Origin of the sequence: Kitasatospora sp. NPDC093102 (assembly GCF_040683915.1) — a bacterium.
Lineage (GTDB): Bacteria > Actinomycetota > Actinomycetes > Streptomycetales > Streptomycetaceae > Kitasatospora.
In genome coordinates, this window is sequence record NZ_JBFBFA010000004.1 from 55,999 (window position 1) to 113,669 (window position 57,671).

The 57,671-nt window shown below is 72.7% G+C and carries 39 protein-coding genes (1 of these 39 running past the window's edge); 20 read left to right on the forward strand and 19 right to left on the reverse strand.

What is annotated here, in order from left to right; genetic code table 11:
• Positions 1-12 precede the first annotated feature (12 nt).
• Positions 13-1,230, forward strand: coding sequence for a pyridoxal-phosphate dependent enzyme (locus tag AB0O11_RS08000; RefSeq protein WP_363383122.1), 1,218 nt, complete (start codon positions 13-15; stop codon positions 1,228-1,230).
• A 156-nt stretch (positions 1,231-1,386) separates the two neighbouring features.
• Positions 1,387-2,751 (forward strand): hypothetical protein, encoded by a 1,365-nt coding sequence (locus AB0O11_RS08005; protein WP_363383551.1) that lies wholly within the window; start codon positions 1,387-1,389, stop codon positions 2,749-2,751.
• Positions 2,752-2,800: 49 nt separating this feature from the next.
• Here AB0O11_RS08005 and AB0O11_RS08010 read toward each other — a convergent pair whose 3' ends face one another.
• The 6 genes from AB0O11_RS08010 to AB0O11_RS08035 all read right to left on the reverse strand — a co-directional run bounded on the left by AB0O11_RS08010 (position 2,801) and on the right by AB0O11_RS08035 (position 19,143).
• Positions 2,801-3,856 (reverse strand): NADP-dependent oxidoreductase, encoded by a 1,056-nt coding sequence (locus AB0O11_RS08010; RefSeq protein WP_363383125.1) that lies wholly within the window; start codon positions 3,854-3,856, stop codon positions 2,801-2,803.
• Positions 3,853-5,517, reverse strand: a complete 1,665-nt coding sequence (locus tag AB0O11_RS08015; protein ID WP_363383552.1) for an NAD(P)/FAD-dependent oxidoreductase — start codon at positions 5,515-5,517, stop codon at positions 3,853-3,855. Before AB0O11_RS08015 ends, AB0O11_RS08010 begins: the two co-directional genes overlap by 4 nt.
• Positions 5,518-5,546: 29 nt before the next feature.
• A complete protein-coding gene (locus AB0O11_RS08020; protein ID WP_363383128.1) occupies positions 5,547-7,241 on the reverse strand; it encodes an NAD(P)/FAD-dependent oxidoreductase in 1,695 nt (564 codons plus the stop codon).
• Positions 7,228-16,470: an amino acid adenylation domain-containing protein gene (locus AB0O11_RS08025; RefSeq protein WP_363383130.1), complete on the reverse strand. Its 9,243-nt coding sequence runs from the start codon at positions 16,468-16,470 to the stop codon at positions 7,228-7,230. The genes AB0O11_RS08020 and AB0O11_RS08025 overlap by 14 nt, the downstream gene beginning before the upstream one ends.
• Before the next feature lie 70 nt (positions 16,471-16,540).
• The gene (locus AB0O11_RS08030) at positions 16,541-17,398 is read right to left on the reverse strand and encodes a sterol desaturase family protein (RefSeq protein ID WP_363383133.1); all 858 of its coding nucleotides are present in this window, start codon (positions 17,396-17,398) and stop codon (positions 16,541-16,543) included.
• A gap of 308 nt (positions 17,399-17,706) precedes the next feature.
• A complete protein-coding gene (locus AB0O11_RS08035; RefSeq protein ID WP_363383134.1) occupies positions 17,707-19,143 on the reverse strand; it encodes a helix-turn-helix transcriptional regulator in 1,437 nt (478 codons plus the stop codon).
• A gap of 421 nt (positions 19,144-19,564) precedes the next feature.
• Between AB0O11_RS08035 and AB0O11_RS08040 the strand changes: the two genes are divergently transcribed.
• The 3 genes from AB0O11_RS08040 to AB0O11_RS08050 all read left to right on the forward strand — a co-directional run bounded on the left by AB0O11_RS08040 (position 19,565) and on the right by AB0O11_RS08050 (position 26,221).
• Complete coding sequence (locus tag AB0O11_RS08040) at positions 19,565-22,705, forward strand: M28 family peptidase (RefSeq protein ID WP_363383553.1); 3,141 nt, start codon at positions 19,565-19,567, stop codon at positions 22,703-22,705.
• A 245-nt stretch (positions 22,706-22,950) separates the two neighbouring features.
• Positions 22,951-24,189: a cytochrome P450 gene (locus tag AB0O11_RS08045; RefSeq protein WP_363383137.1), complete on the forward strand. Its 1,239-nt coding sequence runs from the start codon at positions 22,951-22,953 to the stop codon at positions 24,187-24,189.
• Between the two features lie 190 nt (positions 24,190-24,379).
• On the forward strand, positions 24,380-26,221 hold the full coding sequence (locus AB0O11_RS08050; protein WP_363383139.1) for a penicillin-binding transpeptidase domain-containing protein: 1,842 nt from the start codon (positions 24,380-24,382) through the stop codon (positions 26,219-26,221).
• A gap of 32 nt (positions 26,222-26,253) precedes the next feature.
• Here the strand turns inward: AB0O11_RS08050 and AB0O11_RS08055 are convergent, their stop codons facing one another.
• Together AB0O11_RS08055 and AB0O11_RS08060 are read right to left on the reverse strand one after the other, a co-directional pair.
• On the reverse strand, positions 26,254-26,511 hold the full coding sequence (locus AB0O11_RS08055; protein WP_363383141.1) for a hypothetical protein: 258 nt from the start codon (positions 26,509-26,511) through the stop codon (positions 26,254-26,256).
• 106 nt (positions 26,512-26,617) lie between these two features.
• Complete coding sequence (locus AB0O11_RS08060) at positions 26,618-27,058, reverse strand: nitroreductase family deazaflavin-dependent oxidoreductase (protein WP_363383555.1); 441 nt, start codon at positions 27,056-27,058, stop codon at positions 26,618-26,620.
• Positions 27,059-27,249: 191 nt separating this feature from the next.
• Here AB0O11_RS08060 and AB0O11_RS08065 point away from each other — a divergent pair, with 191 nt between their 5' ends.
• Positions 27,250-27,933, forward strand: a complete 684-nt coding sequence (locus AB0O11_RS08065) for a TetR/AcrR family transcriptional regulator (RefSeq protein ID WP_363383142.1) — start codon at positions 27,250-27,252, stop codon at positions 27,931-27,933.
• Positions 27,934-28,029: 96 nt separating this feature from the next.
• Here the strand turns inward: AB0O11_RS08065 and AB0O11_RS08070 are convergent, their stop codons facing one another.
• A complete protein-coding gene (locus AB0O11_RS08070) occupies positions 28,030-29,277 on the reverse strand; it encodes a DUF6596 domain-containing protein (RefSeq protein WP_363383145.1) in 1,248 nt (415 codons plus the stop codon).
• Positions 29,274-29,645, reverse strand: a complete 372-nt coding sequence (locus AB0O11_RS08075; RefSeq protein ID WP_363383147.1) for a YciI family protein — start codon at positions 29,643-29,645, stop codon at positions 29,274-29,276. Before AB0O11_RS08075 ends, AB0O11_RS08070 begins: the two co-directional genes overlap by 4 nt.
• 404 nt (positions 29,646-30,049) lie before the next feature.
• Here AB0O11_RS08075 and AB0O11_RS08080 point away from each other — a divergent pair, with 404 nt between their 5' ends.
• The 5 genes from AB0O11_RS08080 to AB0O11_RS08100 all read left to right on the forward strand — a co-directional run bounded on the left by AB0O11_RS08080 (position 30,050) and on the right by AB0O11_RS08100 (position 35,983).
• On the forward strand, positions 30,050-30,958 hold the full coding sequence (locus tag AB0O11_RS08080; protein WP_224278449.1) for a UTP--glucose-1-phosphate uridylyltransferase: 909 nt from the start codon (positions 30,050-30,052) through the stop codon (positions 30,956-30,958).
• A gap of 144 nt (positions 30,959-31,102) precedes the next feature.
• Positions 31,103-32,131 carry a hypothetical protein gene (locus AB0O11_RS08085; RefSeq protein WP_363383150.1) on the forward strand — a complete coding sequence of 343 codons (1,029 nt, stop codon included), beginning with the start codon at positions 31,103-31,105 and terminating at the stop codon, positions 32,129-32,131.
• Between the two features lie 304 nt (positions 32,132-32,435).
• A complete protein-coding gene (locus tag AB0O11_RS08090) occupies positions 32,436-33,620 on the forward strand; it encodes a damage-control phosphatase ARMT1 family protein (protein WP_363383153.1) in 1,185 nt (394 codons plus the stop codon).
• 126 nt (positions 33,621-33,746) lie between these two features.
• On the forward strand, positions 33,747-34,577 hold the full coding sequence (locus tag AB0O11_RS08095; protein ID WP_363383155.1) for a glycerophosphodiester phosphodiesterase: 831 nt from the start codon (positions 33,747-33,749) through the stop codon (positions 34,575-34,577).
• A gap of 86 nt (positions 34,578-34,663) precedes the next feature.
• Positions 34,664-35,983: an MFS transporter gene (locus AB0O11_RS08100; protein ID WP_363383557.1), complete on the forward strand. Its 1,320-nt coding sequence runs from the start codon at positions 34,664-34,666 to the stop codon at positions 35,981-35,983.
• Positions 35,984-36,111: 128 nt separating this feature from the next.
• Here the strand turns inward: AB0O11_RS08100 and AB0O11_RS08105 are convergent, their stop codons facing one another.
• Together AB0O11_RS08105 and AB0O11_RS08110 are read right to left on the reverse strand one after the other, a co-directional pair.
• Positions 36,112-36,477, reverse strand: coding sequence for a hypothetical protein (locus AB0O11_RS08105; protein WP_363383157.1), 366 nt, complete (start codon positions 36,475-36,477; stop codon positions 36,112-36,114).
• Between the two features lie 714 nt (positions 36,478-37,191).
• Positions 37,192-37,728 (reverse strand): DUF1707 domain-containing protein, encoded by a 537-nt coding sequence (locus tag AB0O11_RS08110; protein ID WP_363383160.1) that lies wholly within the window; start codon positions 37,726-37,728, stop codon positions 37,192-37,194.
• A gap of 191 nt (positions 37,729-37,919) precedes the next feature.
• On the opposite strand from AB0O11_RS08110, the gene AB0O11_RS08115 reads away from it, so the two are divergent.
• A complete protein-coding gene (locus AB0O11_RS08115; RefSeq protein ID WP_363383162.1) occupies positions 37,920-38,048 on the forward strand; it encodes a hypothetical protein in 129 nt (42 codons plus the stop codon).
• Between the two features lie 21 nt (positions 38,049-38,069).
• On the opposite strand, the gene AB0O11_RS08120 is transcribed toward AB0O11_RS08115, so the two are convergent.
• From AB0O11_RS08120 to AB0O11_RS08130, 3 genes are all read right to left on the reverse strand, one after another.
• Positions 38,070-38,321, reverse strand: coding sequence for a hypothetical protein (locus AB0O11_RS08120; RefSeq protein ID WP_363383165.1), 252 nt, complete (start codon positions 38,319-38,321; stop codon positions 38,070-38,072).
• A gap of 47 nt (positions 38,322-38,368) precedes the next feature.
• Positions 38,369-39,415: an alcohol dehydrogenase catalytic domain-containing protein gene (locus tag AB0O11_RS08125; protein WP_363383167.1), complete on the reverse strand. Its 1,047-nt coding sequence runs from the start codon at positions 39,413-39,415 to the stop codon at positions 38,369-38,371.
• A 309-nt stretch (positions 39,416-39,724) separates the two neighbouring features.
• Complete coding sequence (locus AB0O11_RS08130; protein ID WP_363383169.1) at positions 39,725-41,038, reverse strand: helix-turn-helix transcriptional regulator; 1,314 nt, start codon at positions 41,036-41,038, stop codon at positions 39,725-39,727.
• A gap of 162 nt (positions 41,039-41,200) precedes the next feature.
• On the opposite strand from AB0O11_RS08130, the gene tgmA reads away from it, so the two are divergent.
• Genes tgmA through tgmC form a run of 3 tightly spaced genes read left to right on the forward strand, consistent with a single transcriptional unit; the run spans position 41,201 to position 43,574 of the window.
• Positions 41,201-41,473: a putative ATP-grasp-modified RiPP gene (tgmA, locus tag AB0O11_RS08135; RefSeq protein WP_363383170.1), complete on the forward strand. Its 273-nt coding sequence runs from the start codon at positions 41,201-41,203 to the stop codon at positions 41,471-41,473.
• The gene (tgmB, locus tag AB0O11_RS08140) at positions 41,473-42,435 is read left to right on the forward strand and encodes an ATP-grasp ribosomal peptide maturase (RefSeq protein WP_363383172.1); all 963 of its coding nucleotides are present in this window, start codon (positions 41,473-41,475) and stop codon (positions 42,433-42,435) included. The genes tgmA and tgmB overlap by 1 nt, the downstream gene beginning before the upstream one ends.
• Positions 42,432-43,574, forward strand: a complete 1,143-nt coding sequence (tgmC, locus tag AB0O11_RS08145) for an ATP-grasp peptide maturase system methyltransferase (RefSeq protein ID WP_363383174.1) — start codon at positions 42,432-42,434, stop codon at positions 43,572-43,574. The genes tgmB and tgmC overlap by 4 nt, the downstream gene beginning before the upstream one ends.
• 97 nt (positions 43,575-43,671) lie before the next feature.
• On the opposite strand, the gene AB0O11_RS08150 is transcribed toward tgmC, so the two are convergent.
• The 4 genes from AB0O11_RS08150 to AB0O11_RS08165 all read right to left on the reverse strand — a co-directional run bounded on the left by AB0O11_RS08150 (position 43,672) and on the right by AB0O11_RS08165 (position 52,386).
• Positions 43,672-44,367: a hypothetical protein gene (locus AB0O11_RS08150; protein ID WP_363383177.1), complete on the reverse strand. Its 696-nt coding sequence runs from the start codon at positions 44,365-44,367 to the stop codon at positions 43,672-43,674.
• A complete protein-coding gene (locus AB0O11_RS08155) occupies positions 44,364-48,545 on the reverse strand; it encodes an NEW3 domain-containing protein (protein WP_363383178.1) in 4,182 nt (1,393 codons plus the stop codon). Before AB0O11_RS08155 ends, AB0O11_RS08150 begins: the two co-directional genes overlap by 4 nt.
• A gap of 24 nt (positions 48,546-48,569) precedes the next feature.
• Positions 48,570-51,014: a discoidin domain-containing protein gene (locus tag AB0O11_RS08160; protein WP_363383181.1), complete on the reverse strand. Its 2,445-nt coding sequence runs from the start codon at positions 51,012-51,014 to the stop codon at positions 48,570-48,572.
• Between the two features lie 226 nt (positions 51,015-51,240).
• Positions 51,241-52,386 (reverse strand): LacI family DNA-binding transcriptional regulator, encoded by a 1,146-nt coding sequence (locus AB0O11_RS08165; RefSeq protein WP_363383182.1) that lies wholly within the window; start codon positions 52,384-52,386, stop codon positions 51,241-51,243.
• Between the two features lie 226 nt (positions 52,387-52,612).
• Between AB0O11_RS08165 and AB0O11_RS08170 the strand changes: the two genes are divergently transcribed.
• The 5 genes from AB0O11_RS08170 to AB0O11_RS08190 form a co-directional block, all read left to right on the forward strand.
• Complete coding sequence (locus AB0O11_RS08170) at positions 52,613-53,902, forward strand: sugar ABC transporter substrate-binding protein (RefSeq protein ID WP_363383184.1); 1,290 nt, start codon at positions 52,613-52,615, stop codon at positions 53,900-53,902.
• Between the two features lie 168 nt (positions 53,903-54,070).
• The gene (locus AB0O11_RS08175; RefSeq protein WP_363383187.1) at positions 54,071-54,943 is read left to right on the forward strand and encodes a sugar ABC transporter permease; all 873 of its coding nucleotides are present in this window, start codon (positions 54,071-54,073) and stop codon (positions 54,941-54,943) included.
• 4 nt (positions 54,944-54,947) lie between these two features.
• A complete protein-coding gene (locus AB0O11_RS08180) occupies positions 54,948-55,856 on the forward strand; it encodes a carbohydrate ABC transporter permease (protein WP_363383190.1) in 909 nt (302 codons plus the stop codon).
• Positions 55,857-55,900: 44 nt separating this feature from the next.
• Positions 55,901-57,166 carry a glycosyl hydrolase gene (locus AB0O11_RS08185; RefSeq protein ID WP_363383193.1) on the forward strand — a complete coding sequence of 422 codons (1,266 nt, stop codon included), beginning with the start codon at positions 55,901-55,903 and terminating at the stop codon, positions 57,164-57,166.
• A 132-nt stretch (positions 57,167-57,298) separates the two neighbouring features.
• On the forward strand, positions 57,299-57,671 hold the beginning of the coding sequence (locus AB0O11_RS08190) for a glycoside hydrolase family 38 C-terminal domain-containing protein (RefSeq protein ID WP_363383195.1). The gene runs 2,669 nt beyond the window's last position; only the first 373 of its 3,042 coding nucleotides appear in the window; it begins with the start codon at positions 57,299-57,301; its stop codon lies off the right edge, out of view.

Consider the following 57,671-nt stretch of genomic DNA (forward strand, 5'->3'; position numbering starts at 1 on the left):
TACTCTCCTGGCATGCCGACAGAAGAATCCCTCGCGACCGGCCAACGCTCCCTCGGCGACCCCGCCCTCGACTTCCCGCTCTGGCCCCCGATCACCGCCGGCTGCCCGCGCACCGGCACCGACGACGTCTCCTACCCCGTCGAGGTCGACTACGCCTACGGCAAGGCCGACCCGGCGGGCCTGTTCACTCCCTCCCCGGTGCGCGGCGGCCTGGAGCGCTGGGCCCCGCTGCTGCCGCCGCTGCTCGCACCGGGCCTGGGCGAGGGCGCCACTCCGCTGGTGGAGATCGAGCCCGGGGTGTACGTCAAGGACGAGTCGCGCAACCCCACCTGGAGCCACAAGGACCGGCTGAACCGCTGCACCACCAGTGCCGCCGTGGGCGTCGGCGCGCCGGGCCTCGCGGTCGCCTCCTCCGGCAACCACGGCGCCTCGGCCGCCGCCTACGCCGCCCGCGCCGGACTGCGGTGCGTGGTGTTCACCGGCCCTGACCTGCCGCCGAACGTCGACGCCTTCCTCAACGCCTACGGCGCGGTGGTGCTCCCGGTGCCGTGGGAGGCCCGCTGGCCGCTGCTGCGCCAGGTGGTCGACCGGCTGGGCCTGCACCCGGTCAGCAACCTCACCACCACCCACACCGGGCACGCGTACGGCCCCGAGGGCTACAAGGCCGTCGCGTACGAGATCTTCCAGGACGTCGGCCTGCCGAGCGCGGTGTTCGTCCCGACCGGCTACGGCGAGCTCCTGTTCGGTGTCTGGAAGGGCTTCGCCGAGCTGCGGCGGCTGGGCCTCACCGACCGGGTGCCGCGCATCCACTCCTGTGAGACGGCCGCCTCCGGGCCGCTCGCCCGGGCGATCGCGGAGGGCCTGCCGGCCGCCCACGTGACGGTCGGCCCGAGCGACGCGTACTCGATCACCTCTCCGGTCAGCGGCTACCGCGGCGTGCTCGCGGTCCGCGAGAGCGGTGGCCGGGCACTGACCCTGGACGACGGTCAACTCGCGGACGCCCAGCGGGAGCTGGCCCGGGCCGGGCTCTGGACGGAGCTGTCCTCGGCGGCCGGTCTGGCCGGGCTGCGCAGCCTCGGCGAGCCGGACCTCTCCGCGGGTCCGGTGGTCTGCGTGTCGACCTCCAGCGGTTTCAAGGACAAGGGCGTCGGCACCCATCGGACCGAGCCGGTCGCTCCCGACTGGGACGCGGTCCTCCGCCGACTGCGGGCGGCGGGAATCACCGACTGAGCCTCACCCCCCCTTGCAGTGCCTGCTGTTCGCCCGTCCGTCCACGCTCGTAGGGCCGCCGTAGGGTCCGTGTTCGCCGAGCGCCAGCAGGCTTGCACCTCCGTCGACTCCCCCATCTGCCGAAGGGTAGCCACTGTGTCGCGTTCCCTCCGCCGCCTGCTGCCGCTCGCCGTCGCCGTCGCGGCGGTGCCCGTGCTCGCCCTGCCCGCTCTCCCGGCCGATGCGGTCACGTACGGCACCCCGACGATCACCTTCTCGGCCGGGTACCTGTCCGGCGCGGTCGGCGCCACCGGCGACCCGACCGTGACCGTGACGGTCGCCCAGTCCGGTGCCTCGGCCTCGGCACTGACCGTCGCCGCGTCCGCCACCACCCGCAGCGCCGTGGCCCGCACCGGCGACGTCACGGTGAGCGGCACCGGCGGCACCCGCACCCTGGCGGTCGCCGCCCAGGGCGTCGGCTACGCCGACCTCACCATCAAGGTCTCCGGCCTGGGCGGCAAGAGCGCCACCCGCACCCTGCACTACGCCGCCTCCCCCGCCGTCCAGTCCTCGGCCACCAGCCGCTACCTGACCGGCTCCAGCGACGCCTCGGCCGCCGTGGACGCGGGCGGCGGCTACATCGTGGTCGGCGACGACGAGTCCAACACCCTGCGCCTGTACGACCGCAACAACTCCGGCGCACCGGTCCGCACCTGGGACTTCAGCTCGGACCTCGGTGTCTCCAAGGAGATCGACATCGAGGGCGCCACCCGGGTCGGCAACACCATCTACTGGACCGGCTCGCTCGGCAACAACAAGGACGGTGTGGTCAAGACCGACCGGCACACCGTCTTCGCCACCACCGTCACCGGATCCGGCGCCGACACCCAGCTGTCCCTGGCCGGCTCGTACCACGGCCTGCGCGACGACCTGATCGCCTGGGACGACGCCCACGGCAAGCGCTACGGTTTCGCCGCCGGCGCCGCCGACGGACAGGCGCCCAAGCAGATCGACGGGTTCAACGTCGAGGGCCTGGAGTTCGCCCCCGGCAGCACCGGCACCGCCTACATCGGCTTCCGCGCGCCGCTCACCCCGGCCGTCACCGGCGGCCGGGCGCTGCTCGTCCCGGTCACCAACTTCCCGTCCCTCCTCAACGGTTCGGCGACGCACGCGGCCTTCGGCAACGCGATCGAGCTGGACCTCGGCGGGCTGTCCGTCCGCGACATCCGCCGCAACGACCTCGGCCAGTACCTGATCGTCGCCGGCTCCTGGGCCGCCGAGGACAACTCCGCCCCGTACGCGCTCTACCGCTGGAACGGGCAGCCCGGCTCCCAGCCGACCAAGCTGCTCGACCTGCCGACCAGCGACTACGGCGCCTGGGAGGCCATCCCGGACGTCCCGGACCTGGACGCCCCCGGCGCCCGCGCCCAGCTGATCACCGACGACGGTTCCGCCGATCTCTACGGCGACGCCACCGCCGCCAAGGACCTCACCCACCCCGAGTGGAAGAAGTCCCGGAGCACCTGGTTCACCCTGAACTGACCGCGCGCCGGGGCCCCTCGACGAACCCGCCGAGGGGCCCCGCCCCCGCTCAGAGCTCGACCAGCACCTTCCCCCGGCTGGCCGCACGGTCCAGGTAGAGGCCGCGGTAGGCCGCCGGGATGCTGTCGAACCCCTGGTGCACGGTCTGCCGGTACCTCAGCTCGCCGCCGCGGACCAGGGGCCCGACGTCCCGCCGCAGCCCGGCCCAGTTCTCCTCGGTGAACCACTCCAGCGAGAAGATGCCGCGGATCGTGGTGCGCGGGAACATGATCAACGGCAGCAGCCGCGGCCCCACCCAGTCCCCGCCGACCTGGCTCGCCCACTGCCAGCAGACGGCCACCCGGCTCTCCACCGCGAGCATGCCGAAGACCACGTCGGTCAGCACCCCGCCGAGGCTGTCGAAGTAGCGGTCGATGCCCTCCGGCGCCAGCTCGGCCAGCTCCTTCTCCAGCCGCTCCGGCGCGTCGCCGTCGCGGTACAGCAGCACCCCGTCGAAGCCCAGCTCCCACAGCCACGCCGCCTTCTCCGGCGCCGCCGTGGTACCGATCACCCGTGCACCCCGGCGCTTGGCCAGCTGCCCGACCAGCGAGCCGACCGCCCCGGAGGCCCCACTGACCAGCACCGTCGAACCGGGGCGGACGTCCAGGAACTTCTCGACCGTCCCCCAGGCCGTCATCCCGGGCCCGCCCAGGATGCCGAGCGCGGTGGAGAGCGGCAGGGCCTCGTCGTAGTCGGCGGGGTCCAGCCGGCGGAAGGCCGGGAAGACCATCGGGAAGGTCCCGGTCTGCCAGAGCCTGGGCGCACCATTGCTCACCAGGTGGCTGCGCCAGCCGGCGAAGCCCTGCACCAGGTCGCCGACCGCGAAGCGCGCTTCCGGCCCGGCCTCCATCACCTCCATGATCGCGTCCGCGCCCATGTGGTCACCGATCGGGGTGTCCAGTGCGATGCCCTGGAGGTACGGGTCGACCGAGACGTACCGGGTGCGCAGCAGCATCTCGTCCGCGGCGAGCCGGACGTCCAGTTCCTCCACGACCTTCCGGTACATCCGTTCCACGTCCGGCACGCCGTCCGCGTGCTCCTGGACGACCCACTTCTCGATTCTCACGAGGTGACTCCAAACTGCCGGCCGGCGGGGCCGACCGGTTCGATGAGCAGGGTGGGCAGTGGCGCGCTGTCGTCCACCTCGGCAGTGAAGGGCTTGCCGTCGTCCCGGCAGATGAACTGGACGACGTGCCGGCCGGCCGCCGCCGCCCGGATCAGCCCGCCGGTGGTCGCCCAGACCCCGGAGAGGTAGAAGTTCGCCAGGCCGGGCAGCCCCGGGCCGTTGCGCTTGATCTCCTCCTCCAGGGTCTCGCCGCTCTCCATGAAGGGCTGCCAGCCCAGCACCGTGCCGTTGTAGTTGCCGGTGTAGCGGACCTGGGTGAGCGGGGTGGAGACGTCCTTGACGGCCACCGCCGCCCTGAGCCCGGGGTGGTGGCCGTCCAGGAACTCGACGATGGTGTCGCGCACCCGGCGCTTCTCCCGCTGGTACTCCCGCCCCCGGCCGACCGGCAGGGTGTGCAGTTCCTCGCCGCGCCGCACCCGGGGTTCCTGCTCCGGCCCGGTGCTCAGTTCCCGCCAGGGCTCGATGTCGCAGAAGTAGCTGGCGTACACCACGGTGGTGTCGGCGGGCGACAGCTCCGGGTAGTGGCGGCTGCGGAACTGGACGTTGATGCTCGGGTGCCGGATGCCGGTGAGCCGCTCGGCGACCTCGTCCTCCAGCAGGTAGGTGGTGCACGGATCACCGGCCGGGAAGGGCCGGCGCAGGCCGAGGAAGACGGTCACGTAGCCGGGGAACACCATGCCCGGCTCGGCGATGGTCTGGGTGTACAGCCGGCGGTAGGTGTCGCTCAGGTAGCGGCCCTTGAGCAGGTCCATCATGGTGGTCCGGCCGTCGCAGGCGGCCACCACGATGTCGGCCCGCACCTCCTGGCCGTCGCTCAGCCGCACCCCCACCGCCCGGTCGTTCTCGACCAGGATCTCGGTCACCTTGGTGTTGTACGTGATCTCGCCGCCCAGCCGCAGGTAGCGCTGCTCGATCGAGCGGGCCAGCCCCAGCGAGCCGCCCTCCGGCACCCCGGCCGACTGTCCGGCGTGCGAGGCGAGCTGGAAGTACGTCGGCAGCACCGGGAAGTTGGGATGCTTCTCGTACAGGACGAAGTTGAACGCCTCGCGCAGCAGCGGGCTCCTGAACCGTGCCGAGTAGTCGCTCATCAGCACCGTGATCGAGCGGCGGATCACGTTGAAGTACGGCAGGAAGGAGGCCAGCATCCGCATCCGCTCCCACCCGCCCATCAGCCCGACCGGCTTGAGGAAGGGGTAACGGGCCAGTGCCAGGCGGAACTTGCGCAGCCCGCCGCAGAACTGGCGGATCTGCCGGGCGTCCTCCGGGGCGAGCTCCAGCAGATGGGCCTCCAGCCGGTCCGGGTCGGAGTAGAAGTAGACCGCCCGGCCGTCCCGGGTGCGCACCACGTTGAAGACGTCGAAGTTGCGCATCCGCTTGCCCTGCAGCGCACCGAGTTCGAGCCAGATCTGGTGCATCTCGTTGCCCGGCCCGCTGCCCAGCAGCCAGCTGATGCAGCAGTCGAAGGTGAACTCGCCTCGGTCCCAACCGGTGCAGCAGCCGCCGGGGATCTCGTGCATCTCCAGGATCCGGGTGCGGTAGCCGTTCATCCGGGCGAAGCAGCCGGTGGACAGGCCGCCGAGCCCTCCACCGATGATGACCATGCTCTGCCTGCTGCTGGTGGTCGTCCCGCTCACTCCGCCACTCCCACTTCCGGCAGTCCGACGGTGGCCCGGTCGAGTTGCGGCAGGCGGCCCCACTTGCCCGCGTGCCAGGGTTCCCGGTTGTCGCTGGGCCAGGCCCGGAACGGCCGGCCGAGCTCCCGGCAGAGGTACTGCGCGGCGAACCGTCCGCTGGTGGCGGCCCGGATCAGCCCGCCGAGCGCGGTCCACTGCCCCGCCATGGAGAAGCCGCTCAGCCCGGGCAGTCGCATCCGGTCCCGGTTGACCAGCCGGTTGGCGGCGTCCTCGGCCTCGGAAAAGGCCTGCCAGGCGAGGATGCTGCCGTAGGTGTTGCCGGTGAACCGTTCGGTGGTCACCGGCGAGGCCACGTCCACGAGTTCGATCCGCCGGCCGAGGCCGGGGTAGGTCCGTTCCAGGAACTCCCGGACGAACGCGGCGACTTCCTGCTTGCGCGCCCGGTAGGCCCGGCGGTCGCCGGTCCGCAGGTCCTTCCAGGAGCGGTAGTCGCTGAAGTAGGTGCAGTGCAGCACCGACTTGCCCGGCGGCGCGAACCCGTCCGCGTAGGACGAGCGCAGCTGTACCACCAGGCTGCGCTGGAGCGAGCCGGGCAGCCGCTCGCCGTCCTCGGGCGACAGCAGGTAGGTGGTGCTGTGCGGCTCGCCCTCGGGCAGCGGGCCGTCGATGCCGACGAAGGCGGAGACCACGGCCGGGTACAGGTTGCCCGGCTTGTCGAGGAGTTCGCCGTACAGGCGCTCGGTGGCGGGGCTGGAGTAGCGGCCCTCCAGCAGCCGGTCGAGCACCGTCGGGCCGTCGCAGGCGGCCACCACGTGGTCGGCGAAGTGCCGTGATCCGTCCCGGAGTTCCACCCCGATCGCGCGCCCGTCCTCGATCAGGATGCGCTCCACCCGGCACCGGTAGCCGATCACCCCGCCGAGCGAGGTGTAGCGCTCCTCCACCGAACGGGCCAGCCCGAGCGAACCGCCCTGCGGGAAGCCCGCGTTGCCGTTGTGCGCGGCTGCCAGGGTGTACAGGTACGGCAGCAGGGGGAAGCCCGCGGGCTCCTGGAGGAACATGTTGGGGAAGGCCCGCCGCAGCAGCGGGTCCTGGAAGCGCTCGGCGAAGCCGCTCATCGGGGTGGTCGCGGTGCGCCAGAACAGCCGGAACGCGGGCAGGACGGTGCGCAGGGTGCGCAGCCGTTCCGCCGTGGTGCGCAGCGGCGGCGGGGTGAGGTCCCAGGGCAGTTCGATCGCGGCGAAGCGGCGCAGGTCCCGGCAGAAGTCCCGGATCGGCTTGGCGTCGCCGGGCGCGAGGGCCAGCAGGTGGGCCTCCAGACGGTCCGGGTCGCCGAAGAAGGTGACGGCCCGGCCGTGTTCGTCGACCACCCGGTTGAAGGTGTCGAAGCGGGTCACCGACTTGCCGTCCAGGGCGCCGAGTTCGCTCCAGACCTGGTGCGCTCCGGTGCCCTCGGCGGTGCCGATCAGCCAGTCGATGCAGTAGTCGAACAGGTAGCCGTGCCGGGACCACGCGGTGCAGCAGCCGCCGGGCAGCACGTGCTTCTCGAAGATCCGGGTCTCCAGGCCGCTCATCTGTGCGTAGCAGCCGGTGGCGAGCCCGGCCAGGCCGGCCCCGATCACGATGACCCGGGGCGGGCCACCGGGGGCCCGCTCCCTCGTGGACCAGTCCGGTCCGCGGTCAGCCGCGGCCATCGGCGGCGCCTCCGGCCAGGATGGCGCCCGCCAGTTCGGCGTTGCGGGCGGCGAAGTCCCCGTCCAGCATCTCGGCGTGGGCGCCGTGCCCGACGTACACCGCGGTGCCGGTGGTGGAGGAGCCGTGCCAGGAGCCCGGCTCTCCGCCCACGTGCACGGAGAGCCGGTCGCGCTCGCAGACCACGTCCACCTGGGCCTTCACCGTGCCGCTGTTGGGCGTCCGGCTGCTGAACTCCAGGTAGTCACGGGCCTGTTCGAGGGTCGCCTGGGCGACGATCCGCGAGCCCGTGTGGCGGTGCAGGTGCTCGTGGAGTTCGCGCTCGAAGACGGCCAGGTGCTCCTCGCCGAGGTCGAAGGTGTCGGTGACCCGGTAGGCGTCCACCATCAGCACCGAGCCGACCGTGCGCCCGCGCCGTTCCAGCTCCTTGGCCACCTCGAAGGCAAGGTTGCCGCCGAGCGAGTAGCCGAGCAGGAGGTACGGCCCGGCGGCGTGCAGTTCCTCGACCAGGTCGGCGTAGCGGGCGGTCTTGTCGTCGCCGGTCAGGTAGTTGAAGGAGGCGATCCGGTGCTCCGGCAGGTGCGCGGCGAGCTGCCGGTAGACCAGCCCGTGGCCGCCGGCCGGCGGGAAGCAGAAGACCGTACGGTCCTCGGGTGCCTCGGCGTTGAACCAGAGGTAGGGCTCGCCGCCGGCCACCTCGCCGGTGATGATCTGCTCGACGGTACGGGCCATGCCGTGCAGGGTGGTGACCTTGAACAGCAGGCCGACCGGGATGCTGATGTTGAACTCGCTCTGGAGGTGGTGGATCAGCTCGATGAGCCGGATCGAGCTGCCGCCGAGTTCGAAGAAGTCGTGCTGGAGGCCGACTTCGTCCAGGTCGAGCAGGTTCCGCCAGTGCTCGGCGACCCTCGTCTCGTAGAGCGTGACGGGTGGTTCGTGCCGGGCGCCTGCGGTGTCGGCCTTCGGCTCGGGCAGGGCCGCGAGGTCCACCTTGCCGTTCGGGGTGAGCGGCAGGGCGGGCAGTTCGGCGAGGTAGGAGGGGATCATCACGGTGGGCAGGTGCTCGGCGAGGTGGCGGCGCAGTTCGCGGCGGTCCAGCACGGCGCCCTCGGCGGGCACCACGTAGGCGGCGAGGACGGCCTCGCCCCGGGCGTCCTGGCGGACCGTGACGCAGGCCTGGGCGAGTTCCGGGCGGGCGGTGAGGTGGGCCTCGATCTCGCCCGGCTCGATCCGGTGGCCGCGGACCTTGACCTGGTTGTCGATCCGGCCGAGCAGGTGCACGGTGCCGGCGGTGTCCCAGTGACCGAGGTCGCCGGTGCGGTAGAGCCGCACGGGTGTTCCGTCGAGCTCCAGGGTGACGAAGCGCCGGGCGGTCTGCTCCGGGTCGTTGGGGTAGCCGGCCGCGACGCCCGCGCCGCCGATCCACAGCTCGCCGGGCACGCCCACCGGGACGGGCTCGCCGTGCGGGTCGAGGACGTACACGGCGCTGTTCGGGAACGGCCGGCCGATCGGCACCATCCGGCCGGGTTCCAGCCGGTCGGCCGGGCCCTCGTAGTAGGTGCTGTCGACACTGGCCTCGGTCAGCCCGTAGGAGTTGACCAGCCGGGTCCGCGGGCCGCACAGGGCGCGTACCCGCCGGTGCTCGGCGGCCTTCCAGGAGTCCGAGCCGACGATCAGCAGCCGCAGGAAGTCCAGCGTCAGGCCCTCGCGCTCGCAGTGGGCCAGCAGCGCGCGGGCCACCGCGGGCACGAACTCGCCGCCGTCCACGGCCTCCTCGCGCATCACCCGGTACAGCCGGGCGGTGTCGAAGAGCAGCTCCCGGTCGACCAGGACGAGGGTGCCGCCGGTGCTGAGCGCCCGGGCGAGGTCGCCGGAGAAGACGTCGAAGGCGGTGCCGGCCATCTGGAGGTGCACCCGCACCTCGGTGTCCAGCCGGTACTCGGCGCGCCAGCCGGCGGTGACGGCGGCCAGGTTGCGGTGGTCGACCCGGACCCCCTTCGGGCGGCCGGTGGAGCCCGAGGTGTGGATCAGGTAGGCGGCCCGGTCCGGGTCGGCGGCGGGCAGTGGCACGGCGGCCCCGGAGGGCCGGTCCAGCTCCTCCAGGGTGACCGGCTCGGCGGGCAGTTCGGCCACGCGCGGGCGCCGCTGGTCGACCACCACCAGCGCCGCTCCGGCGTCCGCCACCTGGTGGGCGAGCCGGTCGGCCGGATGCCCGGGGTCGAGCGGCAGGTAGGCGGCGCCGGCCCGCCAGACCGCCAGCAGCGTGGTGATCAGCTCGGGCGACTTGTCCAGGCAGACCGCGACCACCGAGCCCTCGCCGACGCCGAGTTCGCGCAGTCGTCCGGCGGCGCGCTGCGCCTTCCGGTCCAGTTCCCGGTAGGTCATCCGGCGGACGCCGTCCCGGCCGGGCGCGACCACCGCGACGGCCTCCGGCCGCTCGGCGGCGGCCTTGGCGATCAGCTCCGGCACCGGGGTGTCGTGCTCGATCCGGCGCTCGGCGCCGCTGAAGCCGGTGAGGATCTCCCGCCGCTCGGCCTCGCCCAGCATCCGCAGCCGCCCGACCGGATCGCCCTCGGCGGCGCGGGTCATGGCGTCCAGCAGGTTGCGGTAGTGCGCAGCCATCCGCTGGACGGTGGCGGGCTCGAAGAGGTCGGAGTTGTACTTGAAGACGCAGTGGAAGCAGCCGTCCGCACGGTCCTCGTAGGCGGACAGCGTGAGGTCGAACTGTCCTTCCTCCTCCGGGAGTTCGATGTACTCCAGGCGGTAGCCGAAGCGCTCCACGGCGACCTTGTGGGTGAGCAGGATGAACATCGCCTGAAACACCGCGGAGCGGCTCGGGTCGTGCTGGAGCCCCAGCTGCTCGACCAGCAGCGGGAAGGGGTACTCCTGGTTGTCCAGGCCGCCGAGCACGCTCTCCCGCACCCGGGCCAGCAGTTCGGCCACGGTCGGCTCCCCGGCCAGGCTCACGTGCAGCGGCAGCGGGTTGACGAAGTAGCCGTAGACGGATGCGAACTCCTCCTGGGTGCGGCCGGTGACCGGGCTGCCGACCACGATGTCCGGCTGCCCGGACCAGCGGTTCAGCAGCAGGTAGTAGGCGCCGAGCAGCACCATGAACGGGGTGGCCCCGTTGGCACGGGCCAACTCATGGACCCTGGCCGTGAGTTCGGCGTCCAGCCGGAAGAACTCGGAGGCTCCGTTGTGGGTCTGCACGGCCGGGCGCGGCTTGTCGGTGGGCAGTGAGAGCACCGGCACCTCGGCCGGCAGGTGGCCGCGCCAGTAGTCGAGCATCCGCCGGGCCTCGGTCCCGGCCAGGAAGCGGTTCTGGCGGTTGAGGAAGTCCAGGTAGCGGGCGGGCACCGGGGGCAGTTCCGGGGTGCGGCCCTGGCGCAGCGCCTCGTAGACCTCGAACAGCTCCTCGATGAAGGTGAAGGTGGAGATCGCGTCCGAGACGATGTGATGGACGGCCTTCATCAGCACCCAGCGGTCCGGCCCGCGCCGGAACAGCCGCAGCCGTACCAGCGGGTCCCCGGCGAGGTCGTACGGCCGCCGGTACTCGCGGACGATCAGGTCGTGGATCTCCTCCCAGGACCGGCCCTCGACGTCGAAGAGCCCGGTGTCGGCCTCGGCCTCCTCCCGGATGCGCTGGACCGGGCGGCCGTCCTCGGCGAGGAAGTTGGCGCGCAGTTCGGGGTGCCGGGCGACCAGGAGGCGGAAGGCCGCGAACATCAGCTCCGGGTCGAGCTCCGCGCGGACCTCGACGGCGCCGCCGATGTTGTACGCGAACCCGTCCGGGTGCAGCAGGCGCAGGAACCAGAGCGCCTGCTGGTTGTGGGTGAGCGGGAAGCGGGACTCGTCGGTGTACAGCTCCACCTCGGCCTCGGCCGGGCCGCCGTCGACGGCGAGCCGCTCGGCGAGGCCGTCGGTGAGCAGGTCGACCAGGTCACCGACGGTGCCGTTGCTGAGCAGGGCCACCACCGGCAGGGCGACGCCCAGTTCGCCGTGCACCCGGGCGCGCAGCTCCATCGCGAGCAGCGAGTCCAGGCCGTGCGCGCCGAGTCTGGTCTCCGCGTCGATCCGCTCGGCTCCGATCCGCAGCACGGACGCCGCGGCGGCGGTGAACCGCTCGGTGGCCAGTTCCCGGCGGGCCTGCGGGTCGGCCGCGCGGTAGGCGTCCAGGAAGCCGCCGGTCTCGGCCGGGGCCTGCTCGGCGGCGCTCGCCGCCAGGTCGGCGACCAGTGGCGGCGGCGCCGGGTACCAGGAGAGGAAGGTCGGCCAGTCGACCACGGTGGCGACCAGCAGCTGGGCGCGGTCCTGGCCGAGGACGCGTTCCAGGACCGCCGTTCCGGCGTCCGGCGGCAGCGAGCTCATGCCGCGGGCGTCGCGGTAGTGGGCGACCAGGCCCAGCTCCTCGATCATGCCGGTGGCCCAGGGGCCCCAGTCCAGACTGAGCCCGGGCAGACCCTCGGCCCGGCGGTGGTGGGCGAGGGCGTCCAGGAAGGCGTTGCCGGCCGCGTAGTTGGTCTGCCCGGCGGTGGTGAGCAGCGAGGCGACGGAGGCGAACAGCACGAAGTGGTCGAGCGGTTCGTCGCGCAGCAGCCGGTGCAGCAGGTGGCCGCCGATCACCTTGGGGGCGTAGCCGGCGTCGAAGGCCGGGCGGTCCATCTGGGCCAGCAGGGTGTCCTTGACCTGCCCGGCGAGGTGGAACACGCCCCGGATCGGCGGGCTTTGGCGCTGCCGGTAGTCGGCGAGCCAGTCCGTGAGGGCGGTCTCGTCGGTGACGTCCACCGGGGCGAGCAGCGGTTCGGCGCCGAGCGCCTGGAGTTCGCGCAGGAAGGCGATCCGCTCGCCGACGGGGGTGTCCGGGTCGGTGCGTGCCCACTGGGAGCGCTCGGGCAGGGCGGTACGGCCGACCAGGATCAGCCGCCGGGCGCCGCGCCGGACGAGGGTGCGGCAGAGCAGCCGGCCGAGGGCGCCGAAGGCCCCGGTGACCAGGTAGCTGCCGTCGGGGCGCAGGACCGGGGGCAGCGGGCGGGTGAGGCCCTCGGCCTGTCGCAGCCGGCTGGTGAGCCGGCCGCCGGAGCGCAGGGCGATCTCCTGCTCGTCCCGGGCGGCGAGTTCGGCGAGCAGTGCCTCGGCCTGGCCGGCCGCGTCGACGGCCGGGTCGAGGTCGACCAGGGTGCCGCGCTGGGCGACCAGTTCCTGCTGCCACAGCACCCGGCCGATGCCCCAGGCGGGGGCGCCGAGCGGTACGACCCGGTCGCCGGGGGCGGCGGGCTGGGCGCCCCGGGTCACGATGTGCAGCCGGCCGTCCGGGCGGGCGGCGGGCAGGGCCTGGGCGAGGGTGATCAGGGAGTAGGCGCCGAGGGTCGCGAGCGGGCCGAGCCGGTCGGCGGCGGTGGCCGCCAGGGCGGGCTGGTCGAGGTTCCAGAGGTGGACGACGGTGCCGAAGCCTGGGTCGAGGTCGGCGAACAGCCGCTGGACGTCCTCGGCGGAGTCGGGCCGCACGGTCGAGTGTCCTTCGCCGTGCCGGTACTCGGTGCCGGGCCGGACCAGGTGGCAGCGGGCACCGCGCCCGGAGGCCAGTGCGGCCAGCCGCTCGGCGAGGCCGTTCCGGTCGGCGAACAGCAGCAGGTCGCCGGGGGCCTCGTCGACGGCCGGCTCGGGGGCGGGCACCCAGGCGACCTCGGTGAGCCAGCCGTCGATGGTGGCCAGTCCGACGGAGCCCGGGGCCTGGGCGACGTCGGCGACCCGGAAGCCGGTGACCTTTCCGACCGGGGTGCCGTCCTCGGCATGGAGCGCGAGGTCGCCGACGAGTTCCTCGCCGCTGTCCCGGGTGACGGTGGCGTGCACCCACAGCGGGCGGTCGCCGATCTCGTCGAGCCGGACCTCCTCGATCGAGACGGGGAGCCGGACGCTGCCGCCCTCCGGCGCGTCCAGCCGGGTGGTGAGCAGGGCCTGGAAGCAGCCGTCCAGCAGCACCGGGTGCAGGTGGTGGTCCGCCGCGTCCGGGCCGAGCCGCCCGGTCGGCCGGATCCGGGCCAGTGCCTCGCCGGGACCCGCCCACACCTCGGCGATGGCCTGGAAGGCGGGCCCGTAGTCGTAGCCGCGTTCGGCCAGCTGCCGGTAGCAGTCCGGGCCGTCGAGGTGCCGCCCCCGGGCGCGGAGTGCGTCCGCGTCCAGTGCGGGCCCGTAGGAGCGGCGCTGGCCGGTGCGGACCCGGCCGCTCGCGTGCACGACCGGATCGCCGCCGGCCGGGGTCGAGGCGATGGTGAAGCGGGCGTCCTCCGGCGCGTAGCCGAGCTGGACGGGAACGGGCTCGGTCTCGGAGAGGAACAGCGCCCGGTTCAGCTCGACCTCGGCCAGCGTCACCTCGGTGCCGCCGGTCAGGGTGCGGACGGCCTGGGCGGCCATCTCCAGGTACCCGGCGGCCGGGAAGACCACCTGGCCCTCGATCCGGTGGTCGGTCAGGTAGGGCAGCCGCTCCGGGTCGAGCGCGCCGGTCCAGCCGGGCTGGGCAGTCGCGGTGCGGCGGCCGAGCAGCGGGTGGTCGAGCCGGCCGAGCCGGACCTGCTCGACCGGCTTGGGCTCGACCCAGTACCGGTCCCGCCGCCACGGGTAGGCCGGAAGCGGCACCGGGCGGCCGGCCGGGTGCAGCGCTTCCCAGCTCAACTCGACGCCGAGGGTGTGCAGTTCGGCGAGGCTTCGGGCGAACCGCTCGGGCTCGTCCTGCTGCCGGCGGATCGACGGCAGGGTGTGCGCCTGCTCGGCGCACTCGCGGATCGCGTGGCCGAGCACCGGATGCGGGCCGATCTCCAGGAACAGCCCGTGCCCGTCCTCGGCCATCCGTTCGACGGCGGCCCGGAAGCGCACCGGGTTGCGGACGTTCTGCCACCAGTACCCGCCGTCCAGCTCCGGCCCGCGGGCGAGCCCCTCGCGGGCGGTCAGGTAGAGCGGCAGCCGCGCCTCCTGCGGCTTGATGGCGGTGAGCGCGGCCAGCAGCTCGTCCCGGATCGGGTCCATCCGCACGCTGTGGTACGGGACTTCGACGTCCAGCGGGCGGGCGAAGACGCCCTGTTGCCGCAGGTCCTCGGCCAGCTCGCGCAGCACCTCGGCGTCCCCGGCCAGCGTCACCGCAGAGGGGCTGTTGACCGCGCCGAGCGACACCTTCGAGCGGTACGGGCGGATCCGGCGCTCGGCCTCGGCCTCCGGCAGGCCGACCGCGAGCATGGTGCCGGTACCGGCCAGTCGCTGCTGGAGCGTGCTGCGGGCGAGCACCACCCGTACGGCGTCGGCCAGGTCGTACACCCCGGCCTCGTGGAACGCGGCGACCTCGCCGGTGCTGTGGCCGACCACCGCGTCGGGACTCAGGCCGTGGCTCCGCCAGAGCGCCGAAAGCCCCACCTGGACGGCGAAGTTGGCAGGCTGGGCCAGCCAGGTCCCGGCCATCCGGGAGTCCGCCTCGTCCCGGCCCAGCTCGGTCAGCAGCGACCAGCCGGCCTGCGCGCGGATCTCCCGGTCGACGGCCTGCACGGCCTCCCGGTAGACCGGCTCGTGCTCGTACAGCCCCCGGCCCATCCCCCACCACTGCGGGCCCATGCCGGTGAACACCCAGGCCATCCGGCGCTGCCGGCGTTCCCGGGCGCGGCCCTGGACCACCCGCGGGTGCTCCTCGCCGCGCTCGTACGCGGCCAGCGCCTCGTCCAGGTCCTCCCGGGTGGAGTAGACCACCCCGAGCCGCTCGGGCAGGTGCTGGCGGCGGTGCGCCAGGGTGTGGCCGAGGTCGGCCAGGGCCGCCCCGCCGGCGATCTCCTGCCGTACGGCGGTGGCCAGTTCGGGCAGTCCGGCGGTGTCCTTGGTGCTCAGCGGCAGCACCGTGCGGACCGGCTCGGCGACCGGTGCGGCAGGCCCGGGCTGCGGCGGTTCCTCCAGCAGGACGTGGGCGTTGGTGCCGCCGAAGCCGAAGGAGTTGACGCCGGCACGGGCCGGGCCCCGGTGCTCGGGCCAGTCCGCCGGGGCGGTCGGGATCTCGAACGGCAGCGCGTCCAGGTCGATGCCGGGGTTGGGCTGCTCCAGGTTGAGGTGCGGCGGGATGCGGCGGTGCTTGATCGCGAGCGCGGTCTTGATCAGCCCGGCGACGCCGGCCGCCGCCTCGGCGTGCCCGATGTTGGTCTTGACCGAGCCGACGTAGCAGCGCTCTCCGGCGCGGCGGCCGATGCCGAGCACCCGGCCGAGGGCGGCGGCCTCGATCGGGTCACCGACCGGGGTGGAGGTGCCGTGCGCCTCGACGTACTGGAGGCTGCCGGGCAGCACCCCGGCCTCGGCGCAGACCCGCTCGATCAGGGTGACCTGGGCGTCCGCGCTGGGGACGGTGATGCCGTTGGTGCGGCCGTCCTGGTTGACGCCGGTGCCGAGGATGACGGCGTGCACCGGGTCCCCGTCGCGCAGCGCGTCGGAGAGCCGCTTGAGCACGACCACGCCGACGCCCTCGGCCCGGACGTAGCCGTCGGCAGAGGCGTCGAAGGCGCGCGAGCGGCCGTCCGCGGAGAGGAAGCCGCCCTTGGTCTCGGCAATCGTGTACTGCGGCGCCATGTGCAGCAACGCGCCGCCGGCCAGGGCGAGTTCGGTCTCGCCGCGGAGCAGGCTCTGGCAGGCGAGGTGGACCGCGACCAACGAGGAGCTGCACGCGGTGTCGATCGAGACGCTGGGCCCGCGGAAGTCGAAGCAGTGCGAGATCCGGTTGGACACCATCGTCATCATGGTGCCGGTGGCGGTGTGCGCCGCGATGGTGCCGAAGTCGAGGTCGGCGAACTGGAGGATCTTCCAGTCGAGGGTGAAGGCGCCCATGTAGACGCCGACCTCCCGGCCGGCCAGCTCGCCGGGGCGCAGGCCGCCGTCCTCCAGCGCCTCCCAGCTGACCTCCAGGAGCTTGCGCTGCTGAGGGTCCATGTGTTCGGCCTCGCGCGGGCTGATCCCGAAGAAGTCCGGGTCGAAGGTGTCGAAGCCGTCGATGTAGCCGCCCCGGCCGCCGATCAGCCGCCCCGGCTTGGCCCGGTCCCTGCTGCCCAGGGTGCCGATGTCGTAGCGGTCGGCGGGCGTCTCGGTGAGACAGTCCCGGCCCTCGATCAGGTTGCGCCAGTAGGTCCGGTGGTCGTTGGCGTGTCCCGGCAGGCGGCAGCCGATACCGGTGATCGCGATGCGCTCGCGGGGCACGGCGAAGGGCGAGGAAGTCATGATCCAATCCGAGGGTGATGGCATGGCGCCGCGGACACGGGGAGAGTGGGGCGGCCTCGCGGGCCGGGGTTCAGACGGACTGCTCGGTGGTCTTCACCCGGCGCCAGGGATGCAGCAGGGTGGCGCCGAGTTCCCCGGTGGCGGGGAACGCGGCCGGGTCGGTGAGGCCGACGGCCTTCGGCGCTCTGCCGGGCCGCCAGGTGAAGCTCCCGAACACGTGGTCCCAGAGCGAGAGATCGGAGGCGTAGTGGCCGGCTTCGGCGAGGTCGGTGCTGTGGTGCAGGCGGTGGAGTTCCGGGCCGGCCAGAACATGGCCGAGCGGGCCGATTCGGACGTCGATGTTGGCGTGGACGAAATACCCCTGAGCCAGGACGAATATTCCGACCACGAACACTGAATCCGGCGAGAATCCGATGAGAGCCAACGACAGTTGGACCACGGACTGTGCGACGAGCACATCCAGGAAATGATTCACACCGTTGTTCGCGACGTTCACCTTGTCCGGGACGTGGTGCACCCCGTGCAGCCGCCAGAGCCACCGGTTGCGGTGGGACCAGCGGTGCACGAGGTAGTCGCCGAGCGAACCGACCAGCAGCGCGAGTGGGATCTCCACCGCGAACGGCAGCGCCGGGTCGGCCGGGCCGAGCAGTTCCACCAGCGTCGACACCAGCCCCTGAGCCAGCCCCCCGCCGGCCATGCTCAGAACGAAGTAGACGCTGTACCAGCCGAGTTCACGCCGGCTCGGATGCCAGTCGGTCCGGTACGGGATCACCCGTTCCAGGACCGCCAGATATCCGATGGTGGCGACCAGGAAGAGCGGGGAGACCCGGTCCGGCGCCCAGTGGAAGTGCAGGGTCGCGACGGCCGTGCACAGCACACCCAGAAGCAGCAGCGGATGGGCCAGCCGGCGGGCAATGGCTGACAGCACGCGCCCCCCGTTCTTCGCGGACTAACGACTGGAAACGTCAGAGACTCTAGCGGCAGACGCCTGCCGTGACAGTCATTCGACGTGTTAACTCCATGAATGACCCGATCGGCGGACTATACGCGCACGAAGTTGACGTCTGAATGGTGTGAAGGGGGCGCATTTTCGAGAAAACACCGGAGTTGACGGTGCGCGACCGTGGCCGTTCAGGACGGCGGGCGCTGTTGTGCGCCCCTTCTGCGCTGCCCCGCGCGGCTATCGATCCGGCCAAACCTGACGGCAGTCGCCGCCCCTCCCGGACCACCGCCGGGTCAGGAGCGGGCCGGCTCCGCCAGCCGCCGTGCGGCACGGGGCGCGTGCGCCGTGAGACGGTCACGCAGACCGCGCAGCTCGTACTCGACCAGCGCGGGCAGGGCGGTGGCACCGGTCGCCTCCAGGGCGGGACCGAGCAGTTCGACGGCCGCCGACGGGTCGTGCGCGCAGACGAGGCAGTCGGCCGCCCGGACGATGAAGAGCAGGCGACTGGACGGCAGCTGGTCCGGACCGAGCTGGCCGAGGGCGGTCTCGGTGGCGCTCAGCGCCCGGCGGGCCAGCCGGGGGTCGTCGGTGGCCGCGGCGAGGTCGCGCAGCGCGGCGGCCGCGGCGGACTCGACCCGCATCCGCATCGAGGCGATGGACAGCCAGGGCACGTCCACCTCGTCCTCCGCGCCGATGTGCTCCAGGTGCGCCCGGGCCAGGCCGATCTGCCGGACGGCCGCCCGCACGTCGCCGGTGAGTGCGTACGCCCGGGCCCGGCTGATCCGGCCCATCGCGCCGGCCCAGTGCCGGTCCGGGGCGACCCGTTCGATCTCGCGGGCGTAACCGAGGGCGGCGACCGGGTCGCCGTCCAGCCGGGCCAGGATGCTCATGTCACTGAGCGTGCCGACCTGGGTGGCCTGGTCCGCTGCCAGCCCGGCCCAGCTGAGGGCGCGGTCGTAGCAGGCCATCGCGGTGGCGTTGCGGCCGTCCTGCATCCGGAGCGCGCCGGCCGCGTGCGCGTGCTCGGCGGCCAGCCGGGCGAGCGGACCGCACTGCGCGGCAGGGACGGCGGCGAGCCGGGCGAGCACGGCGCGCAGGGTGCGCTCGACGGCGCCGGCCAGGCCCGGCCGGTCTCCGGTCTCGCCGGCGCGCAGGTGGGCGGCGAGCAGGCCGGTCAGGGCGTGCGCGGTGACGGCGTCCAGCGGGGGCGCGGCAACCGGGTCGGCGAGCGCCTCGGGGGCGCAGAACTCGGCGTGCAGGGCGGCGAGTTCCCCGGGTTCGGGGACCGCACAGCCCTCGGCGCCGTGCAGCGGGCAGAGCAGGCCGTAGTCGGGCAGCCGCAGCGGAGCGGGGGCCGGGACCGAGGCGGGCGGCGCACCGGACGGCGCCCCGCCGGGCAGCGGGGGCCGGAACAGGGCGGGCGAGACGGCGTCCAGCCCGCACAGTTCGGCGCTCTCGGCGCGCTGGCAGGCGGCGCTCAGCTCGCCGCCCGCACCGAGGAGGTCGTCGATCCGGTCGGCGACCCGGGGGGTGACCCTGCGGGCGCCGTGTTCGATCTTGCTGACCGCGGTGTGGTCGTAGCCGATCCCTGCGCCGAGCTGCGCCTGGGTGAGGCCGGCCCGGCGCCGCCAGTGCCGCAGTCGGGCGCCGAACTCCCGCCAGGCGTCCCGTCCCCGGCCGATCGGCGATGCCGGCACCGCCGCCGCAGGGGCCACACGGTTCCGCTGCACGGCTGCCTCCCGGGCGCGTCGTCCCCGACCGGTCGCAGGGCCTGTCGACGATTCCAGTGATTCCGACGACTCCGATGACGAGGACGGTACTCGATCGCCACCCACGCCGTACATGATGTGGTCTCAACCACTTGAGAGAACCGCCAGCTTGGCGCGGAGTCGGGCCGGCCCGCTTGACGGAATTTGCCAATCCCTTGCATCCGGCGCACCGGCCATTGACCCGGGCATGACGTCATGTGAGGGTTCGGGCACCCGAGCGCGGACGGCCCGCACGGCCCTCCCCCCATACGGCCCTGCGGTGCGCCACCAGCCCCTGCCGTCCGCGGTCGAGGACCCCCACATGCGAGGAGCCTCGATGCAACGCAGAGTTTCCGCAGGCCGGTTGCTGACCACGGCGACCACCCTGACCGTACTGGCCGGCATGATCGCCGCCACCGCCGGGCCGGCCACCGCCGCACCCGCCCCCTCCCCGACCCCGCCCAGCGCCCTGGCCGCGGCGGTGAACGCGGCCGACGCCGCCACCGCGGCCGGCCTGGACGCCCTGGCCAAGGGCCCCGACGAGACCTACGAACGCAAGAGCGTCACCCCGTGGATCGGCGGACTCTACTCCGTCGCCTACGAACGCAGCTACCACGGCCTGCCGGTGGTCGGCGGCGACGCGGTCGTCCTCGCCGACGCCCAGGGCCGCGTCCGCGCCCTGCAGTCCGCGGCCACCGGTCCCGTCGGCGGCTCCATCACACCGCAGGTCGGCGCGGAGCAGGCCGAGAGGACCGCGCGCACCAAGCTGGCGGCGGTGGACTCGGTGGACTCCCGCCGCCTGGTCGTCCGGGTCAAGGACGGCGCCGGCCGCCTGGCCTGGGAGACCGTCCTCACCGGGCACCAGGGCACCGCCCCCAGCCGACTGCACGTCTTCGTCGACGCCGCCGACGGAGAGGTCATCGACAGCTACGACGACGTGCGCGCGGGCACCGTCAACAGCGAGTGGAACGGCCCCGCCCCGGTCACCATCAGCACCACCGGCTCCGGCGGCTCCTACTCGCTGCGCGACCCCAACCGGCCGGGCCTGTCCTGTTCCGACTACAGCACCGGCCAGGTCTTCTCCAAGACCAGCGACTCCTGGGGCACCGGCAGCGCCTCCAGCAAGGAGACCGGCTGCGGGGACGCGATGTTCGCCGCCCAGAAGGAATGGGACATGCTGCGCGACTGGCTGGGTCGCAACGGGCACAACGGCAACGGCGGCAGCTGGCCGGTCAAGGTCGGGCTCAGTGATGTCAACGCCTACTGGGACGGCAGCACGATATCCATCGGCCACAGCCAGGCCAACAAGTGGATCGCCTCGATCGACGTCGTCGGCCACGAGTTCGGCCACGGCATCGACCAGTACACCCCCGGCGGTGCGAACAACGAGTCCGGCCTGGGCGAGGCCACCGGCGACATCATGGGCGCACTCACCGAGGCCTACGCCAACGAGCCCGCACCCTACGACTCCCCGGACTACACCGTCGGAGAGATGATCAACCTGGTCGGCAGCGGGCCGATCCGCAACATGTACAACCCCTCACTGGTCAGCAACAACCCCAACTGCTACTCGGCGTCGATCCCGCAGACCGAGGAGCACGCGGCGGCCGGGCCGCTGAACCACTGGTTCTACCTCCTCGCCGAGGGCTCCAACCCGGGCGGCGGCAAGCCCACCAGCCCGACCTGCAACAACTCCTCGGTCACCGGCATCGGCATCAAGGACGCCGGCCGGGTCTTCTACGGCGGCATGCTCCTCAAGACCAGCGGCATGACCTACAAGCGCTACCGCACCGCCACCCTGACCGCCGCGAAGAACCTCGACCCGGCCTGCACCTTCTTCAACCGGGCCAAGGCCGCCTGGGACGCCGTCAGCGTCCCGGCCCAGACCGGCGACCCGACCTGCACGCCGTCCGGCAACAGCGACTTCTCGCTCTCCCTCGGCCCGGCCTCCGGCTCCGTCCAGCCCGGTGCCTCGGCCTCGTCGACGGTGAGCACCGCCGTCACCTCCGGCACCGCCCAGACCGTCGGCCTCACCGCCTCCGGCCTGCCCTCGGGCGTCACCGCGAGCTTCAACCCCTCGTCGGTGCAGGCCGGTTCCTCCTCCGCCCTGACCCTCACCGCCTCCGCGGCAGCCGTGGCCGGGACGTACCAGATCACCGTCACCGGCACCGCCGGCTCCACCAGTCACACCGCCCAGTACAGCCTGACCGTCGGCGGCGGGGGCAACCCCGGCGGGCCCGCACCCGACATCGACGTCACCAAGGTCCAGGCCCACCTGTCCCAGCTGAACAGCATCGCCAACCAGAACGGCGGCCACCGCCGGGCGGGCAGCGCCGGACACAGCCAGTCGCTGGCGTACATCAAGGGCAAGCTCCAGGCGGCCGGTTACAGCGTCACCGAGCAGACCTGCACCTCCTGCACCTACCAGTCCAACAACCTGATCGCCGACTGGCCCGGCGGCCCGTCCGACCAGGTCACCATGTTCGGCGCCCACCTGGACAGCGTCTCCGCCGGGCCCGGCATCAACGACAACGGCTCCGGCTCGGCCACCCTGCTGGAGAACGCGCTCGTGCTCGCCCAGCAGAACCCCGGCCTGACCCGGCACGTCCGGTTCGCCTGGTGGACCGGTGAGGAGCAAGGCCTCCAGGGCTCGCAGTCCTACGTCGGCCAGCTGAGCTCCGCCCAGCGCTCCGCGATCAAGGCGTACTACAACTTCGACATGGTCGGCTCGACCAACGCCGGCTACTTCATCAACAACATCAACTCCTCGGCCTCCGCGCCGATGAAGGCCTACTGGGACTCGCTGAACCTCAAGCCGGAGGAGAACGTCGAGGGCCAGGGCCGCTCGGACGACTACTCCTTCCAGCAGGCGGGCATCCCGACCTCGGGCTACGCGGCCGGCGCCAGCGACACCAAGACGTCGGCGCAGGCGGCCAAGTGGGGCGGCACGGCGGGCCGCTCCTACGACTCCTGCTACCACTCGTCCTGCGACACCACCGACAACGTCGACACGACGGTCCTGAACCGCAGCGCCGACGGCGTGGCGTACACCATCTGGAAGACCTCGGTCGGCGGCACCACGCCCGCCGACGACTTCTCCCTCTCGGTGAACCCGACCACCGCCACCGTCTCGCCCGGTGGCACCACCACCGCGACGGTCGCCACCGCCACCACCTCCGGCTCGGCCCAGACGGTCAACCTGACCGCCTCGGGCGCTCCGGCGGGCGTGACGGTCTCCTTCAGCCCCTCCTCGGTGCAGTCCGGCGGCTCGGCGACGGTCACCCTCGCCACCTCCGCCTCGACCGCGACCGGCACCTACAACATCACCCTGACCGGGACCGGCTCGGCCGCGCACAGCACCAGCTTCTCGCTGGTCGTGGGCAACGGCTCGCCGAACCCCGGTGGCACCTGGACGCCCGGCACCACCTACCAGGCGGGCGACGTCGTGACCTACAACGGAGTCAGCTACCGCTGCCTCCAGGGCCACACCGCCCAGGTCGGCTGGGAACCGCCGGTCGTCCCGGCGCTCTGGCAGACCGTGTGACCGGGGGGCGCTGACACCCGGTGAAGCCGCTGCGCCGCGGTCCGTCGAGGGGGACGGACCGCGGCGCAGCCGTGCACCCGGACCGCGCGGGCCTCAGCCGGGGTGGAAGGCGACCCGGACGTCGCGCCGCCGCGCCGCCCCCGGCCGGGCCCGCCACCCGTTCGGGGCAGCCCTGGCGGGAGCCTCCCTGGCATAGAGTCGGACCGGAACGGACGAACAGTCAGCAGACCGGAAGGACCCGCCCCGTGAGCACGGACACCCGCCCGGTACCGGAGCTGGCCGCCGGGGTCGTCGAGCAGTGGCGGGCCGAGGAGGCCGAGCTCGTCGACCTGCTGGCCCAGACGCAGCGCGGCGTCGGCGGCGTCGGCGCCTTCCGCCTCGGCCCGACGCCGACCGTCCTGGTCACCGACCCGGCCGCCGTGCAGCACGTCCTGGGCCGCCACCCGGACCGGTACGTCAAGCGCTCGCACCGCGCCCGGATGCTGGTCGGGGACGGCGTGCTGTCCGCCACCGGCGACGCCTGGAAGCGTCAACGGCGGCTGCTGCAGTCGCAGTTCACCGGCACCGGGATGCGCCGCTACGAGCAGCGGATCGCCGCGGCCGCGCGCCGCACCGCCGAGCGCTGGGAGGGGTACCGGCGCAGCGGGGAGACCTTCGACGTCGGCGAGGAGATGCGCGGCTTCGCCCTGGACACCGTCTGGCGGGCGCTCACCGGGCTGCCGCTGGACGACCGGACGGATCACGAACTCCGTTCGGTGGAGCGGGTGGTGGCCGCGATGCCGACACTGCCGACCAACGCGGCGGACGCCCGGGACGCGGTCGCCGGGGACCTGGCCCGGATCGACGCGGTGGCGCACGCGGCGATCGACGCGGCGCGCTCGGCCGGCCCGACCGAGGAGCCCGGCGTGCTCCGGGTGCTGATCGAGGCGGGCGAGCGGTACCCCGAGTACACCGACCGGCTGATCCGCGACGAGCTGGTCACCCTGCTCGTCGCCGGCCACGAGACCACGGCCACCACGCTCACCTGGCTCTTCCTGCTGCTCGACCGCCACCCCGAGGCCCGGACGGCCGATCCGCAGGCGCTGGTGAGCGAGACGCTGCGGCTCTACCCCTCCGCCTGGCTGCTCCCCCGGCACGCCGTCGAGGACGACGTCATCGCGGGGCACCGCATCGTCGCCGGGACGGACGTGCTGGTCTGTCCGTACCTCACCCACCGCGACCCGGCGCTGTGGCCCGACCCGGAACACTTCGACCCCGCCCGCTTCGCCCCCGGCGCGGACCGCCCCGGGCAGCTCGGCGCCTACGTCCCGTTCGGCCTCGGCGCCCGTGCCTGCCTGGGCGCCCAGTTCGCGCTGCGCGAGACCACGGCGCTGCTGGACCTCCTCCTGCCGATGGGGCCGCCGGCGTTCCGGTCGCGTCCGTCGGGGGCGGCGTACAGCATCACCGTGCGGCCGGACGGACCGACGCCGGCAGTACTGGGCTGAGGCCTGTCACGGCGCGGCACCCGGCGTGGTGCCGTCCGGTTGCGGGCCGTCCCACTGTCGACCGATCACTCGCCTCGGCATAGGCTGATCCGCGCCCGAACGGACTTTCGTCCGATCGTCGGGCCGGCGGGCCGGCATGCCGGAGGGGGCGGGCCCGCAGCACACGCTGGATCGCAGGGGGGACGGAGCCATGTCCGGAGAACGGAAGAACGACAGGTACGACGAGGACGACCAGCACGACGCGGACCGCAGACACGACGGGCAGGGCGGGTTCCTCCCGCAGGACGGGCTCCCCGGGCACGACGGCTACGGTGCCCACCAGGAGTACGACGAACTCGCCGACGACGACAGCGCGTACGACGCCTACGACGAGGACGACGAGGCCCCGCGCGGCTCGACCACGCGCCGGGTCGCGATGCTGGCGGTCGGCGGGGTGTTCACCGCCCTGCTGGCGGTCGGCGGCTACGGCGCCTACAACGTGCTGAACGCCGTGACGGACAACGGCCCCTCCGGCGGCCACCAGGGCTCCGGCACCGTGGCGAAGGCCCCGCAGGACCCGCCGACCGCCGAGCAGGCCGATTCGGCGGCCAAGGAGTTCCTGGCGGCCTGGAGCCGCGGCGACATCACGGCCGCGGCCGGTCTGACGGACCGCCCGGAGTCCGCCCGCGCCGCGCTGACCACGTTCCACGAGCAGGTGGGCGCCCGCTCGCTCGCCCTGACCGGGACGGGCCGCGCGCAGTCCGACGGCCCGAGCGAGCCGGCCCTCGGCTTCCGGGTGAAGGCGGAGTTCGAGGGCACCCCGGACGCCTGGGAGTACGACAGCGTACTGAGTTTCGTCCGCTCCCAGGACGGGCGGGCCGTGGTGCGCTGGAAGCCGTCCGTGATCCATCCCCAGCTCACCCCGGGCAGGACCATCGGGGTGAAGGCGATGCCCAACCCGGTGTCCAAGCCCACCGACCGCAAGGGCCGGCCGCTCGACGCCTTCCCGTCGCTGCGCGCCGTCCTGCCCCAGATCGCCCCGCCGGACGGTGCCGACGCCGTCACCGGCCGGGCCGTGGTGCTCTCGGGCGGCAGCGGTGGCGAGCCCGAGCAGCTGTTCGTGCTGACCCCGCCGAGCGCCCCGCAGGTCAAGCTCACCCTGGACGCCGACCTCCAGCAGGTCGCCGAGGACGCGGTCAAGCAGCAGTCGGCGAACGGCAATCCGGCCTCACTGGTGGCCATCCAGCCGAGCACCGGCAACATCCTGGCGATCGCGAACGCCCCGCAGGGCGGGTTCAACCGCGCGGTCGCGGGCGGCCAGCCGCCCGGCTCGACGATGAAGGTGATCACCTCGGCCGCCCTGCTGGAGGCCGGGGTGAGCCCGGACACCGTGGTGCCCTGCAAGGACACCACCTACTCCCCGCGCGCCTGGCACAACGACGAGCGCGGCGACTTCCCGTCCTACACGCTCACCGACGACTTCACCCACTCCTGCAACACCGGCTTCATCGACAAGGGCCTGGAGAAGCTCCAGCCCGGCACCCTCGGCCGGGTGGCCCGGGAGCAGTTCGGCCTCGGCCTGGAGTGGCACATCGGCATCCCCAGCCGGGACGGCACCATCCCGGCGCCCGGGAACAAGGACGAGGCCGCGGCCCAGTACATCGGCCAGGGCCAGATCCAGGTCAACTCGCTGCTGATGGCCTCGGTCGCCGCCACCGTGCAGAACGGGACGTTCCGTCAGCCCGTGCTGCGCGAGGACGCCAAGCGCGTGACGGCGCCCGGCAAGCTCCCCGCCGACGTCGCCCGGGACCTGCGCGCCATGATGGCCAAGACCGCCACCCAGGGCACCGCCCGTACCCCGATGGCCGGCCTGTCCGGCCAGATCGGCGCCAAGACCGGCACCGTCGAGGCAGGCAGCCAGGCCAACAACAGCTGGTTCATCGCCTACCGCGGCGACCTCGCCGTCGCCGCCGAGGTCGAGGGCGGCGGGCACGGCTTCAGCGCGGCGGGCGTGGCCGCGGCCCAGGTGCTGAAGGCGGGCGGCAAGGGCTGAGCCGGCGGCCGGCGGCGCGGCGGGTGCGGGCTTCAGGAGCCGCCTTCGCCGTGGATCAGGCGGAGGTGCGGCCGACCGGGGAAGGGCGGGGTGTGCTCCGCCTCCCGGTCCGCGATCAGGTCGGCCAGCTGCCGGGCGCCCATGGCGCGGAACCCGGCCTTGCGCTCCTCGTCGGCCTCCTCCTCGCCCGGGTAGAGGACGACGTGGACGGCGTCGCCCTCGCCCTCCCAGGTGTAGCTGCGGTACGGGGGGATCTCGGGCCCGTCCGTCGCCTCGGGCTCGTCGGCCATGGGGAACCTCCGGTGGTCGTCCGCGGGTGGTCTGCCGCCATGGGCAACGAGTCGGGGGCAAGAAGGGCCCGGTGCTGCGGCTCAATTCCCCGTCCGGCACGGGTGTTCAGCTGCCCGTGACGCGGAAGACGGGGTAGCCGGGGGCGACCCGGAGCAGGTCCTCGGCCGGGGCGTCCGGGCCGATCCCCTCGAAGAAGTAGCCGACCTCCCACTTCCAGCGGCGCAGGTAGGCGCGGAGCACCTCGGGCTTGTCGGCGTCCGGGAGTTCGGTGGCGCTGAAGGCCTCGGTGCGGCGGCCGACGCGGAGTTCGCCGGTGCCGGCCGCCCGGAGGTTGCGGACCCACTGGGTGTGGCCGCGCGGTGCGACCAGGTAGCGCTCGCCCTCGTGGGTCAGCAGGTTGACGGGCGTGGTGCGCCACTCGCCGCTCTTGCGGCCGCGGACGGCCAGCACCCGGGAGCCCCAGAGACTGACGCCGGCCTTGGTGAGGGAGGCGACCAGGCCGTTGAGCAGCTTTCCGGTGGCGATGCCGAGTCGGGTGGTCGGCATCTGCAGGCGGGCGGTGGGGCTGGGCAGGTGCTCGGCGCGGGGCATCGGGGCTCCTCGATTCCGTGATTACTGCTTCTTTTCGAGAGCACTGTTCTCTCTTCGACGCCTCCAGCATGACACCGGCAAGCCAAAGAAACAAGAGCAGTGCTCTCGCTTGTGTGCGGCGCTCCGACGTATGGCAGGCTGTCCCCATGCCAGCGATCCGGACCGCCCGCGAACGGGCCCGCGAGGAACTCACCCGCGAGATCAAGCAGGAGGCCCGCCGCCAACTCGCCTCCGCGGGCGCCCAGCAGCTGTCGCTGCGCGCCGTCGCCCGCGAGCTGGGCATGGCCTCCTCCGCGCTGTACCGCTACTTCGCCAGCCGCGACGAACTGCTGACCGCGCTGATCATCGACGCCTACAACGAACTCGGCGACGCCGCGGACCGCGCCCTCGCCGCCACCGGAGCGCGTACGTCACGGGACCGCTGGCGGGCCCTGTGGAGCGCCACCCGCGACTGGGCCCGGGCCAACCCGCACGAGTTCTCGCTGGTCTTCGGCACCCCCGTACCGGGCTACGCGGCACCCCGGACCACCGTCGAGCCCGCCGCCCGGCTGCCGCTCGCCCTCCTCGGCGTGATCCGCGACGCCGAGCTCCGGCCCACCCCGCCCGGCCCACCCCCGCAGGGCGCCCTGCCCGAGCAACTCACCCGGCTCACCGCGGACTTCGCCCTCGGCCTGCCTCCGCACGTCCTCGCCCGGAGCATCGGGGCCTGGGTGCAGTTGATCGGCCTGATCGGATTCGAACTGCACGGCCACCTGGTCGGGTCGATCGACCCGGCGGACGACTTCTTCGTCTGGACCATCGAGCAGACGGCCGACGCGGTCGGGCTCTGAGCGCGACCGGAGACCGAGGAGCGGGACCGGGCTCCGAGAACGGACCGGGCTTCGAGAACGGGCCGGGCTTCGAGACGTCGGAAGCGGGGAGCACCCTCACCGGGCCGGACGCACCCGGCCCGCCCGTTCCTCCAGGTACCGGCGCTCAGCGAGGCTCGCGGTGGCCCGGGCGGCGCGCCGGTAGTGCTCGTACGCCCCGGCCGTGTCGCCGGCCCGCTCCAGCAGGTGCGCCCGCACGGACAGCAGTCGGTAGTGGCCGGCCATCCGGGTGTCGGCGTCCAGGGTGGCGAGGAGGGCCAGGCCGGCCTCCGGGCCCTCGGTCTCGGCGAGGGCGACGGCCCGGTTGAGGGTGACCATCGGGTTGGGCGCGATCCGCTCCAGGATCAGGTACAGCGCGTACACCTGCCGCCAGTCGGTGTCCTCGACGGTGGTCGCGTCGGCGTGAGTGGCGGCGATCGCGGCCTGGAGCCGGTACGGGCCGAGCTCCGGACCGGCCAGCGCCTCCTTGACCAGCGCCGCTCCCTCCTCGATCAGCGCGCGGTCCCACACCGTGCGGTCCTGCTCGGCCAACGGGACCAGGTCACCGGAGGCCGTCGTCCGGGCCGCGCGGCGGGCATGGGTCAACAGCATCAACGCGAGCAGCCCGGCCACCTCGCCGTCCTCCGGCAGCTGCGCCCGCACCATCCGGGTGAGCCGGATCGCCTCGCGGGCGAGGTCGAGGCGGTGCAGCTCGCCTCCCGAGGAGGCGGTGTAGCCCTCGTTGAAGATCAGGTAGAGCACGTGCAGGACGACCCGCAGCCGTTCCTCGCGCTCGTCCGCCGGCACCCCGCCCTCCGGCAGGGACCCTCCGGGCAGCTCGAACGAACCGCCGGCGGCCCTGATCCGCTGCTTGGCCCGGCTGATCCGGGCCGCCATCGTCGCCTCCGGCACCAGGAACGCGCGGGCGATCTCGGCCGTGGTCAGCCCGCCGACCGCGCGCAACGTCAGGGCCGTCTGCGAGGCGGCGGTCAGCGCCGGGTGGCAGCACAGGAACAGCAGGAGCAGCGTGTCGTCGGTGTCCGGCACCTCCTGCGGCACCACTTCGGCGGCCGCCGTCGTGCGCTCCCGCTCGCGCCGCGCGCGGTCGCCGCGCACCTGGTCGATCAGTCGCCGCGAGGCGACCGTCACCAGCCAGCCGCGCGGGCTGTCCGGCACCCCCTCGGAGGGCCACTGCACGGCGGCGGCGAGGACGGCCTCCTGCACCGCGTCCTCGCACCCCTCGAAGCGGCCGTACCGTCGTACCAACGTGCCGAGGACCTGCGGCGTGAGTCCACGCAGCAGGTCCTCGAAGTCCGGTGCTGTCATGCCTCCAAGTGTCCGTCGGAGAACATCACCTGCCGCACTTCGACGCCCAGGCCCTCGATCGCGGTGTCCGGGATGCGGGCGGCCAGTTCGATCGCGCGCTGCTTGTCCTCGCAGTCGATCAGGTAGAAGCCGCCCAGGAACTCCTTGGCCTCCAGGAACGGTCCGTCGGTCACCACCGGCTGGCCGTTGCGTACGGTCACCACGGCGGCCTGCGACGGGTCGACCAGCGCCTGGGTGAGGATCAGCTCGCCGGACTCCTTCAGATCCTCGATGAACCGGCCGTGTCCGGCGCCGATCGCCGCCTTCTCCTCGTCGGTCAGCGCGTCCAGCACGGCCGGGTTGATGTGCAGGCTGATCAGGAACTTCATCTCGTCCTCCTCGGGTGTGCGGGCCCCGGCGGGGCCGCCTTCGACCGGGTGTCGGTGCGGGCGCCGTGGTCTTGACGTCCTCCCGACGGAGAATCTCCCACGGATTTCCCGCGCCGCTCCGACGCGCCCCGACGCCCGGACGAAGGCGCCCGGACGAAGGCGGCCGGACGAAGGCGGCCGGACGAGCGACCGCCGGAACCCGGAGGTCCGACGTCAGGAAACCGCGCGCCGTACCGGAGTTCGACATGGCCCGCCCGTCGCCGACAGGTGCAGCCGGACGGCCGCCGGGAGGCCGGTTTCCGTACGCCAACCGTCCACTCAACGGGACGCCGGCCCCTGATAGCGTCGGCCGTGACGCCGCGTCACCACGGCGCTGCACCACCGACGAAACGAGAGAGGGTCACATGGCCCCCAGGACGATCCGCCGAGCCGTCATCCCCGCCGCCGGACTCGGCTCCCGCCTTCTGCCGCTGACCAAGGCCACGCCGAAGGAGATGCTGCCGGTCGGCGACAAGCCGGTGATCGAACACACCGTGCGTGAGCTGATCGAGAGCGGCATCACCGACATCACCATCGTCGTGAACGGCGACAAGGGCCTGATCCAGGAGCACTTCCGCCCGAACCCCGTCCTGGTCGAGCAGCTGCGCCGGGACGGCAAGGCGGCCTTCGCGGACGCGGTCGAGGAGGTCGGCGAACTGTCCCGCAAGGGCCACATCAGCTACCTCTACCAGCACGGCCCGTACGGCAACGGCACCCCGGTGCTCAACGCCGCCCGCCACTTCGGCGACGAGCCCTGCCTGGTGCTCTGGCCGGACGACGTCTTCGTGGCGGAGGTCCCCCGCGCGCAGCAACTGATCCGGGCGTACGAGCAGACCAACGCGCCGGTGCTCGCGCTGATGCCGATGGCACCCGAGGACTCCTACCGCTACGGCGTGCCGGTGGTGAAGGAGGACCTGGGCGGCGGATCGCTGCGGATCACCGGCCTGGTCGAGAAGCCGAAGCCGGCCGACGCGCCCTCCGCGTACGCGGCGATCGGCGGCTACGTCATCACGCCCGGCATCGTCGACGAGCTGCGCGAACTGACCCTCCGGTGGCACGAGAAGCCCGAGGACGAGGTCTACCTGACCGACGCCATCAACGCCTACGCGGCCCGGCGCGCGGTCTACGGGCAGGTCATCGACGGCACCTGGTACGACACCGGAAACCCCGCCGCCTATCTGCGCGCCCAGTTCGCCGCCGCGCTCGCCAACCCCGAGTACGGCCCCGAGCTGCGCCGGCTCGCCGCGGAGCTCTCCCCGGCCGCCGCGCGGTAGGTCCACGTCCGAGCCACCGACCGGTCCGCCGCCGGCCGTCCACTCGGTGGTGCGGCGCAGCTCGTGCAGGACGGTGGCGCCCCGCTCCCCACGTGGGGAACCCCGGCGCACGGCGCCCGTCAGCCACTCCCTAAGGTCGGTGCCATGCCGAGAACCACACCCCCGCGCCCGCTCGACATCGAGGCGCTCTTCCCCGAGCTGGCCCGGCACCGGGGCACCACCACCCGGCTCCACCCGCGCCCGGGACGGCCGGACGCCTCGGTCAGCTCCGTCGGCGGCCCGCTGCTGTGGCCCTCGGACGAGCCCTGGCCGGTGTGCACCGACCCCCACCCGCATGCCCGCGGCCAGCGCCCTGCGGACATCCACCGCTCCCGGGAGGTCCTGGCGGATGCCTGGAACCGCGAGCAGGACCCCGGTCCGACGGACGGGGAACGGCAGCTGCTCGACGAGCTCCGCCGCCGCCACCGCGTCGAAGGCGCCTCCGCGGACGACCCGTTGCCGCTGATCGGCCTCGCGCAGTTCTACCGGCGGGACATCCCCGACCTGCCGGCCGGGCCGGACGACTGCGACCTGCTCCAGGTGTTCTGGTGCCCCTTCGACGCCCACGGCCCGGGCCGCACGGGCATGCTGCTCGACCTCCGCTGGCGCCGCTCGCGGGAGGTCACCGAGGTCCTGGCGTCGCCCCCGCGGCCGGAGGTCGTCGGCTTCGACGGGTACGTGCCCGAGCCCTGCGTGCTGCACCCCGAGCAGGTGACCACCTACCCGTTCGCCGGCCTCCTCCCGGAGGACCTGTGCGCCCGCATCGGCGCCTGGGAGGAGGCCCGGGAGGAGGAGGCCGAGGAGGACGAAGAGGACGGCGGCCCGCCGCTCTACCAGTACGACCTGTCCATCCCTCCCGGCTGGCGCGTCGGCGGCTTCGCCTCCTGGCACAGCACCGACCCGGCCCCGATGGACTGCCTCAGCTGCGCGACCCCGATGCAACTGCTGCTGACCATCGACAGCTCGGAGTGGGACGGCGGCAGCGGGAGTTGGCGGCCGTTGGAGGACCAGGCGTCGGCGGACCTCCACGGCACCTCCACGCCGACCGAGGTCACCGTCGGCAGCTGGGGCGAACTCAACGTCTTCGCCTGCCCCGCCGACCCTCGCCACCCGCACCGCCGGAGCATCCAGTAGCCGGGAGCACGGCCGTCACGCAGGTCATCGACTCGCCGGAGAGTGCGGCCAGCGATGCCCACTCGCCGGCGAGGACTCCGCAGCGCAGGAGTTCGGCCCGCCGGCTGGACGCCCTCGCGGATATCCTCGGCCTGCGCCGGGACGTCCGTGGCGGAACGGGCGGCCGAGGAGCGGCGCGACCTGGACTCGGCCGTGCCGGTGGCTCCGGCAGACGGCCGGCGGCAGGGTCCCCCGACCACCGAGGACGAGAGAGACGAGCCCCATCGTGTCGAAGCCGAACCCATCGGGCCCGAGGCCGTCGAGCGTGAGCAGCGCCTCGTACGCCCCGTCCGTGATCCGGGCTGACGTCCCCGGGTCCTTCGCCCACGGGGTGTTCCACGAGCGCCACCCGAAACTCCTCCGGCAGGTGCTCGACGCGCTGCCGTACGGGCCGGGCGAGCGGTCGGCCGTCGAGCGGCTGCTGGTGGAGAGCACCGCCGGGGTGCTGGAGCCGCTGGGGGCGGACGCTCCGGACGGGGCGCGGTGGCTGGCCTGGGGCGAGGGCCTGTGGGGCAGGCCGTGGGGCGAGGCGCCGTTCCTGTGGGCGGAGAGCTACTTCTACCGGCGGCTGCTGGAGGCCACCGGGTACTTCCGGCCCGGTGTCTGGCAGGGCGTCGATCCGTTCGCACCGTTCAAGGCCGCCGAGTTGGGCGGGCCGGCGGTGGACGAGGAGCTGGCCGCGCTGGACGGGCTCGACGAGCTGCCGGAGGACCGCCGGGCGCAGGCTCTGGTGTCGTCCGCGCTGTGGGGCAACCGGGCGGACCTCAGCTTCCGGATCACCGCGGGGGCGGAGGGGGCGACGGCCTCCGGCCTGGCCGCCGACGACGGGGCGCTGCTGCGGGCCGCGCTGGAGCGGGCCGGGAGCGCGGGCGGATCGGTCCTCGTCGTCGCGGACAACGCGGGCCGGGAGCTGCTGCCGGACCTGGTGCTGATCGACCATCTGCTGGCCCACGGTCTGGCGGCACGGGTCGTGCTGTACGTGAAGCCGCAGCCGTACTTCGTGTCGGACGCGACGATGGCCGACGTCCTCGCCGCGCTCGGGCGCCTTCGCGCCGCGTCCTCCCCGGCCGCCGGGGCGGTCGGCGGTCGGCTGTGGCGGGCGTTGGACGGGGGTGCGCTCGTGGTCCGGACGCATCCGTTCTTCTGCGCCCCGCTGCCGTTCCACGACCTGCCCGCCGATCTGCGGGCCGAGTTCGCCGGTGCGGCGCTGACGATCGTCAAGGGGGACCTCAACTACCGCCGCCTGGTCGGTGACCGGCTCTGGCCGCCGACCACCCCGTTCGCCGAGGCGGTGGGGCACTTCCCCTCGGCCGTGGCGGCGCTGCGGACGCTGAAGTCGGACGTGATCGTCGGCCTCGACGCCGCCAACGTCGCCCGGCTCGACGGCACCGGGACGCCATGGCGCACCGACGGGCGGCACGCCGTCGTCCAGGTCGACCCGCGCGCATAGGGCCCGCGCCCCCGCAAGGCGTTACTGCTTGACGGGGTGCGTAGTACTGTAACGCGCCGGTACGCCCACGGATCCCGGTCCCGCAGGCCCGTCGGCCCTCCCCCTCGCCGCAGCTCGGAGCACCACATGCACCCCTTCCTCGACCATCCCGGGCCGCTCGCCTTCGCGCACCGGGGCGGTGCCCTCGGGCACCCCGAGAACTCGCTCGCCGCCTTCGAGGCCGCCGTCGCGCTCGGCTACCGCTACCTGGAGACGGACGTCCACGCGACCGCCGACGGCGTGCTGGTGGCCTTCCACGACTCGCACCTCGACCGGGTCACCGACCGCACCGGGGCGGTGGCGGAGCTGCCCTGGGAGGCCGTCAGTCGGGCCCGGATCGGCGGGACGGAGCCCATTCCGCTGCTGGAGGACCTGCTCGGCGCGTTCCCCGGGGCCCGCTTCAACATCGACGTCAAGGCCGCGCCGGCCGTCGGGCCGCTGGTCGAGACGATCCGCCGGACCGACGCCTGGGACCGGGTCTGCGTCGGCGGCTTCTCCGACGCCCGGCTCGCCGCCGTCCGCGCCGCCGCCGGCCCGCGGCTGGCCACTTCGCTCGGCCCGCGCGAGGTGGCCCGGCTGCGGCTGCGCTCGCTGGCCGAGTCGTTCCTGCCCACGTCCGCTCCGGGGCCGCTGCCCCGGCGCTCGGGAACGCCGTTCGCCGGGCTGTGCGCCCAGGTGCCGGAGCGGCACCTGGGCATCCGGGTCGTCGACCGGGCCTTCGTCCGCACCGCCCACCGGCTCGGTCTCCAGGTGCACGTCTGGACTGTGGACGATCCCACACGGATCAGGGCTCTCCTCGACCTGGGTGTGGATGGCATCATGGCCGATCGCATCGACGTCCTGCGGGACGTCCTCGGCGAGCGCGGCTGCTGGACGGACGGCAGCAACGGCTCCAGCACGGTGATGGGAACCCCATGAGCACCACGAACTCGGCGACGCACCTGCCGGACGACCCACCGACCGACCCCACGGCCGCCGCCGACGACGGACGGTCCCTGCGCCGGATGCAGTTCGGCTGGTACGTCAACGACTGGGCCAACGCCGCCTTCTCGGCCACCGTGCTGACGGTGTTCCTCGGTCCGTACCTGACCGGCGTCGCCAAGGACGCCGCCGACGCGGCCGGCGACGTGCACCCGCTCGGCCTGTCGATCCGCGCAGGATCGTTCTTTCCGTACACGGTCTCCTTCTCCGTGCTGCTCTCGGTCGCGGTGATGCTGCTGACCGGCACCGTCGCCGACCGCACCGGCCGGCACAAGGAACTGATGTGCGGGTTCGCGTACGTCGGCTCGCTCGCCACCATGGGGATGTTCTTCCTCGACGGCGACCGCTACCTGCTCGGCGGCGCGCTGCTGGTGGTCGCCAACATCTCGTACGCGGTCTCGGTCGCGCTCTCCTACGCCTACCTGCCCGGTCTGGCCTCCCCCGACGAGCGCGACAAGGTCTCCTCCAAGGGCTGGGCCTACGGCTACGCGGGCGGCGGACTGCTGCTGATCGCCAACCTGGCGCTGTTCCAGGGCCACGACGCGTTCGGCCTGGACTCCGGCACCGCCGTGCGGATCTGCCTGGCCTCGGCCGGGCTGTGGTGGGCGCTGTTCACCATCGTCCCCATGCTGCGGCTGCCCTCCCGCGCCGGCGTCGCCCCCAGCCGCACCGTGGACCGGACCGAGGACGGCGAGCCCGCCGGCGGCAGCCTGCGCGAACTCGCCCGCACCCTGCGCGGCATGCGCGAGCACCCGCTCACCCTGCTCTACCTCGCCGCTTTCCTGTGCTACAACGACGGCATCCAGACCGTGGTCTCCCAGGCCTCGCTCTACGGCAGCGAGGAACTCGGCATGGACCAGACCTCGCTGGTCACCGCCGTACTCCTGGTCCAGGTCGTGGCGATCGGCGGCGCCCTGCTGCTCGGCCGGATAGCCCACCGCTACGGCGCCAAGCGGACCATCCTCGGCTCCCTGGTGGGCTGGGTCGTCACCCTGGCCCTCGGCTACTTCATGCCCGCCCACCAGCCCGCCTGGTTCTACGTCCTGGCCTGCATGATCGGCCTGGTGCTCGGCGGCAGCCAGGCTCTCTCCCGCTCCCTCTTCTCCCACCTCATCCCGCCCGGCCGGGAGGCCGAGTACTTCAGCTTCTACAAGGTCAGCGACCGCGGCACCAGCTGGATGGGCCCGCTCGTCTTCGGCCTCGCCTACCAGATCACCGGCAGCTACCGCTCGGCGATCATCTCGCTGCTGGTCTTCTTCGTCATCGGCTTCGCCGTGCTGCTGAAGGTCCCGGTCCGCCGCGCCATCGAGGCCGTCGGCAACCCGGTGCCCGAGCGACTCTGACGCTCCGTGGCACCGGCCGGGCCCAGGCGGCGCATCGGCACGACCGGCTGATTCGGCCTCCGCCCTCCGCGGGCGGAGGCCGAATCGGCTTGGGGCAGTGAACGGCGGCTACCCGCCCGCCGTCGGCGTCAGCAGCCGATGTAGCGCATGGAGACGCTGGTGAAGTAGGTCTTCGAGGGAGCGTAGAGGGTGATGGCGCGGGACTTGCCCTTGCCACCGGCCCAGTCGCTGTCGACGTGGCCGCCGTTGGAGAGGTTGCCCCGGACGTAGGGACAGCGGCCGTCCGCCTTGGTGTCGTGCACCGTGCCGACGAGCTTGGTGTGGTTGTTGCACGACTTGCCGTTCGCGTAGCCCTCGCCGGAGCTGATGCTCCAGTTCTGGGTGCAGGAGTCGGCGGGCGGCGCGGCGTGGGCGCCGGTGACCGGGAGGAGCAGGGCGGCGAGGGTCAGAGCGGCGACGGCGGCTCCGGGGACGGCGAGACGGCGCTTGGACATGGCGGTACCTCCACACGGGGTGCACGGTGGACATCCGGGCAGGGGCGTCGGGCGGCGCGCGACATGCGACACGCGCGGCACGTTCGACCGCCCGCCCCCGGCCGTCCATCGAGCCTGACGTATTCGAACGACCGCCGTCAACGGAGGAGTCGGGCGCGGGCGTTGGGCACCACCCCTTGGGTACCGGGGCGGCCCGGGCGACCCAAGGGGTACGTCCCGCACCACGGGGGTGGCGTCGGCGAGCCGGATCGGTGTACGAACTCCGCTCTGGGATTCGGCTGTTGAGGCACGGAGGAGGGCCGACGGGGGCGGCGACCGGCCCGCGGCGCCGTACGGGGCGACGAGCCCACCGGCGGCGCCCCGCCCCCTCCGCGGGTCTCACGCCCGTTCCGGCTCGCGCAGCCCGGCTCCGCACGCTACTTCCCGCCCCCGCGGACCTCGCCCATCAACGGCTTCGGCGGATGCGAGCGAAGGTACTCCTCGAACACCTCCGGGCTCTGAACCCACCTCTGCATCTCCGGGGAGAGCGGGAGGTCCTCGCGCACCACCACCCCTCCCGGCCCCGGGACGAGGGCCACCGCAACAAGTCCGCCCGCTGCGACCAGGACGCCGCCCAACGCCAACAGAACTGCCCCCGCCCGTCCCACAGCCATCACTGCTGCTCCCTTCCCCGCCTGCCTCCGAATCGTCCCGCAGGTTCCACGGTGGCCCGCCTCAGCCGCGGGCGTGACGGATCCTCAGTCGGCCGAAGCCGGTGGTTCCGGTGATCCGGATCGTCGGGTTGCCCACGGAGGGGCGACGGGGAGGGGTGTAGCGCACGTCCTTCCAGCCTCCCTGGAGGCCGTCGATGTCGACAATGGCGTCGCGAGGGACGGTGATCTTCGCGCTGCCGGTGCCGAGTCCCAACTCGATGTCGATCACCGGGTGTTCGATGAACGCCTTCGACAGGTCCAGGCGCACCCGGCCGAAGGCGGACACCACCTTGAAGGCGCGGGGAACCCGCCAGGGGCCGCGGCGTACGAGACGCCCGCTGACGGCGGCGATGGTCGGGGTGGCTTCCGGGCTCGGCTCGGGGAGCGAGGCCAGGGGCGGTACGAGGTCGGCGTGCGTCTTGGCGGTGAGCACCCGGTCGAGGCGGTCGTCCATCTCCTCGTGCGAGATGTGCCCTTCGGCGAACGCCTCTTGCAGACGCTGCACGGCCTTGTCGCGTTCGGCATCGCTGATCGCCGGATTCTCGGGGAGATCGGTCACCGTCTCACTCTAACTGCCGTTCCGCGGAAGGATCATGTCGCCTGCGATCCTGCCGGATGGGGCCCGGCCGGCTCGACCGGTCCCGAGGAGGACACCGCGCGGCACCTCCGATGGATGCCCAGGCGGGGACCACACCGGCAGGATCGATTCCAGGGCGGCGCTACGCGCCTGCCCGGGGAGAGGAGCAGCCCATGGCCGACGTAACGACACATCCGCACGCCCTGGGATTCGGCATCCGCTCGGCGGCCGCGGTGACCGCCGTCACGGCCTTCCTCACCACGGCCGCGTGCGGCACCGAGTTCGTCCGGGTGGCGCGGTGATCTTCCACCGCCCACGCGGCGTCAGTCAGATGCCTCTCTGCGTCGACGGACGAGCGGCTCGCGGCGCTGGTGGCTCATCGCCCCTCGGACGGCGACGATCCGGTCCGGCTCTCCCAGGCCCGCACGGTTGATCCGCCCGCGCCCGCGGTCGATCCCCTCGGCCGCGAAGCGCTTGCGCACCCGACGCGGGGCGAGCGGGGTCTCGAAGCCCTCGGACAGGCCGTAGCCGGAGTCTGCGTACTCGTAGCGGAGCGCGTACACCTCGCTCCACACGGCGCCAACCTACTCGAGGGTCCGAGACCCCGACGCCGGCCGGGTGATCAGCGGCCGGTGGTGACGACCATGCGGAAGCGGGCCCGGCCGCCGGTCATCTTGGCCACCGCGGCGGCGGTCTCCTCCAGCGGCACCTGCTCGATCCACGCGCGCACCCCGGTGCGGGCCGCGAAGCGCAGGGTGTCCTCGATGTCGACGGCGGTGCCCGAGGAGTGGCCGTAGACCTTGCGGTCGCCGCTGATCAGCTGCAACGGGCTGATCGCGAGCCGATCGGGTGAGACGCCGACGATGACCAGCTCGCCCCGCCGGCCGAGTCCGTCGACGGTGGCGGACATGGCGTCGGCGTTGGTGACGGTGGCCAGGACCACCTTCGCGCCGCCGAGCGACCGCAGGGCCTGGGCGACGTCACCGGCGGTGCTGTCGATGTAGTGCTCGGCGCCGAGCTCGTGCGCCAGGGGCTCCTTCTCCGCACCGCGGGCGATGGCGACGGTGCGCATACCCATCGCGCGGGCGAACTGGACGCCCAGGTGGCCCAGCCCTCCCAGGCCCAGGACGGCGACGGTGTCACCGGGCCGGGCGTCGGAGCGGCGTAGGGCGTTGAAGACGGTGATCCCGGCGCAGGCCAGCGGCGCGGCCTCGGCGGCGGTCAGCTCGCCGGGGATCGCGGCCAGGGCCATGGCCGGAACGACGACACTGTCGGCGTAACCGCCGGGGTAGGCCGCGCCGGGGACCTGCAGCTGGGGGCAGTGGATGCCGTCGCCCGAGCGGCAGGCGTCACAGCGTCCACAGCTGCCGCCGTACCAGCCGACGGCAACCCGGTCACCGACCTTCCAGCCCTCCACCCCCTCGCCGAGGGTGTCGATGCGGCCGGCGATCTCGTGACCGGGAGTGACGGGGAAGGTCGTGCGGGGCAGGGCACCGGAGGCGATCAACAGGTCGGAGTGGCAGACGCCGCACGCCTCGACGGCGATCCGCACCGCCCCGGGCCCCGGCTCGCGGACCGGGACCTCGGACAGCTCGGGCTCCGCGCCCGGAGCGGCGACCCGCACGGCGCGCTGCGGGCCGTCGGAGGAGGGGGACGAGGTGGCAGCCATGGTGGAAACCCTTCTGTACGGAGTCGAGGCGGCACGGTGCCCGCACCCGCCGCTCCCACCAGCTTCGTACGTCCACCACCGTTTGTCCGCGCACGGCCGCCCGGGGGCGGACGCGCCGCGGCTGCCCCGCCCGGTCGCTTCAGACGGCGTCCGATGCGCTGCTGACGTTCTTCCACCGCGTGGACACCGTCTGCACCGCACATCCGCATGGCGTGGAACACGGGTCTTCCCCGCGAGCTGCAAGCACCGGGCCGCCGGCTCATGCCATCGTGGCCCCCTTCCAGCACCCAACCGGGCAAGCCCGGTCCGTCAACAGACTTTGAGCCGTTCCAAGAGCTCCTGGACACCGTCGACCTGGCGGTAAGGCTTGAAGGCGGGCGCGAGGTCGCGCACGAGGGCGACGCACCGTGGGGCTCCGATGCGTGTGGCCAGGTCCAGCGACTCCCGGGTGACGGCCAGCGCCTGATCGATGTCGTTGGATTGCAGGTAGCCACCGGCCTGGTACGTCAGGAAGATCCCGCGTGTCTTGTCGCGGGAACGGGGCAGCATCGCCATGCCGTCGGCGATCCGGACGTGCGCTTCCTCGGTACGGCCGAGGTCGAGCAGGCACTGGCCGGAGTCGACGGCAAGGTCTGCCGGGCTCATCCACGCACACCAGTCCGGAGCGGGGTCGACGGACTCCGTCCCGAGCGCGGTCTCGGCCTCCGACAGGTCGCGGTAGCAGGCAGTGCGCTCGCCCAGGACGGCGTGCGCCCTGGCGCGGCGCAGCAGCAACAGCGACCTGGCGGTCGGGTGCCGCGTTCCGGACAAGGCGTATCCGAGCTGATCAACGGAGACCTTCGGTTCGCCGAGCCAGTTCGACTGATAGGCGAAGTCCGAAAGCACTCCCGCGCCGTGGTCGCGGTCACCCGCGGCATGGGCGGACTGCAGGGCGGCTCCCCAGAGCTTGCCGGCCGCCCAGTGCCGGCCGTGGTCGAAGCGGTACCAGCCGCAGGCGGTGGCCAGGGAGGCTGCCAGCAGGTGGAGGCGCCGGCCGGTGGCCTCGCTGTGGCGGCCGGCGGCGATCAGGTCGGTCACCGTGGCCAGCTGGGCCTCCATCAACCGGACGGTGTGCTGACGCTGTTCGGTCGGCAGAGCCGTCAACCGCTTGCTGGTCACTGCCAGCCAGTCCACGAGTTCGTCGTCCACCCGTTTGCCGTCCAGCGCGGAGGTGAGACGCTCGGGCTCGATCGTGGCCCACTGAGCGGCGAGTCCCGCCAGAGAAACGGCACTGTACGTCATGAAGGTGCGGCGGTCCATGAGAGCTCTCTGTGCGTCGTGGAGTGCTTGGACGGTGTGGGCGGAGCCCAACGACAGCGGCTCGTCTCGCCCGGGCAGCCAGTACGGCCAGCCGTACGCCTCCGTCTCCGAAACCGTGACGCCGAAGACTTCGGCGATGAGGAGCTGGGAGTCGACGTTCGGGGTCTTGCGCCAGTTCTCCCACCGGCTCACGGCGGTCTTGTCGGCACCGGAGCGCAGCCCATGGCCGCGAGCGGCTCTGTCGAGGTGGGCGGCGAGGTCTGCCTGAGACCAGCCGCGCAGTCCACGCGCATAGGCAAGGGGGTGCCGGATCGGGTCGTCCACGGGCCAATCCCATCATCGACAGTGACCGCGATCCTACCGCCAGCATGAGCGGGACAACCCCGGGACTACGGACAATGCCTGTTCAGTGAGGGTGAGTTGGGATGTACTCGCGATACACCGAAGAACTTCCTTCACAAAGACGGAATCGGAGGCGCAGAACAGATGACGCAGACACCCGCACCGTGGGGCACGCACCGAATGGAGCCGTACGCGGCCACCACCACGGTCCCGGAGTACACGCCCGTGATCGACCCCGAAACGCAGATCGCGGTCATCGTGGACGAGCACGGCCGGACGGTCGAGCTGGGCAGCCACGGCACCAGCACGAGCGGCCTGACGCCCACGACCACCACCCCCGGTGACGGGTCCGGTCCAGGAGGTGCGACCGACGCGGACAGCACCGAGTCGTACGACCAGGACCAGAGTTCCGGCTGATGGGTGACAGCAGGTCGGTACTGGTGCTGACCAACTCTTATGACGTGACAGCGGACGTGGTGTTGCGGATCCTCGTCCGACGCCGGGTTCCCGCAGTCCGCCTCGACCCCGGCGCCGACCTGCACGCGGATGCCTCGCTGACCGCCACGTACCGCACGAGCGAACAGCGAGGCGTCCTTCGCACGCCAAGCCGGGAACTCGACACCACCCGGATTCGCTCCGTCTGGGTGCGCAGGCCCTCGCCCTACGAGGGGCCACCCGGGTTGAGCGGCCAGGACCGCCGGTTCGCCGCGGTGCAAGCGCTGTGGGGAGCGGGCGGCATCCTGGCGTCTCTGCCCGGCGCGTACTACGTCAATCACCCGTGGAACAACCGGGCCGCCGAGTTCAAGCCCGCGCAGCTCTCGGCCGCACGACGCTGCGGGTTCCTGGTGCCCGACACGCTGATCACCAACGATCCGGGCGAGGCACGGAAGTTCGCCGCTCATCAGCCCTGCGGAGTGGTCTACAAGCCGTTGTGGAACACGCCCTACCGCGTGAACGACCAGCCGCACAGTGTGTGGGTCCGAGAGGTGCACGCGGCCGAGATCACCGACTCCGTGTCCGTCTGCCCGCACATGTTCCAAGCCAGGGTCGACAAGGCGTTCGACGTGCGGGTGACCGCCGTGGGCGGCCGAGTGTTCGGGGTCCGGATCGACAGCCCCGATCTCGACTGGCGCCACCGCCAGCACCTCATGACGTGCACACCGATCGAGGTACCGAGGTCGATGGCGCGTGCGATCGTCGCCTACCTCGCCGAACTGCGTTTGACCTACGGCGCGTTCGACTTCGCGGCAACCGCCGCCGGAGACTGGTACTTCCTTGAGTGCAACCCGAACGGCCAGTGGGCGTGGCAGCCGGCGGAGACCACCGCGGCAGTCGCCCACGCCATCGCCGACCAACTGGAGAAAGGCCCCGACACGTGAGCACAGCAGCTCGGCTTCGCGCTTCCCTGGCGGACGGACTCACCGAGGACGGAATCCTCACGGAACCCGAGTGGAGCAGGGCCGCCAGGGCGGTGCCCCGCGAGCTGTTCACCAGGTCCTACTTCCTGCCGGTGGCAGGCAGCGTCCCCACCGGCTACCGCCCCGTCCGGGAGGGCGTGCCCGGATGGCTGGAGGGGGTCTACTCCGACGAAACGCTGATCACTCAACTCGACGGCCGCACCAGGCCGGACGACGTGATCGAGGGGACCGTGCACGGTTCCCCTTCGTCGTCGTCCACCCTGCCATCGCTGGTGTTGCGCATGTGGCAGCAGCTCGGCGCCGAGGCCGGACACCGGGTGCTGGAGATCGGCACGGGAACCGGCTACTCGACCGCCCTCGGCGCGCACCGTCTCGGGGACGCCGATCTCACCAGCATCGAGTACGACCCTGCGGTGGGAGGGGCCGCCGCGGCGGCACTCAAGGCAGCGGGTTTCGCGCCCCGGCTGATCATCGGTGACGGGCTGCGCGGCGACCCGGGCGGTGGGCAGTACGACCGACTCATCGCCACCTGCTCGGTCCGGTACATCCCGCTCCCGTGGCTGCACCAGGTCAAGCCAGGCGGACGAATCCTGGTCACCCTGTCCGGGTGGAGCTACGCCAACGCCCTCGCACTGCTCGACGTGACCGGCCCCGGACAGGCCACGGGCCGGTTCCTGCCCGGCTACACCAGCTTCATGATCGCCCGGCCCCACGACCGGCCGCCCCGCCCGACGCCGGCCCTGCTCCCCGGGGAAGAGCGTCCGAGCCGGATCGACCCCGCGAAGCTCGACGACTGGACCGGCGGTTGGGTCGCGCAGCTCGCAGCGCCCTCGGCCGAACGCATGGGGGCGGGCGCGAACCAGATCCTCTGGGACGTGTCCACCGGTTCGCAGGCCCGGACGGCCCCCGACCCCAACGGTGGGTGGACCGTCGTGCAGCGCGGTCCCGTCCGTCTGTGGGATCGCGTCGAGCAGGCGGTGCACCGCTGGCAGGCCGCCGCCGAACCCCACCAGGAGGGATTCGGCATCACGGTCTCGGCCACCGGTCAGCGGGTGTGGCTCCGCGCCGAGGACGGGCCCGGCTGGGACCTGCCGATCTGACGCACAACGGTGCCACTGACGCAAGAACAGCGCCGCCGTACGAGTACGGGCGGCCGGACAGCACAACGCCCGCGCGGCAGACGAACTGTCGGGCTACTCAGTGGCGGTGGTGGTTGTCGGGCTGGGCGGGGTCGCCTGGGTGCTCCAATCCCTCGACCAGGGTGAGGCGTCGGGCGCGTTCGTGGTCGAGCCAGCGGACGAAGGCGGCGCGGCGTGCGGCGGCCTGGAGGGCTGGGGTGGGGTCGGAGGCCTCCGGGGCCGTGCTGGTGGAGAGGAGGGCGGCCGTCCACGGGCCGGCGGTGACCCACTCGCCGGGTGGGGCCTCGCCCAAGGCTTCGGCGAGGGCGGTCGGAAGGGTGTCGGGGTCCGCCTCCAACTCCCCGTCGGGGAGGGCGAGGTACCAGCGGGTGGCCGGTGGGCGGGCGGTCATGGTGCGGTAGTGGGCGATGTCCTCGGGTGAGGGCTCGACGGTGGCCGTCACATCGTCGTAGACGGCGCGGACGGCTGCGCTGCCCTCGTAGGCGGCCGCCGTGATGGAGCCGAGTTCGACGGCAGCCTGTTGGTCGAGGTGAGCGGGCATCGACGGCCCGACGGGAAGGCTACGCTCGGCGGCCACCGCCTCGCAGAGGGCCTCGGTCAGCAGCACCTGGGCGACCCACCGGGTCAGCTGGCGATCCTCCGAACTGCCCGGCTGCGGCAGGGCCGTAGCGCGCGGGCCGTTCCGCAGGGCGGCGAGGCGCTCGTCGAGGGCGGTGCGCGGGAGGGGGCGCCCGTCGAGCAGACCGAGGGTCATGCCTCCACCACCAGGGCGACGGTCGGGGCGTACTGGCAGCGGCCGAACCACATCACCTTCGCCAGGGCCCAGTACGAACCCGGATCGGTGGCTTCGGGGACGGTGATGGCGAAATCGATCACCGAGGAGGCGCCGGCCGGGACGGTGAAACCGCGAACGGGCTCGGCGATCGCGTCCCAGGTGCCCCACGGCGAGACCAGTTGCAGCTCGCCGCGAATCTCGCCCTGGGTGCGGTTGGTGAGGGTGAGCGCGAGGGCGGCACGTCCGCCGGGGGCGACCCGCAGGATCTCGTGCGAGACCTCGACGTCCAGGCCGGTGTCCCGTCCGGTGGTGGCCTTGGTGCCCTGGGCGGCCGTCCAGTCCTCGGGGGCGTCGCCGGGGACGGGCAGCAGGTCAGGGGCCTCGCCGACAGCGATCGTCACCACGTCCTCGATCCGCTGGCCGTCGTGTTCGATCCGGACGGCGGCGAAGTGGAGGCCGGGTTCAGCGTCCGCCGGCGGGGTGACGGTGACGGGGAAACGCAGGTGCCCTCCGGGTGCGAGCCGGTACGGGCGGCTGCCGAGGCTGGTCGTCCAACCCTCGGGCGGCAGCACCACGGCCGTGCCCTCGACCGCCGTGTCCCGCAGCTGCGAGGAGAGCGCGACCGAGAGCGTCACCGGCTCCCCCGCCGTCCGCAGCAGTCCGGGCGAGGCGCCGACCGACACCGGCAGGTAGCCGAGCGGTGCCGGGCCCCGGTTGTGGAGCCAGTAGCGGGCGTGGACGGGTTGGGCGGGTTCCGCGGTCGGGCCGAGGTCCGTTCCAGCCGTCGGAGCGGTAACAGCCGGGGTCGCGAGCAGGGTGGCGATCTGCGAGCCGGCGAGGTCGAGAGCGGAGCCACCGGAGGGAAGCGGCCGTTCCAGCAGATCTGCGGCCCGGACGTCGCCCAGGCCGAGCGCGCCGCCGAGCTGCGCCGTCCGCCCCAGGCCGGTCGACTCCATCAGCCGAACCGCCAGTTCGGGACCGACCGGCGCCGCCGAGCCCTGCGCGATCGGGTTCCCGGCCGGCTTGAGCGCTCCGAGTAGCACCTCGCGCTGCGGCTCGACCCGCAGCCAGGACAGGGTGGCCGGCAGCGGCCCCTCCTGCGCCGGTGCGATCCGGGCGTACAGCGGGTGGTTGAACTCCTGGCCCTGGGCGGGCAGTGTCTGGTCCCGCCAGTCGCCCTCTCCGCCCACCAACGCGTAGCTGAACTCGTGCGTCCAGTGTTGGAGTTGGAAGGAGGCACCGTCGGGCAGGGTGCGCCGCGGCGGGTCGATCCAGACGCCGGAGGGCCAGCCGGTGCAGGAGCGCATCAGGGACAGGTGCAGTGCGCCGGTCGTGTCGACGGCGAAGCCGGGCAAGCCGAAGCTGAGCAACGCCACGGCGTGGTCGGCGAGTTGCTCCGTGACGCGCGAGGGGCAGACGGCGGCGATCCGGGCGTCGGCCAGGTCCTCGACCAGCGCCGCCACGTCCGCTACGACGAGCGCCGGCAGCGCCCGCAGGTCACGCAGGTCGGCGTCCGGGCGCCAGACCTCGGCGAGCGGCGTCAGGGCAGGCACCCACACCGCGCCGTGCGTCTTCAGGGCGGCCGCGTACTCCTCCCCCACCAGCGCGATCAACTCCCGCGCCGCCTCGTTGACCTCCGGCCCGCCGACCACGATCCGGAAGTCCGGGAGGTTGGAGTCCACGTCCAGCCAGCCGTACCGCGCCCAGTCCGCCCCCGAGGTGGTGGCGGTGACCCCGACCCGGGCGAGCGCGACCACCAGCGGACGGGCGTCGGCCGCGTCGTCCAGCGTGGGAACGACAACCTCCGCCACACCGAGGGCACGGGAGCCAACAGCCGCGCCTGCCGGGTCGGTGAGGTCGACGCGTGCCGTGGCACCGAGTCCGAACCAGGTGTTGGCCGGGTTGTCCAGGGTCCATGGTGCCTCCGCCGAGTCCACGTCCGGCATCGCGAAGCCGCGGCCGACGACCGCGCCCGCCACCTCGCTGATCGGCAGGCCGCCGGGAACGTCCACCGGGAAGCGCAACCGCAGCAGCCGGTCGGCGCCGGAGTGGTCCACCACCCGGGTGCGGCAGTCCACCCGGTCCAGGCCGCGCCAGAGCGTGACGGTCTGCTCGTAGCGGACGCCGTCGACCACGCCCTCGACCACCAGGCGCTCGCCGAGCGGCCCGGTCTCCCGGCGGACCGACGCCTCGTCGTCCCCGGATCCCACCACCGGACCGCTGGGCACCAGGTGCCAGGGGCCCTCGCCGAAGTCGGGGTGCTGCGGGTACTCCTCGTACACCCGCAGCTCGTTGCCGATCCGGCCGTCCTGGATCAACTCCCGTTCGTGCAGCAGGTCGTACACCGAGGAGAGGCCGCCGCCGCGCGCCGGATCGGCGGTCACCCGGTGCCGTCCGTTCCCGATGGTCACGCCCGGGGCCGCCGTCCACGGCGCCTGCGCCTCCCCCTCCACCAGCCGCCAGGTGCGCCAGCCGAGCGCGGGCACCTCGGTGGCCAGGAACCGCAGCGTTCCCCGGTCCACGGCGCTCGGCACGGCCTCGCCCCGATCGTCCAGTACGCTCACCGACCTTATGCCGTCTGGCAGTTCGACCGTCACGAGGTCGGTCCGGTCGAAGGAGAGCGTGTTGGTCACCACCACCGCTGACCCGATACCCGCCGTGGAGACCCGCGCGGTGAGCACGTCCAGCGCCGCGTCCCGCACGCCGGACGCCAGGTCGTACGCCTCCCGCCAGCCGCCGAGCAGGTCCAGGTACACCTGGTCGGACTCGGAGCCGGTGATCGCGTCGTGGTGTGCGCCGTAGGCGAGTTGCCGCCAGACCTTGTCGAGGGCGGCGGCCGGGTAGCGGCCGAGGCCGTACACGGTGGCGAGCGTGGCGAGCTTCTCCGCGTCGACGGCCGCGACCTCGCCGGCCCGTTGGGCCTGTTTGGTGTCGATGTAGGAGACGTCCTTGCCGGTGTACACCGGGTTCATGTCGCGGGTCTGCGGGCTGGGGCGCCGTCCGGTGGCGGCGAGTTCGGCCCGGACGGCGTCGAGGAAGTCACGCGGGGTGGCGCAGACGAACCGGGGCCAGAGGTACTTGGCGGCCCAGGAGCGGTGGATCTCGGTGACCCACTTGTTCGGCGGGGTGTAGTCCGTCCCCACCGGCAGCAGCAGGTTCTTCGTCGCTCCCACGGGCTTGAGCTTCCGGTACAGCTCGTAGACGGCCTGCTCGGCGGTGGCGAGGTCGGCCGAGGAGTCCATCCACCAGCCGGCCGAGTAGTGGTGCGGCATGTAGTGGGTGAGCACGCCCTCGCCGCCGGGGGCGATCCACTCGAACTCGCTCGGGAACTGCATCACCCGGGCGTCGTCCTTGGCCTCGCGGAAGTTCTTCTGGATCGGGCCCCACTGGTGGAACGGGCCGCGCGCCCACGCGCTGCCGGTGAGGCCGGCCGCGGCGAGGTGGCCGGGGAACTGCGGGTCGTGCCCGAACACGTCGAGCTGCCAGGCGGTCTGGGGGTCGCCGCCGAGGATGTCGCGCTGGTAGCCGATGCCGTGGACGATGTTGCGGATGGTGGTCTCGGCGCCGGTCAGGTTGGTGTTCGGCTCGTTGTAGGTGCCGCCGACGAGTTCGACCTGGCCGCGTTCCAGCAGCTGTCGCAGCGGCTCGCGGCGCTCCGGGTGCTGGTCGAAGTACGGTTTCAGGTAGTCGACTTCGGCGAGCACGAACTTGTACACCGGGTCCCGCAGGGCGAGGTCCATGTGTGCGTCGACGAGCGCGAAGCCGTTGCGCTCCCACAGGGGCCGGGTGGTGGCGTCGGCGGAGAGCAGTTCCCACGGGGAGGTGTAGGCGGCCTGGGTGTTCCACCAGACCGGGTCGTAGTGGAAGTGCGAGACCAGGAACATCGTCCAGCCGGGCTCGGCGACGTCCACGCTCACCTCCACCACGGCATCCGATGCCATGACGGTGACGGGCAGTCGGTCACCGGGTGTGACGCCGGTGATCTCCAGCGGGACTTCGACCAGCCCCGTGCCGGTCGCCTCGCCGCGGACGCCCGGGCCGCTGACGGTGATCCGGGTGACCGGGCCCTCCAGGGTGACCCGCAGAACCTGGCGCGGGGCGTCCTCGGGGCCGACGAACAGGTCGGTGCTCTCGACGGCGGTGATGGTGACCGGCACGGGGGGCTTCCTTTCCAGCGGGGGCTACGCGCCCCAGGCCTCGAACTCGTAGATGCGGGCGGCCGGATCGGCACTCTGGGTGGGGGTGGTGATCACCAGCCGGACGTAGCGGGCGGTGGTGTTCACCGGGTGGGTGGTGGTGCCGGCCGTGTTGCCGGTGACGTCCGCGACGGTCGTCCAGGGGTCGCTCGCGCCCGACCGGACCTGGACGGCGAAGTCGCGGGTGTTGTACGAGGCGCTCTCGCCGCCCGCCGCCGCGTGCTTGACCACGAACTTGGACAGCTGCTTCGCCGAACCGAGGTCCACCTCCAGCCACTTGGCGGAGGTCAGGGTGCACCACTTGTCGCTGGTCCCGCCGCTGACGCTGCCGTTGACGGCCTTGGCCGGGCCCTCGTTCGCGTTGCACTGGCCGGAGGCGGTGGCCGGGCGGTTCAGCGCCAGGTTGGTGGAGGTCGGCGGGGTGCCGTTCCAGCTCACCGTGGTGGAGGCGGCGGTCGAGCGCCCGTAGGTGGTGGACACCGTCTCGACGTCCAGCGTGGTGGCGTTCTCGCCGCCGGCCCGGTCGAGCCGCCCGACGAAGTACGCGTCGTTGGGCGTGGCGCCGAGGAAGGTGCGGCTGCCGTCCGCGTTGCGCCGGTACACCTCGTAGTGGTGCACGTTGCCGCCGGGCGCCGCCGTCCAGGACAGCCGCAGGGACTGGCTGGAGCCGGGCGTCACGTCGCTCGCGCCGAGGACGGTGAGGCCGGCCGGTGCCGCCGGGGCCTCCACCGAGCCGTCGTAGAGGGCTACTTGGCCGACCCGGAGGTCGTACGCCGGATCGCTGCCCTCGGCCCGCAGGGCGATCTGGGCGACGGTGCGGCCCGCGTACGGGGAGAGGTCGAGGGTGTGCCGCTCCCAGCCGGTACCGGAGTTGGCGCCGACGTCGATCGTGGTGAAGCTGCCCGGCGCGTCGGCGAAGGAGACCGCGGCCTTGAGCTTGGTGGGCCCGGCGGCCGGGGTCTTGACCACCAGGTCCAGCTTGGTGTTCGCGGCGACCGGCAGCGTGGCCCGGTACAGCCGTACGGTGTTGGCGGCGTCGAGCTTTCCGCTCAGCCGCAGCGAGGAGCCGCCCTGGTAGGCGTCGGTGAAGTCGACGGACGGGGTGATCCTGCTACCGCTCGACTCCACCACCCAGCGGTAGGTGGGCGGGACGTCCTGGAGCGAGAGGTTGTTCCAGCCGCCGGTGGCGACCCGGGTGCCGGCCGCGTTGTAGAAGTCGCCCTGCCCGGTGTCGAAGTTGGTGACGAAGGGCTTGGCGGTGATCGGCGAGGACTCGGCGACGTAGCCGGCCAGGCCGGGCCAGCTCGCCGAGAGGTCGATCCGGGACGGGTCGCTGTTGGCGCCGACCCAGTAGCGGGCGTCCTTGGCGTAGAAGTCGGCGCGGTCGGTGGCGGACTTCCAGGTCCACTCCGGACGGTAGAGGCCGAGCGAGGTGGTGTGCGGTTTGCCGGCCGGGAAGAGGGTGTTCCAGTCCACGCCGGTGTTGTAGCCGTTGGCCTCGGTGTCGATGCCGGAGTAGAGGTCGTACTCGCTGCGGCCGAGTTGCCGGGCCAGCGCCCGGGAGGAGTTCAGGCCGCTCGCCGACCAGTTGAAGTTCAGGAACATCGAGTCCGCGGTGCGCTTCGAACCGTCCTGGAGGAAGGGGGAGTTGGCCGAGGTGAGGGCGTTCTGCCAGTTGACCGGGCCGGAGGTGGTCATCGCGTCGTACCACATGAACTCGGTGCCGCTCTGCGCCTTGGTGTACTGCATCAGGTTGCGCAGTTCGCCCGCCAGGGCCGAATCGCCGCCGCCGGTCTCCTGGTTGATGAACCAGCCGTCGAAGCCGTAGTACTGCGCGGCCTGGACGAGCTTGTCGGCGACGGGGTAGCGGCTGCCGGACTTCTGGACGAAGTCGCGCACCCACTGGAGCTGGCCACCGTACGCGCCGGGCGGGAAGAAGACCGTGCCGTAGACCTTGACGCCGTTGCGGTGGGCGGCGTCGATCACGGTCGGGTTGGGGGCGAGGATCAGGCCCTCGCCGGCCGAACCGCCCCAGAACACCAGCTTGTCGACGTACTGCCAGTAGCCGAAGGCGTAGTAGTCGGGGTCGGCGGAACCCTGCGAGGGATTGTTGGAGGTGGGGCCGAAGGAGACCAGCGAGGCGATCCTGCCCTCGCCGCTGCGGGCGTTGGGGTTGGCCCGCAGCGCCGGGTCGCCGGTGCGCGGCTGGAGCGGCACGCGGGAGCGGTTGAAGCGGGCGTCCGGGTCGGTGGCCGGGTCCCAGTTCAGGATGCTGTTGGGGTACCAGTACGAGGCGAAGGGCTGGCTGCCCGAGCCGGTGGTGGCGGCGGGTGCCGCGGCCGGTGTCGGGTCGGCCCAGGCCGCGGGGGTGACGGTCAACGCGGCCGTCGCGAGGGCGGCGCTGAGCAGCAGGGGGAGGCGTCGTGACATGCGGTGGCTCCGATCGAGCGGAGGAGGGCGGGGGCGGGCCTGCCGTCGCGGACGGGGGCCCGGCTGCATGCGGGCGTGCCGGTGCTGGATCGAGTGGAGGTCGCACCGCTGCCGGGCGTCCTCGCCGGACGGGACGCGACGGGGATCGGGACGGGCAGCGGGAAACGGAAGCCGGACGAAGTGCGGCGGAGCGCGCCGAGCCGGGGGCCCGCTCGGCGCTGCGAGGCTAAACCGGTTCAGAACCGCTGTCAACGATGTGCGCAGCATCCGCCCGTGCGGGGGAACCGGCGCGAGAACTGGCGGGAGAACCGCCAGGGGAACCGGTGGGGGAACCCGAGAGGGAGGCGGCCGGTGTGCCTCCCGGCGGCGAGGTGGACTCCCGCACCGTCAGCCGCGGCGTGGGCATCTGGAGGTCCCGCCCGGGCCCGGGCTCGTCCAGCGCCGCCAGCAGACTGCGCGCCACCTGCTCGCCGAGCGCGAAGGTGTCCCGGCTGAGCGCGGTCAGCGGCGGGTGGACGATCCGGGCGAGCACCGAGTCGTCGAAGGAGACGATCGACAGCTCGCCGGGCACCGCGACGCCCATCTCCCCCGCCACGCCCAGCCCGGCGACGGCCATCACGTCGCTGTCGTAGACGATGGCGGTGGGCCGCTTGGCCCGGGACAGCAGGGTCCGGGTGGCGGCCGCGCCCTCGGCGTCGCTGAAGTCGGTGGGCACCGACACCGCTTCCTCCAGCCCGAGCCGGCGCGAGGCGTCGCGCAGCGCGCGGATCCGCCGCTGGGTGTGCTGGAAGTGCGGCAGCCCGGCGAGGTGGGCGATCCGGCGGTGCCCGATGGCGGCCAGGTAGTCGACGATCGAGAGCATCGCCTCCCGGTCGTCGGCCCAGATCCGCAGCTGGTTGCCGCCCTTGCCGGGCCCGCCCAGCACGACGGCGGGCAGCCCGAGTTCGTCCAGCACCGGCAGCCGCGGGTCCTTGACCTGGAGGTCGACCACGATGAAGCCGTCCACCCGGTGCTCGGAGGCCCAGCCCCGGTAGACCTCGATCTCGGCGGCGGTGTCCTCGACCACCATCAGGTGCAGCGCGATCGAGCTGGCCGAGAGCACGGCCTGGAGCCCGGAGAGCAGTTGGCTGAAGAACGGCTCGACGCCGATGGTGCGGGCCGGCCGGGCGATCACCAGGCCGACGGCGTCGGACCGGGCTCCGCCGAGGGCGCGCGCGGCGCTGTGCGGGCGCCAGTTCATCTCCTCGGCGACCCGCAGGATCCGGGCCCTGGTCGCCTCGCTCACGCCCGGCCGGCCGTTGAGCGCGAAGGACACCGCGCCCTTGGAGACACCGGCCTGGCGGGCGATGTCGGCGATCGTCGGTCTGCCCACGGAACCCGACCCTTCTCTTGACATCCAAGTTTAGGCGGGAGCATAGTCCCTGGCATAGCTAGACCGGTTTAGTTGGTCAGGTTCCGGAATCCGGTGCAACCCCCGTTGCAGCCTCAGTTGCGTCACCCCGTTGCGTCACCCCGTTGACAGAACCCCGGGGAACAGCCCCGGGAAACCCCCGAGCTCAGCACGATCCCCCACCCACCCCCAGGACCGGGAGACCCTCATGCGAAGAATCTGGGCGGCACTGACCACGACGGCGCTCGCCACCGCCGCGCTCACCGGCTGCGGACTCGGCTCCGGCGACACCAAGAGCAGCGACGCGGTGGCGAGTGCGGCCGCCACCGGCGAGGTCAAGGGCAGGGTCTCGCTCCAGACCTGGGCGCTCAAGCCGAAGTTCACCGACTACATGCAGGGCGTGATCGACGGCTTCAAGAAGAAGTACCCCGGCGTCGAGGTCGAGTGGCTCGACCAGCCCGGCGAGGGCTACTCCGACAAGGTGCTCAGCCAGGCCGCCGCCGGCACCCTGCCCGACGTGGTCAACCTCCCGCCCGACTTCGCCTTCCCGCTGGCGAAGAAGGACGTCCTGCTGGACGTCGCCAAGGCCGATCCGAAACTCGCCGAGGAGTACGTCTCCGGCGGCGTGGACGCCTACCGGTTCAACGGGCACCAGGGCACCTTCGGCTACCCGTGGTACCTCAACACCGATGTGAACTACTGGAGTTCGGAACTCCTCACGAAGAACGGCCTGGACCCGCAGAAGCCCCCGGCCAGCCTGGACGAACTGATCGCCCAGGCCCGGGTGATGAAGGAGAAGTCCGGCGGCCAGACCTACCTGATGAGCCGCAAGCCGGGCATCGGCGACCTGTACAACATCGGCGTGAAGATCATGTCCGACGACGGCAAGGCCTTCACCTTCAACACCCCCGAGGCCGCGGCGCTGCTCGACAGGTACCGCGACGCGTTCAAGGAGGGCCTGATGCCGAACGGGGTGCTGACCGACACCTACGCCGGCAACTCCAAGCTCTTCAGCTCCGGCACCGCGGCCTGGACCACCGGCGGCGGCAACTTCATCACCAGCCTCGCCACCGACAACCCGACCCTCGCCCCGAAGGTCGTCCCCTCCACCGCGATGGGCACCCCGCCGCTGTACGTCCAGGGCCTGTCCATCCCGAAGAACACCAAGAACCCGGCCGCCGCCGTGGCCCTCGCCCGTTGGGTGACCAGCCCCGAGAACCAGGCCGCCTTCGCCCACCTGACCAGCGTCTTCCCGTCCACCAAGGCCTCCGCGAACGACCCGTTCTTCAGCAAGAGCGACGGCACCAACGCGGGCGACGCCAAGGTCATCGCCTTCACCTCGCTCGCCAAGGCCCAGCTGATCCAGCCCGTCGAGGTGGACGACGCCATGGGCACCGTCATCAAGCAGCAGTTCGCGCTGGCCATCAGCGGCGAGACCAGCTCCAAGCAGGCGCTGGACACCGCCGTCGAGCAGTGCAACAAGCTGCTCAAGGGCTGACCCCCAGCACGCGCACGGGTTTCCCCCTACGCAAACGGGCTCCCCCACGACGCGGCACCGCGCCCCGCGACGCCCCCACCCCGTACCGGCGAAGCGGCGGGCCTCCCCCACGCCCGCCGCTCCCCGGGAGTCACCCGCACCACCCCCAGGCCCCAGGAAGGCACCCGCATGACCCACCGGCGCTGGTTCACCCCCTGGCTGCTCGCCGGGCCCGCGATAGTCTGGCTGGCCGTCTTCAACCTCTGGCCGGCCGTCAACACGGTGATCCTGTCCTTCACCAACGCCAAGCCGCTGGGCGGCGGGCAGTTCACCGGCCTGGAGAACTACGGCCGGCTACTGGACGACGAACAGCTCGCCGACGCCCTGCTCAACAGCATCGTGTTCATGCTGGTCTGCCTGCCCCTGCTGACCGTCCTGCCGCTGCTGCTCGCCCTGCTCGTCCAGCGCAGGATCCCCGGCATCACCTTCTTCCGCACCGCCTTCTACACCCCGGTGATCGCCTCCGCCGTCGTGGTGGCGCTGATCTGGGGCTGGGCGCTGGACGACCGCGGCCTGGTCAACGGCCTGCTGCGGCAGACCGGGCTGGCCGACTCGCCGGTCTCCTTCCTGACCGACCGCTGGCTGCTGCTGTTCAGCGCGATCGCCCTGACCGTCTGGAAGGGCCTCGGCTACTACATGGTCATCTACCTGTCCGCCCTCGCCAACGTCCCGCGCGAGCTGCACGAGGCGGCGGCCGTGGACGGCGCCGGCCCGGTCAGCCGGTTCTGGCACGTCACCCTGCCCGGGGTGCGCCCGACCATGATCCTGATCTCCGCGCTGATCTCGGTGAGCTCGCTGCGCGTCTTCTCCGAGCTGTACGTGCTCTCCAACGGCCAGGGCGGCCCCGGCGGGCGGGACATGTCCGTGGTGATGCTGATCCAGATGTACAGCCGCGGGTTCAACGGCCACCTGGGCTACGCCTCGGCGCTCAGCCTGCTGCTGTTCGTCGTCACCCTCGGCCCGATGCTGTTCCTGATGCGGCTGAACCGGAAGGCGGCCTGACCTGATGACCACCGTCCGCACGCAGGCCACCGAGCCCGCCACCGCCACCGAGCCCGGCAGGCCCGGCAGGCCCGCCCGGGGCTTCAACACCCCCTCCCCCGCCCGGACCGCCGCCCGCTACCTGCTCCTGGTGCTGGTCCTGCTGCTGGTCATCGGCCCGTTCCTGTGGCAGCTGTCCACCTCCCTCAAGGGCCCCGCCGAGGACGTCTACACCCGCACCCCGAGCTTCCTGCCCGACCAGCCCACCCTGGGCAACTACGGCAAGGTCGCCGACGTCATCCCGGTGTGGACCTACGCACTCAACTCGGTGATCGTCGCCGTGGTCTGCATCACCGGCAACGTGGTCGGCTGCACGCTGGCCGGCTACGCGCTCGCCCGGCTGCGCTTCCGCGGCGCCAAGCTCGTCCTCGGCCTCTTCCTCGCCACCCTGATCCTGCCCGGCGAGGTCACCATCGTCTCCCAGTACGTGCTGGTGCGCAGCCTCGGCCTGGCCGACAGCCTGGCCGGCGTCGCGCTGCCCGGCTCGATCGCGATGCTCAACGTGCTGCTGATGCGCACCGCGTTCGCCGCCGTCCCGGCCGAGCTCGACCAGGCCGCCCTGGTGGACGGCGCCACCGTCTGGCAGCGGCTGTGGCACATCGGTCTGCCGAACGTGCGCGGCATGCTCAGCGTGATCGTGATCTTCACCTTCATCGGTGCCTGGGACGACTTCCTGTGGCCGCTGATCGTGCTCAACGACCCGCAGAAGTACACCCTCACCGTCGGGCTCCAGTACCTCAACGGCACCTTCTCCGCCAACCCCCGGCTGATCGCGGCCGGCACCATGATCGCCTTCCTGCCGATCGTCGTGGTGTTCGGCCTCTGCCAGCGCTTCTTCTTCAAGGGCGTCGAGGAGGGAGCCGTCAAGGGATAGCCCACCGTCCGTACGCCCCACACCCGTTGAGGAAGCCACCGCACATGACTGCCACCCCGCAGGCCCCCCGCTTCGGCGTCAACTACACGCCCAGCGCCGGCTGGTTCCACCACTGGCTCGACTTCGACCTGGACGCCGTGCGCGCCGACTTCGACTCCATCGCCGCCCTCGGACTGGACCACGTACGGGTGTTCCCGCTCTGGCCGGTCTTCCAGCCCAACCGCACCCTGATCCGCCCGCGCGCCGTCGACCAGCTGACGGCCCTGGTGGACGCGGCCGGCGAGCGTGGGCTGGACGTCGCGGTGGACGGCCTGCAGGGCCACCTGTCCAGCTTCGACTTCCTCCCGTCCTGGACCCGGACCTGGCACCGGCGCAACATCTTCACCGACCCCGAGGTGCTCGACGCCCAGGCCGCCTACCTGCGCACTCTCGCCGGGGCGCTGCGCGGGCGGCCCAGCTTCCTCGGAATGACGCTCGGCAACGAGATCAACCAGTTCTCCGGCGCCCCGCACCCCGACCCGGACCGGGCCACCTCCGCCGAGGCCGAGGCCTGGCTGCGCCGGATGCTCGACGCCTGCGAGCAGGGCGCCCCCGGCCGGCTGCACCTGCACGCCTCGTACGACGCGGCCTGGTACCTGGACGAGCACCCGTTCACCCCCTGGCACTCGGCCCGGATCGGCGCCGCGACCGCCGTGCACTCCTGGGTGTTCAACGGCACCGCCCAACGCTACGGCGCGCACTCCACCGCCACCGCGCAGCACGCCGCGTACCTGGTCGAGCTGTCCAAGGCCTGGGCGGACGACCCGGCCCGTCCGGTCTGGCTGCAGGAGGTCGGCGCGCCCGCCCCGCACATCGCCCCGCAGGACGCCGCGCGCTTCACCGGCGCCACCGTGGAGGCCGCACTGGACTGCCCGGACCTGTGGGGCGTGACCTGGTGGTGCTCCCACGACGTGGACCGCTCACTCGCCGACTTCCCCGAACTGGAGTACAGCCTGGGCCTGCTGACCACCGACCGGACGGTCAAGCCGGCCGGCGCCCGGCTCGCCGAGGCCGCCGCCGAGGCCCGCCGGTCCTGGCAGCCGCCCAAGCCGCGCAGCACCGCCGTGGTGGTCGCCACCGGCGGCGAGGTCACCTCGCCGCGGCGCTCGGTCTGCGGCCCCGGCGGTGCGGTGTACGAGACGTTCATGCGCCTCGCCGAGGAGGGCGTCCGCCCGACCGCGGTGCTCGCCGAGCGCGCCGAGGACCGTGCGCACCTCGCGGCGCGCGGCATCACCGAGGTGGTCCACCCCGCCGACGTACGTTCTCTCTAGCCCATCCGTCTCCCCCTCGGCCCCATAACCTCAGCCCCGCAACCTCAGCCCCGCAACCTCAGCCCCGCGACCTCAGCCGAGCGCCAAGAACCTCAGCCACGCACCCTCAGCCACGCAACGGAGCCCGCCGACATGCACGATGACCGCACCCTGGTCGAGTCCCGCCTCAAGCGCGTCCTGGACGAGCGCATCCGCCCGGCCGTCTACCCCGAGTCCGTCCCGCTGGAGGTCGGCATCTGGACGGCGCCCGGCGAGCCCGTCCCGGTCGCCGAGGGCCTGGCCGCCCCGCCCACCCCGATCGCGGTGGGCGACGCCTGGGGCGCGCCCTGGGGCACCAGCTGGATCACCGTGACCGGCACCGTGCCGCAGGCCTGGGCCGGACGCACCGTCGAGGCGCTGATCGACCTGGGCTTCGACGCCAACATGCCCGGCTTCCAGTGCGAGGGCCTGGTCTACCGCCCGGACGGCTCCCCGGTGAAGGGCCTCAACCCGCAGAACCAGTGGG

Bases quoted from the DNA above. Each gene is read 5' to 3' on its own strand.
- AB0O11_RS08055 (WP_363383141.1), bottom strand. From the start codon at position 26,511: ATGGCCGACGAGCCCGAGGCGACGGACGGGCCCGAGATCCCCCCGTAC.
- AB0O11_RS08000 (WP_363383122.1), top strand. From the start codon at position 13: ATGCCGACAGAAGAATCCCTCGCGACCGGCCAACGCTCCCTCGGCGAC.
- AB0O11_RS08040 (WP_363383553.1), top strand. From the start codon at position 19,565: ATGATCGCCGCCACCGCCGGGCCGGCCACCGCCGCACCCGCCCCCTCC.
- AB0O11_RS08060 (WP_363383555.1), bottom strand. From the start codon at position 27,058: ATGCCGACCACCCGACTCGGCATCGCCACCGGAAAGCTGCTCAACGGC.
- AB0O11_RS08020 (WP_363383128.1), bottom strand. From the start codon at position 7,241: ATGGCCGCGGCTGACCGCGGACCGGACTGGTCCACGAGGGAGCGGGCC.
- AB0O11_RS08100 (WP_363383557.1), top strand. From the start codon at position 34,664: ATGCAGTTCGGCTGGTACGTCAACGACTGGGCCAACGCCGCCTTCTCG.
- AB0O11_RS08160 (WP_363383181.1), bottom strand. From the start codon at position 51,014: ATGTCACGACGCCTCCCCCTGCTGCTCAGCGCCGCCCTCGCGACGGCC.
- AB0O11_RS08185 (WP_363383193.1), top strand. From the start codon at position 55,901: ATGACTGCCACCCCGCAGGCCCCCCGCTTCGGCGTCAACTACACGCCC.
- AB0O11_RS08025 (WP_363383130.1), bottom strand. From the start codon at position 16,470: ATGACTTCCTCGCCCTTCGCCGTGCCCCGCGAGCGCATCGCGATCACC.
- AB0O11_RS08095 (WP_363383155.1), top strand. From the start codon at position 33,747: ATGCACCCCTTCCTCGACCATCCCGGGCCGCTCGCCTTCGCGCACCGG.
- AB0O11_RS08085 (WP_363383150.1), top strand. From the start codon at position 31,103: ATGCCGAGAACCACACCCCCGCGCCCGCTCGACATCGAGGCGCTCTTC.
- AB0O11_RS08180 (WP_363383190.1), top strand. From the start codon at position 54,948: ATGACCACCGTCCGCACGCAGGCCACCGAGCCCGCCACCGCCACCGAG.
- AB0O11_RS08075 (WP_363383147.1), bottom strand. From the start codon at position 29,645: ATGAAGTTCCTGATCAGCCTGCACATCAACCCGGCCGTGCTGGACGCG.
- tgmA (WP_363383170.1), top strand. From the start codon at position 41,201: ATGACGCAGACACCCGCACCGTGGGGCACGCACCGAATGGAGCCGTAC.
- AB0O11_RS08115 (WP_363383162.1), top strand. From the start codon at position 37,920: ATGGCCGACGTAACGACACATCCGCACGCCCTGGGATTCGGCATCCGC.
- AB0O11_RS08170 (WP_363383184.1), top strand. From the start codon at position 52,613: ATGCGAAGAATCTGGGCGGCACTGACCACGACGGCGCTCGCCACCGCC.
- AB0O11_RS08050 (WP_363383139.1), top strand. From the start codon at position 24,380: ATGTCCGGAGAACGGAAGAACGACAGGTACGACGAGGACGACCAGCAC.
- AB0O11_RS08065 (WP_363383142.1), top strand. From the start codon at position 27,250: ATGCCAGCGATCCGGACCGCCCGCGAACGGGCCCGCGAGGAACTCACC.
- AB0O11_RS08175 (WP_363383187.1), top strand. From the start codon at position 54,071: ATGACCCACCGGCGCTGGTTCACCCCCTGGCTGCTCGCCGGGCCCGCG.
- AB0O11_RS08080 (WP_224278449.1), top strand. From the start codon at position 30,050: ATGGCCCCCAGGACGATCCGCCGAGCCGTCATCCCCGCCGCCGGACTC.
- AB0O11_RS08105 (WP_363383157.1), bottom strand. From the start codon at position 36,477: ATGTCCAAGCGCCGTCTCGCCGTCCCCGGAGCCGCCGTCGCCGCTCTG.
- AB0O11_RS08070 (WP_363383145.1), bottom strand. From the start codon at position 29,277: ATGACAGCACCGGACTTCGAGGACCTGCTGCGTGGACTCACGCCGCAG.
- AB0O11_RS08015 (WP_363383552.1), bottom strand. From the start codon at position 5,517: ATGGTCATCATCGGTGGAGGGCTCGGCGGCCTGTCCACCGGCTGCTTC.
- tgmB (WP_363383172.1), top strand. From the start codon at position 41,473: ATGGGTGACAGCAGGTCGGTACTGGTGCTGACCAACTCTTATGACGTG.
- AB0O11_RS08150 (WP_363383177.1), bottom strand. From the start codon at position 44,367: ATGACCCTCGGTCTGCTCGACGGGCGCCCCCTCCCGCGCACCGCCCTC.
- AB0O11_RS08125 (WP_363383167.1), bottom strand. From the start codon at position 39,415: ATGGCTGCCACCTCGTCCCCCTCCTCCGACGGCCCGCAGCGCGCCGTG.